Raw genomic sequence first — 56,462 nt, 5'->3', positions numbered from 1 at the left:
CGTGCTCGAAGAGGTCTCGCACGAAATGAAGCAGCCGGTGCTGGTGCTGACCGACCTGTTCCGCAACGGCGCGCGCGACCCGGCGCGGATCGACGCGCTGCGCCAGCGCTTCGCGCACACGCAGTTCATCGTGCTGCCCGACGTCCCGCTCTGGGAGAAGTGCCGGATGCTGCGCCAGCTGGTGCTGCGCCTCGTACCCCGTGCGACGCTGTACTTCAACCACCACCAGGACCCGATTCCCTTCATCGGGACGCTCGCGCAGCCCGGCCCGCGCCGGCTGTTCATGCACCACGGCGACCACAACCCGAGCCTCGGCTGCACGCTGCCCGACGTCCGCCACGTCGACCTGATCTCGAGCCTGCAGGCGCTGTGCGGCGAGCGGCGCGCCGAGCCGGCGACCTGGCTCGCGCTGTTCGTCGCCGACCAGGGCCGCAAGGCGTTCCCGAAGCCGGTCGCCGATCGCGGCTACGGCGTCGCGACGGCCGGCCACCCGGCCAAGTTCGCGCGCGACGGCGCGCTGTCGCTGCAACGGATCGCGGCGACCGCGCTCTCGGCGATCGACGGCCGGCATTTCCACATCGGCCCGCTCGACGACGGCTGGCTCGCGGACATCCGTGCCCACCTGGAGGCCTGTGGGATCGCCGGCGATCGCTTCGTGTCGCTGGGCACCGTGCCCTCGGTGTGGCGGACGCTGAAGACGATCGACGCGGCGGTCTACATCGGCTCGGCGCCGGTCTCAGGCGGGCGCAGCGCGATCGAGGCGCAGGGCTGCGGGCTGCCGACGCTCTGCTATCGCGGCTTCGATGAAGGCTCGCTGCTGGCCGACTACTCGTCGTACGCCGACCCCGAATGGGGCTGGGCGAGCCTCGACGAACTGGCCGCGCGGCTGGCGCGGCTCGGCGAGCCGGGCACGCACGCGCGACTCTCGCAGCGCGCGCGCGCCTTCTACGACGACGGCTTCTCGCGCAAGCGGTTCAAGCGGACGTTGCAGGCGCTGGTCGGCGCCTGAGTCCGGCGAAACAGCGCCGGCCCCGGCCGCCATTTCCGCGCATCGCACGCCTCGCCGGCGCGCAAGACTGCCGCATGAGCGCCGTCCTCGACCTCGCCACGGCCCTTGCCGCGCCGCCGGCCGCCAGCGGCTGGCAGGTGCTCGACCACGACCGCCACGATCCGGCCGCGGCCGCACGCTGGGATGCCTTCGTGCGCCGCGCCCGCAACGGCCTGTTCCTGTTCGAGCGCGGCTACATGGACTACCACGCCGAGCGCTTCGACGACGCCTCGCTGCTGCTGTTGCGAAACGGCGAGGTACGCGCGGCGCTGCCCGCGCACCGAAGCGGCGACACGCTCGTCTCACACGGTGGCCTGACCTTCGGCGGCCTGCTGCTGCACGAGGCCGGCGGCCTCGACGAGACACTCGACGCCTTCGACGCGCTGACCGCCGCGTTGCGCGCGCGCGGCCTGCGCCGGCTGCGGACGAAGCCGGTGCCGCATGCGCTGCACCGGCTGCCGGCCGAGGACGAACTGTTCGCGCTGCACCGCGCCGGCGCACGCTGCGTGCGCATGGAGGCCGCGACCACGATCGACCTGGCGCGCCGCCCGCCGCTGGCCAAGGGCCGGCGCCATGCGCTCGCGAAGGCGCGGCGCGCCGGCCTGCAGGTCGAGCGCAGCGACGACCTGGCCGGCTACTGGCAACTGCTGAGCGGCGTGCTCGCCGCGCGGCATGGCGCCGCGCCGACGCATCGGCTCGACGAGATCGTGGCGCTCGCCGCGCGCTTTCCCGAGGACATCGCGCTGCACGTCGCACGCCGCCCCGACGGCACCGCGCCGCTGGCCGGCGCGCTGACCTACCGCTACCCCGGCGCACTGCACACGCAGTACCTGGCGTGCGGCGACGAAGGCCGCGAGCACGGCGCGCTCGACGCGGTGATCGCGCACCTGATCGACGCCGCCGCGCCCACGCAGCGCTGGCTTAGCTTCGGCAGCTCCACCCTCGACGGCGGCCGCGGCTTCAACGCCGGCCTGGTCGCGCAGAAAGAGATGTTCGGTGGGCGCACCACCGTCATGCCGACCTACGAAATCGACCTCGACTGAACACGGATCCGCACCATGGCCATCGCCCGCGACATCGACGATTACCAGCAGGCCTACGCCGCCAGCGACTTCGAGCCGACGATGGCGCGGCTGCGCAAGCGCGTGCTGCTCGCTGCGCTGGCGCGCTGGCGACCGCGGCGCGTGCTCGAGGTCGGCTGCGCCGACGACGCGCTGTTCAACCACCACGCCGACTTCGAGCACTGGTGCGTGGTCGAGCCCGGCGCGGGCTTCGCGGCGCTGGCGCGGCAGCACGCGCAGCGCCGGGGCTTCGGCGAGCGGGTGCGGGTGGTGCAGGCGCTGCTGGAGGACGCCGGCGCCGAGCTGGCCGGCGGCGACTTCGACCTCATCCTGCTCAGCGGCCTGCTGCACGAGGTGCCGCAGCCCGCGGCGCTGCTCGCAGCCACCGCGGCGCTGTGCACGCCGGCCACCCGCGTGCACGTCAACGTGCCGAACGCCCGCTCGCTGCACCGGCTGCTGGCGCTGGAGATGGGACTGATCGATTCGATCCACGCCATCTCCGACCAGCAGCGCGCGCTGCAGCAGACGCGCACCTACGACCTCGACACGTTGAGCGCCGCCTGCCGCGACGCCGGCTTCGCGATCGAGGCGAGCGGCTCCTACTTCATCAAGCCCTTCACCCACCGGCAGATGGCTGGGCTGGCGCGCGACGGCCTGCTCGACGAACGCATGCTCGACGGGCTGTGCGGGCTCGAACGCCATCTGCCCGGGCTCGGCGCGGAGATCCATGTGGACCTGCGGCTCGCGGCGGCCGGTTCATGAGCGAGCCGCTGGTCATCGTCGGTGCGGCGCTGGCGGCGCTGGTCTGCGCCGAAGCGCGCGCGAAGCAGGGGCGGTCGACGATCGTCGTCAATCCCGGCGGCCCGTGGGGCGGCTACTTCGCCGGCGTGCAGGCCGACGGCCGGCGCTGGGACCTGGGGACGGTGCTGCTTGAGTTCACCTCGTTCCGCGCGCCGGCGCAGCCGCCGGCGATCGAAAGCTACGACGCAGGCCTGCGCAACGACATCGGCCGCTTCACCGCGGCGGTGCGCGGCTGGCTTGAGGAGCGCGCGCCGATGCGCGACGTTCAGCCGATCACGATGTGGACCGGCCGTCATCGGCTGCCGGACCTGCTGCTCGGCAACCGGCTCGATGCGCTCACCGCCCTGCCCTGCGCCGACGCGGCGCGCGCCGAACTTCGCGCGACGCTTGCCGAGCGCAGCGCCTCGCGCTGGCACGCACGCCGCAAGGACGGCTGGGGCGACGACGGCCCCGGCTACGACGCGGTCTCGCGCATCAACCACGGCAGCGTGCTGCACGACGCGGTGTTCGCGCCGTTCGCGAAGCAAGTGATGAACACCGCCGCGAGCGGCATCGTCGCGCGCTTCCACCGGATGCCCTGGCTGCCGCTGTACTGGCCCGAGACGCTGCTCGCCGCGCTGGAAGGCCGGCCCTGCGGCCTGGCACCCACCGTCTACAGCCACGCCGTCCGTGCGAGCACCGGCGAGCTGTGCGCGGCGCTGGTCGAGCGCCTGCGCGGCGATGCGCGGGTGACGCTGATCGACGACCGCGTCACCGCGCTCGAACGCAGCGGCCGCGGCTTCGCGCTGCAACTCGAACGCAGGGGCCGGCTCGACGCCCCCCGGCTCGCCTGGGCCAACGCGCCACGCCAGGCGCTGGCTGCCGCCGGCGAGGCGCTCGGCCCGGCGGCCGACGAACGCCTGCCGCTGCGCCTGCTGCTGCTGCGGCTTTCGGCGACGGCGCGCGCGCAGCCCTTCAGCATCGTCCACTCGATCGATCCGGCGAGCGGCTTCTACCGCGTCACCGACGTGAGCGACTGCGCCGGCGAGGCCGGCGAGCTGCGCCTCGCGATCGAAGCCCATCCGCAACGCTGCGCCGAAGCGCACGGGCCGCTGAAGGACGAAGCAGCCATCGTCGCGGCGCTGCTGCGCGACCTGGCGCGCGCTGGTCTGGTCGCCGGCGACGCGATCGAGCCGCGCTTCGCGAAGCTGCTCGACCTGCCCGCCGCGCTGCCGCTGCCGAGCGCCGCGGCGCTCGCGGCGCAGGCCGGCGAACGCAGGCGGATGCTCGAGGTGCTGCCCGGCATCGAGACGCTGGCGGCGAGCGCCGGTGCCTTCGCGACCTCGCTGTCCGACCAGATCGTGCAGGGGCTCAAGCTGGCCGCGCAGGAGTCGCTCGCACGGGAAGAGCGCCGCTTTGAACCCGCTGATCCGGCGAGCCGCGCACCGCTGGCTGCCTAGACTGAGCCTCGATCTTTCCAACGCGGAATCCGCCATGACGAGCAGCAGCGTGATCGACATCGAACGGCCTCTCGAGGCGCCGGCTTCGCACATGAGCGAATGCAAGCTGATCGACCTGCCGAAGATCGCCGACCCGCGCGGCAACCTGAGCTTCATCGAGGCCGGCCGGCAGATCCCGTTCGACATCCGCCGCGTCTACTACCTGTACGACGTGCCGGGCGGCTCCGAGCGCGGCGGCCATGCGCACCTCGCGCTGCACCAGTTCGTGATCGCGATGTCGGGCAGCTTCGACATCGTGCTGGACGACGGCTTCGAGAAGAAGCGCATCCACCTGAACCGCTCCTACCGCGGCCTGTACATCCCGCCGATGACCTGGCGCGAGCTGGACAACTTCTCGTCGGGCAGCGTGTGCATGGTGCTGGCCTCCGAGCACTTCGCCGAATCCGACTACCTGCGCGACTACAGCGACTTCATGGTCGCGGTGCACGACCGCCGGCGCAAGCCGCGCTGAACGCGAGCGCGATGGCGACCGACGCGGTTGCGGCCATGCTGCCCTTCCTCGACCTGCCGGCGATCAACGAGCGCCACCGCGCGGGCTACCTGCGTGCGCTCGCGCGCGTGCTCGACGGCGGCCACCTGGTGCTGGGCGACGAAACCGCCGCCTTCGAGCGCGAGTTCGCCGCGGCCTGCGGCGCCGCGCACGCGGTGGGCGTCGGCAACGGGCTCGATGCACTGCACCTCGTGCTGCGGGCCTGGGGCGTCGGCGTCGGCGACGAAGTGATCGTGCCCGCGCACACCTTCATCGCGACCTGGCTGGCGGTCAGCCAGACCGGCGCCCGGCCCGTGCCGGTGGAGCCCGAGGCCGACGGCGCGAACCTCGATGCGGGCCGCGTCGAGGCGGCGATCACGTCGCGCACCCGCGCGATCGTCGCGGTGCATCTCTACGGCCGGCCGGCCGACATGGCGCCCTTGCGCGACATCGCCCGGCACCACGGCCTCAAGCTGCTCGAGGACGCCGCCCAGGCGCACGGCGCGCGCTATCGGGGACAGCGCTGCGGCAGCCTCGGCGACGCCGCGGCCTTCAGCTTCTATCCGGGCAAGAACCTCGGCGCGCTCGGCGACGGCGGGGCGGTCACGACCGACGACGCCGCGCTGGCCGATCACCTTCGCCTGCTGCGCAACTACGGCTCGCGCACCAAGTACGCGCACGAGGTGGCGGGCGTCAACTCGCGACTCGACGAGCTGCAGGCCGCGTTCCTGCGCGAGCGGCTCGCGACGCTCGACGCCGACAACGCGCAGCGCCGCGAGGTCGCGCGCGCCTTCCTCGAAGGCCTGGCCGGCATGCCTGGCCTGGCCTTGCCGGCGGCCGACGACGAGAACTTCGCGTCGGCCTGGCATCTGTTCGTCGTGCGCCATGCTCGGCGCGACGCGCTCGCGGCGGCGCTGGCCGCGCGCGGCATCGCGACGCTGGTGCACTACCCCACGCCGCCGCATGCGCAGGCCGCCTACGCCGGCCTCGCGCTGCGCGAGCCGCTGCCGCTGGCCGAGCACTGGGCCCGCGAGGTGTTGAGCCTGCCGATGGGCCCCACCCTCGCGCCGGCGCAGGTCGCCGCGGTCATCGACGCGGTGCGCGACGCCTGCCGTTCACTGGCCTGAAGCGCCGGTGAGCGCACGGGCGTGACGTTCGTCACGCGCCGACCTGCCCTTGTAGGAAGTTCGCCGACAAGCCTGTCGGGTGCGCGGCCCTGCGCGAACAGCGCTTGCCTGATTCAAGTTCCGCGGGGCGGTTTCTACAGTTCGTCTCACGGTGAACGCGAAAGCAACACCGCAAACACCGACCAAACAAACCGCAACGCCTGACCGCGCCGCACACCGAGGACCGAAGCGATGAACACCGAGCAGATCCTGATGGAAATCCGCGAAGCGAACCTGTCCTACCTGATGCTGGCGCAGAGCCTCATCCGCTCGGACCGCGACGAGGCGCTGTTCCGTCTGGGCATCAGCGAGGACACCGCCGACGTGCTGGGCCTGCTGAGCCCGGCGCAGATGATGAAGATCGCTTCGGGCAACACGCTGCTGTGCAAGATGCGCGTGGACGACGACATGGTCTGGAGCCTGCTGACCAACCACGGCAAGAGCGCGGCGAACGACGGCGTCAGCCGCCTGCACGCCAACATCCTGATGGCCGGGCGCCACCGCGAAGCCGCTTGATGACGACACCCGGCGCGGCGTACCGCGCCACCCTCCGAGAGGGGCCGGCCCGGCTTGGGAGCGGCCCGGCGCTCGGTCCGGCGATCTGACTGTCTAACCTCACCGAAAGTCCACCATGGCCCGCCAGAAAAGCATCCTCACCGAAGCCAAGCAGATCGAGCGTGCGGTGACGCTGATCCACCTCGGCGCGCGCCTGCAGGTGCTGGAGAGCGAGACCGACCTCAGCTACGAGCGCCTGCTGCGCCTGTACAAGGAAGTCGCGGGCAAGTCGCCGAGCAAGGGCCAGCTGCCCTTCTCCACCGACTGGTTCATGACCTGGCAGCCGAACATCCACGCGAGCCTGTTCCTGAACATCCACGAGTACCTGAACAAGGTGGCCGAGCTCGACGAGATCGACACCGTCATCAAGGCCTACCGGCTCTACCTCGAGCAGACCGAGTCGCAGGGCCTGGAAGCGCTGCTGTCCGTCACGCGCGCCTGGCGCCTGGTGAAGTTCGTCGACAACGGCATGCTGACGATGACCGAGTGCAGCAAGTGCCACGGCCACTTCGTCACCCATCCGCACGAGATCGGCAAGCACTTCGTTTGCGGCCTGTGCAATCCGCCAGCGCGCGCGGGCAAGGGCAAGGCGGCCGGCTCGCTGCAGATGCACTGAGTCCTCGCGATCGACACGAGCAGGCGCCGACCATGCCCCGCGCGACCCTCTCCGCGCTGCGCACCGGGCTCGGCGCCCTGCCTTTCGCCACGACCGCGGCGAACGAGGCGCGGCTGGACGCGCCGCGCGACGCGGCGCGGGCCAAGGCCGCGCGCGCGGGCTGGCTGGGCCTCGCGGCACGCTGGCCGCTGCAAGCCCTGCTGGCCTGGGGCTCGGCCTGGCTGGGTTTCGCCGCGCTGAAGGCTTGCGGTGCACCGCTTGCCGTGGCCGCATGCGCCGCGACCGCGCTCGGCGCGCTGTGGATGCTGTTCGCGGCGACCGCGACGCGACGCGCGATCGTCGCGCTGGGCTTTCCGCTATCGCTGCTGGCTTCGGGCCTCGGTGCCGCCGCCTTCGCGGGGCTGCCGGCCTGGGCCTGGCTCGCGCCGCTCGTGCTGCTCGCGCTGGTCTATCCCGCTTCGACCTGGCGCGACGCGCCGCTCTTCCCGACGCCCGCCGGCGCGCTCGACGCGCTGGCGCTGCACGCGCCGCTGGAGATCGGCGCGCGCGTGCACGACGCCGGCTGCGGCCTCGGCCACGGCCTTGCGGCGCTGCGCCGCGCCTACCCGCAGGCGCGGCTCGAAGGCAGCGAGCGCAGCGCGCCGGTCGCGCTGCTCGCGCGGTTGTTCTCGCGCCGCGCGCTGGCGCAGGTGCGGCACGCCGACATGTGGGCCTGCGACTGGCGCGGCCTCGGCATGGTCTACCTGTTCCAGCGGCCGGAGAGCCTGCCGCGCGCGGTGGCGAAGGCGCGGGCCGAACTGCCCGACGGCGCCTGGCTCGTCAGCCTCGAATTCCCGGCGCTCGAGCTCAGCGCCGACAAGCAGCTCAACACCCCCGACGGCCGCGCGCTCTGGCTTTACCGCGCGCCGTTCGCCACGCCGGCCACGCGGGCCGCGGCATCGTTCACGCGGCCGGCCGCGGTGCGCATGCCGCGCGCTTCGGGCCCACGGCGCGAACGCCGATAAGGAGTTCGGTTCCGTTTTCCTGTGTGTGTCTCCTCCGGCACTCCCGTGTGCCTTCGACGGCGGATCGGCAACGGTCCGCCGCTTCTTTTTCCGACGGAGACCTGCCGCAAGACACCGTTCAAGTCGGGGCACCGCAAGCCGATAACACCGGCACCTCGACTGCATCCATGCCTCCGTCGGCCCGCCCGTGGCCGGCGCACCCGGAGTTGTACGCACCATGTTCCTCGTCATCGGCTACGTCGTTGCGCTGGGCTGCATCTTCGGCGCCTACGCCATCCACGGCGGCAACATGAGCGTGATCCTTCATGCCATGCCCACCGAGTTGATGGCGATCTGCGGCGGCGCGCTCGGCGCCTTCGTGGTGAACAACCAGCCCAAGGTGCTGAAAGCCGTGCTCGGCGCGATCCCGAAGCTGATGAAGGGCTCGAAGTACACGAAGGCGCGCTACATGGAGCTGATGGCGCTGCTGTTCGACATCCTGCAGAAGGCCCGCAAGGAAGGCCTGATGGCGATCGAGAAGGACGTCGAGGATCCGCACAGCTCCGCGCTGTTCCAGAAGTACGCGACGGTGGGCAGCGACCACCATGTCGTGGAGTTCATCACCGACTACCTGCGCATGATGGTCTCGGGCAACCTGAATCCGCACGAGATCGAGTCGCTGATGGACAGCGAGATCGACACCCACCACCACGAGGCGCACGCGCCGGCCGCGGCCATCATGCGGCTCGCCGGCGCCCTGCCGGCCTTCGGCATCGTCGCCGCGGTGCTCGGCGTGGTGAACACGATGGGCTCGGTCGGCCAGCCGCCGGCGGTGCTGGGCGGGATGATCGGCTCGGCGCTGGTCGGCACCTTCCTCGGCATCCTGCTGGCCTACGGCGTCGTCGAGCCGCTGGGCGGCCTGCTCGAGCAGAAGAACGACGAAGGCACGAAGGAGCTGCAGTGCATCAAGACGACGCTGCTCGCGTCGATGCAGGGCTACGCGCCGGCGATCGCGGTGGAGTTCGGCCGCAAGACGCTGTACTCCACGGAGCGCCCGACGTTTGCGGAACTCGAAGGCCACGTGAAGGGGAAGAAATGATGTCGGCCCCCACGTCGCCGATTACGGCTCCTGCCTCCCGAGGGGGCGCCGCTGGCGGCCCGGCCAAGCCGGATCCGCGGCGGACCTCGGTTGAGAGCGCTCGACTGAAGGAGGCATGCCATGGCCGGTGATGCAAAGAAGCTGCAGCCGATCATCGTCAAGCGGATCAAGAAGGGCGGCCATGCCGCGCACGGCGGCGCATGGAAGATCGCCTATGCCGACTTCGTCACGGCGATGATGGCCTTCTTCCTGCTGATGTGGCTGCTCGGCTCCACCACCGAGGGCGACCGCAAGGGCATCCAGGACTACTTCAACAACCCGGTCAAGGTTTCGCTGATGGGCGGCCAGGGCTCGGGCGACACCACCTCGGTCATCAAGGGCGGCGGGCGCGACATCAAGGAGCAGGTCGGCCAGACCCGCAAGGCGGCGGAGCATGCGCCGAACGCCGACGAGGTGAAGAAGATCAAGGCGCAGCAGGCCGCGGCCGAAGCAAAGCGGCTGCAGGAGCTGAGCCGCAAGGTCGAGCAGCAGCTCGCCGCCGATCCGAAGCTCGCCGAGCTGCGTGCGCAGATCCGGCTCGACATGACGCCCGACGGCCTGCGCATCCAGATCGTCGACGAGCAATCGCGGCCGATGTTCGCCAGCGGCTCGGCGGTGGTGCAGCCCTACATGCGCGAGCTGCTGCGCACCATCGGCGGCGTGCTCGCGCAGGTGCCCAACAAGCTGACGCTCGAAGGCCACACCGATGCCGCGGCCTTCGGCGGCGGTGCGGTGGGCTACAGCAACTGGGAGCTTTCGTCCGACCGCGCGAACGCCTCGCGCCGCGAGCTGATCGCCGGCGGCCTGGCCGACGGCCAGATGCTGCGCGTGCAGGGCCTCGCGGCCAGCGCGCTGTTCGACCACGACAACCCGCTCAACCCGATCAACCGCCGCATCAGCATCATCGTGATGAACCGCGATGCGGAGGACCGCTTCCACCTCGCCGCGCGCGGCAACTCGGTGCAGCCGCCTGCGCTCGACGTCGCGCAGGCGGTGGTGAACGCCACGCAGCCCGGCTCAAGTGCCGAGGCCGGCGGCCGATAGACACCCATCTCTTTTTCGCATCCGCCGGACCTGCAAGGACGCCCCGCCATGAGCAACCCCGACATGAAGTTTCTGATCGTCGACGACTTTTCGACGATGCGCCGCATCGTGCGCGGCCTGCTCAAGGAGATCGGCTACCACAACGCCGACGAGGCCGAGGACGGCGCCGCCGCCCTGCAGCTGCTGAAGACGAACCACTACGACTTCGTCATCAGCGACATCAACATGCCCAACATGAACGGCTTCGACCTGCTCAAGGCGATCAAGGCCGACGAGGCGTTGAAGGCCCTGCCGGTGCTGATGGTCACGGCCGAGGCGCGCAAGGAGGACATCGTGCTCGCGGCGCAGACCGGCGCGGCCGGCTACATCGTCAAGCCTTTCACCAAGGCGACGCTGGAGGAGAAGGTACTGAAGATCATGCAGAAGCTCGCGGCGACCGCCTGAGCCCGCCGCAAGAAGGAGCCCTGCATGAACATGAACCTCGCCACGCCCGAGCGCGCCGCGGTCGCGGCCGCGCTGCCCTCGGGTGCCTCGCCGGAAGTCTTCGCGCAGCTGGGCGCGATCACGCGCCAGCTGCACGACACGCTGCAGCACCTGGGCGTGATGCCCAAGCTGCAGGACGCCGCCAACGGCCTGCCCGATGCGCGCAGCCGCCTGAACTACATCGCCGAGAAGACCACCGCCGCCGCGAACAAGGTGCTGAACTCGGTCGACCAGGCCAAGCTCGAGCACGCCAACATCGCCGCCGAGACGCGCCGCATGGCCAAGGCCATCGTGGCCGATCCGGTGAAGGCCGTCGCCTCGGGCGGGGTGATGAACTTCGTCGGCGACGTCGAGGCCGCGACCGAGCGCATCGACGCGCACCTCACCGACATCATGCTGGCGCAGGACTTCCACGACCTGACCGGCCAGGTGGTCACCAAGGTGGTGAAGCTGGCGAGCGACCTCGAGGACAGCCTCGTGAAGCTGCTGATGCAGGTCGCGCCTGCCGAGCTGCAGACGAAGCCGGCCCCGAAGGCCGAGCTCGAGCTGCTCAACGGCCCGGTGGTGAACCCCGAAGGTCGCAACGACGTGGTGCAGAACCAGAGCGAGGTCGACGACCTGCTCGCGAGCCTCGGGTTCTGACCGGCGGGCCTGCGCTCAGCGGCGCCGCCGCGCGAGCCGCTGCCAGCGCGACAGATCCCGCGTCACGAAGGCGGCCCACAGGCCGGCGCACACCAGCAGGCCGACGAGCCACAGGCCGTCGGCCGCGTCGAGCGCACGGCTCCAGGGCATCAGCAGCTCCCAGCCCAGGCGCGCCATCGCGACGAAGATCGCCAGGTCGAACGCGAGCGCCGCCAGCGCCTGCCCTGCGAGCAGCCGCCGCGCCCGCGCATGCCGCGCCGGCCGCGCTTCGCGGCGGCTCGGAACAGGCCCGTGCAGCGGGCTCGGGAAGGTCGACACGTCGTGGCTTTCGATGCGCCCTTCGCGGCGCCCGTCGACCATAACGGCTGCCTCGCGGCCCGAGCCCCCGTGTTCCGGGGCCGTGCTTTCCACGGCGCGCGGCCGCACCGGCCGTCACCCCCTGGATCGAGTGGAGCACTTGCGGCACGCGCTTGCCGATCGGCGCCTGCAAGCCCGCGCTAACCCGAGCGTCGGAAGCGTCGCGGTCACGCCGAGATACTTCGGCGCATGAGCTTCGCATCCCTGCCCCTCGCGTACGGCCGAAGGCTGCTGCGCGCGCTGCTTTTCCCGCTGCTCGCCGGCCTAGGCGCCTGCGCCGTCGCCGAATCGAGCGGCGTCGCGCGCGACGGCGTCGAGGAACGCGACCCGGTGCCCCATCAGGCCGGCCCGGGCTATGCGGTGCCGATCGGCGGCGCGCTGAAGTACGACAACCAGGAGGTCTGGTCGCGGCTGGTGCAGTTGTCGGGCGGCGAAGGCGCGCGCTGGGTGGTGGTGCCCACCGCCGCCGGCAATCCGATGGGCACCGGCAGCCGCATCGCCGAAGCGCTGAAGCGCGAAGGGGCGAAGGTGGAGGTGCTGCCGATCTCGCCGCGCCTCGCCGAGCGCGACGCCGCGGCCGATGCGCGCAGCCCGGCGCTGGTGGCGAAGGTGCGCGCGGCGCATGGCGTGTTCTTCGCGGGCGGCGCGCAGGAGCGCATCGTCGACGTGCTGCAGCCGGGCGGCGTACGCACGCCGCTGCTCGAGGCGATCTGGGAGCTGTTCGACGCGGGCGGCGTGGTCGCCGGCACCAGCGCGGGCGCCGCGATCATGAGCGAGACGATGTTCCGCGACGCGACCGACGTGCTGCGCGTGCTGAAGACCGGCAAGCTCGACGAGGGCAAGGAGATCGACCGCGGGCTCGGCTTCGTCGGGCCGGAGCTGTTCGTCGATCAGCACTTCCTCAAGCGCGGGCGCATCGGCCGCATGCTGCCGCTGATGGTGAAGAAGGGCTACAAGCTCGGCATCGGCGTCGAGGAAAACACCGGCGCGATCGTGCGCGGCCACGAGATCGAGGTGATCGGCGCGAAGGGCGTGCTGCTGGTGGACCTGAGCGCGGCGAGCAGCGATGCCGCGCTGCCCTTCTTCAACCTGAAGAACGCGCGCATCACCTACCTCGACAAGGGCGACCGCCACGACTTCAAGACCGGCGTGACCACGCCCTCGCAGGAGAAGCTCGCGGGCAGCGCGATCGATCCGGGCTCGGCCGACTTCCGGCCGTATTTCCGCCGCATGCCCTTCGTGCCTGACATCCTCGGCGACAACGCGATCGCCAACACCATGGGCAACCTGATCGACAACCGGCAGAACGAGGCGCTGGGTCTCGCCTTCGCCGGCATCCCGCTGGCCGACGACCCGCAGCCGGACCTCGGCTTCGAGTTCCGCCTGAAACGCGGACCGGAAAGCCGCGGCTGGTACACCGGCGCCTTCGGCGGCGAGGACTACACGGTGCTGAACCTGAACCTCGACGTGACGCCGGTGCGCATGCGCCGCCCGCTCTACGAACCGATGAACGCCGCCGCGCCGCCGGCATCGCTGCCCGCCGCCGGCGCCCCCGCGGCGCCAGTGCGCAACCCGGCACCGGCGCGCTGACCCCTAGCATCGGCGCACCGCCACCCTGCCCTGCGAGACCTGCATGAACCGACGCCGCCTGAGCCTTTCGATCCTTGCCGCCGCCGCGCTCGCGCTCGCCGCGCAGGCCGCCGAAGCGCGCAAGCTGCGCGTCGCGGTCGAGGGCGCCTACCCGCCGTTCAGCGAGGTCGCTCCCGACGGCAGCATCAAGGGCTTCGACATCGACATCGCCAAGGCGCTGTGCGCGCAGATCAAGGCCGAGTGCACGCTGGTGAAGCTCGACTTCGACGGGATGATCCCGGCGCTGCAGTCGCGCAAGGTCGATGCGATCGTCGCGTCGATGGCGATCACCGAGGAACGCAAGAAGCAGGTGGCGTTCACCGACAAGTACTACAACACGCCGGCGCGCTTCGTCGTCAGGGCCGGCAGCCCGATCACGATCTCGCCCGAAGGCCTGAAGGGCAAGCGCATCGGCGTGCAGCGCTCGACGACGCACGACCGCTTCCTCAGCGCGACCTTCAAGCAGTCGGAGGTGGTGCGCTACACCAAGCAGGACGAGGTCTTCCTCGATCTCGCCTCCGGCCGCATCGACGCGACCCTGCAGGACAGCGTCGCCGCCGACTTCGGCTTCCTCAAGACGCCGCAGGGCAAGGGCTTCGCGTTCGCCGGCCCGAGCTACAACGACGCGGCGATCTTCGGCGAGGGCTCCGGCATCGCGATCCGCAAGGCCGACACCGCCTTGCAGGCCGAGCTGAACGCCGCGATCAAGGCGATCCGCGCCGACGGCCGCTACAAGGCGATCGAGGCGAAGTACTTCGCGTTCGACGTGTACGGCGACGCGTCGAAGTGACGGCGCCACGCCGATGCTCCACGGCTACGCACCGGCGCTGCTCGAAGGCCTGGGCTTGACGCTCGCGGTCGCGCTCGCTTCGCTGTTGATCGCCGGCGTGCTGGGCCTGGCCTGCGCGAGCGCGCGGCTCGCGCGCTCGCGCGTGCTGCGCGGCACCGCCGCGACCTACACCACGCTGGTCCGCGGCGTGCCGGATCTCGTGCTGATGCTGCTGGTCTTCTACGGCGGGCAGATGGCGTTGAACGCGGTGGCGCTCAGGCTCGGCCACGAAGAATTCATCGACGTCGACCCTTTCGTCGCGGGCGTGCTGACGATCGGCTTCGTCTTCGGCGCCTACTTCGCCGAGACCTTCCGCGGCGCCTTCCTGGCCTTGCCTGCCGGGCAGCGCGAAGCGGGGCTCGCCTGCGGCATGGGCCGCATGACGGTGCTGCGCCGCATCGAGCTGCCCCAGATGCTGCGGCACGCGCTGCCCGCGTTGAGCAACAACTGGCTGGTGCTGGTCAAGAGCACCGCGATCGTCTCGGTGATCGGCCTGAACGACGTGATGCTGAAGGCCGGCCAGGCGGCCGGATCGACGCGCGAGCCCTTCGTGTTCTACGGCGCGGCGGCGCTGCTCTACCTCGCGGTGACGGGCGCCAGCGAGCTCGGCTTCAAGCTGCTGGACCGGCGCCTGCAGCTCGGCGTGCGAACGCAGCGGCTCTGAGCACGACGCGCCGGCGATGGACTTCGAGGTCATCCACGACAGCCTGCCGCTCTACGCGGGCGGCCTCGCCGTCACCCTGCAGCTGCTGCTGATCTCGCTGGCGACGGGCCTCGTGGTCGCGCTGCCGCTCGCGATGCTGCGCGTCGCGCCTTCGCGCGTGCTGCACGGGCCGGTCTGGCTGTTCACCTACGCGATCCGCGGCACGCCGCTGCTGGTGCAGCTCTTCCTCGTGTACTACGGCCTCGCGCAGTTCGACGCGGTGCGCGCGAGCTTCGCCTGGCCGTGGCTGCAGTCGGCCGCGTTCTGCGCCTGCCTCGCCTTCGGCATCAACACCTGCGCCTACACCACCGAGATCCTCGCCGGCGCGCTACGCGCCACGCCGGCCGGCGAGGTGGAGGCGGCGCGGGCGATGGGCCTGTCGCGCCCGCAGGTGTGGCGCCGCATCCTCTGGCCGTCGGCGCTGCGTCGCGCGATCCCCGCCTACGGCAACGAGATCGTGCTGATGCTGCACGGCACCTCGCTCGCGAGCGTCGTCACGCTGGTCGACCTGACCGGCGCCGCGCGCGAGGTGAACTCGCGCCACTACCTGCCCTTCGAAGCTTTCGTCACCGCCGGTGCGATCTACCTCGGGATCACGCTGGCACTCGTGGCCGCGCTGCACGCGGCCGAGCGCCGCTGGCTCGCGCATCTGCGCCCGCGCATCGCCTGAACCGCCCTTCTCCACATGGAACGTCGCGACCACCCCCTGCCGCCCGCCTCCCTTGGCACGCAGCGCACGCTGACGAGCTTCCACTACGGCCGCGCCGGCAGCGGCGAGAAGATCTACGTGCAGGCCTCGCTGCACGCCGACGAGCTGCCCGGCATGCTGGTCGCGCACCACCTGCGCCGCCGGCTCGGGGCGATCGAGGCGCAGGGCGCGCTGCGCGGCGAGGTGGTCGTTGTGCCGCTGGCGAACCCGATCGGCGTCGCGCAGCGGCTGCTGCACAGCGTGCAGGGCCGCTTCGACCTCGGCACCGGCGAGAACTTCAACCGCCACTACCCGGCGCTGCGCGACGCGGTGTGGGCACGCATCGAGCCGCAGCTCGGTGCCGATGCGCAAGCCAACCTCCAGCTCGCGCGCGCCGCGCTGCGCGACGCGCTGGCCGCGCTGCCCGCCGACACCGAACTCGCAGCGTGGCGCCGGCAGCTGCTCGGCCTGGCCTGCGACGCCGACGTCGTGCTCGACCTGCACTGCGACACCGACGCCGTGCTGCACCTCTACACGCTGACGCCGCTATGGCCGGCCTGCGAGCCGCTCGCGCGCATCCTCGGGGCGCACGCGACGCTGCTCGCCACCGAGTCCGGCGACCACCCCTTCGACGAAGCGTGCTCGCAGATCTGGTGGCAGCTCGCCGGGCAGGCCGGCGCCGCGCGGCCGATCCCGCTCGGCTGCTTCTCGGTCACGGTCGAGTTGCGCGGCAGCGCCGACGTGAGCCATGCGCTGGCCGAGGCCGACGCCGACGCGCTGATCGAATACCTGCGCCATCGCGGCGTGGTCACCGACCGCGCGAGCGCGCCGCTGCCCCCGCTGATCGCCGAAGCCACGCCGCTGGCCGGCTCGCTGGAAGTGCGCACGCCCACCAGCGGCGTCGTCGCCTGGCATCGCAAGCCCGGCGAGCGCGTCGAGCGCGGCGACCTGCTCGGCGAGGTCATCGACCCGATCGAAGGCACGACGAGCGAGTTGCGCAGCGAGACCGACGGCGTGCTCTACGCGCTCGACACCATCCGCTTCGCGACCGCCGGCGCACGGCTCGCGAAGGTGGCGGGGCGCGACGCCACGCGCACCGGCAAGCTTCTGGGCGACTGACGAGCCGATGTCCGCCCCGCAACTCGAGGCGCTCGACCTCCACAAGCGCTACGGCAGCCACGAGGTGCTCAGGGGCGTGAGCCTGCGAGCGCACGCCGGCGATGTGATCACGCTGATCGGCTCCAGCGGCTCGGGCAAGAGCACGCTGCTGCGTTGCCTGAACCTGCTCGAGCAGCCGCACCGCGCGACGCTGCGCCTGCGTGGCGAAGAACTGGCGCTCGTGCCCGACCGCGACGGGCAACTGCGCGCGAAGGACGCGAGGCAGCTGCAGCGCTGGCGCGCACGCTTGTCGATGGTGTTCCAGTCGTTCAACCTCTGGCAGCACATGACCGCGCTCGACAACGTGATCGAGGCGCCGACGCAGGTGCTCGGCCTGGGCAAGGCCGAAGCGACCGAGCGCGCGCAGGCGCTCCTCGCGCGCGTGGGCGTCGGCCATCGCGCGGCGATGTACCCGGCGCATCTTTCCGGCGGCGAGCAGCAGCGCGTCGCGATCGCGCGCGCGCTCGCGATGGAGCCCGAGGTGATGCTGTTCGACGAGCCGACCTCCGCGCTCGACCCCGAACTCGTCGGCGAGGTGCTGAAGGTCATGCGCGACCTCGCCGCCGAAGGCCGCACGATGATCGTCGTGACGCACGAGATGGGCTTCGCGCGCGAGGTGTCAAGCCACACGCTGTTCCTGCACCAGGGCGTCGTCGAGGAGCAGGGCCCGCCGCACGAGGTGCTCGCGAGGCCCCGGGGCGAACGGCTGCGCGCCTTCCTGTCCGGAGGTCTCAAATGACGGGTCTTGACCCTCCGCACCGCGCCCTCGTCTTCGATGTCTTCGGCACCGTCGTCGATTGGCATGCGTCGATCGTGCGCGAAGGCGAGCTGCTCGGTGCGCAGCTCGGCCGGCCGATCGACTGGCCCGCGTTCGCACGCCGCTGGCGCGCCGGTTACCAGCCGGCGCTGAGCCGCGTCCGGGACGGATCGATCGGCTGGGTCAACGTCGACGAGCTGCACCGGCAGCTCCTCGACGGCCTGATCGCCGAGTTCGGGCTCGAGGCGCTGACGCCGGCGCAGCGCGAGCACCTCAACCGCGTCTGGCACCGGCTCGCGCCCTGGCCGGACGTGCCGCGCGGCCTCGCGCGGCTGAAGGCCGGGCGGATCGTCGCGACGCTGTCGAACGGGCACGTCGCGCTGCTGGTGGACCTGGCGCGCTTCGGCGGCTTGCCGTGGGACTGCGTGCTGTCGGCCGAGCTGTTCCAGGCCTACAAGCCGCAGCCCGAGGTCTACCGCGGCGCGGCGGCGCTGCTCGGCTTCGAGCCGCACGAGGTGACGATGGTCGCGGCGCACCCGTCCGACCTGCACGCCGCGCGCGACGCCGGCCTGCGCACCGCCTACGTCCGCCGCCCGCTCGAATATGGCCTCGGCGAGCCCTTCACGCCGGCGCCCGACGCCGACTTCGACATCGCGGTGGACGACTTCGACGCGCTGGCGGCCCGGCTCGGCGACTGAGCCTCAGCTGCCGCGCAGCGCCTGCAGCACCTCGGAGCGGAACTCGCGCTGGTAGAGCACGTAGATCACGCCGGCGGTCGCGCCCATGAAGATCAGCGGCGAGAAGAACCAGCCGACCGCCGCGAAGGCCATGTAGTAGGCGCGCAGGCCGTCGTTGAACGTCTCGGCGGCCATGCCGACGACGCGGCCCGCGCGGTCGGCGAACGCCTCGCGCGACAGCGCCTCGTCGGACTCGAACGCCCGCGCCTCGGGCGCCGAGGCCACCAGCAGCGCACCGAAGGTGTACTGGCGCAGGCTCCAGGTGAAGCGAAAGAAGGCGTAAACGAAGATCACCGTCAGCAGCAGCAGCTTGAGGTCGAACACCAGTACGGAGGTGCGCACCGCAAACGGGATCTCGCGCACGAGCTCGGTTGCCTTCTCGCTCGCGCCGAGTGCGGCGAGCAAGCCGCCGATGATCAGGATGGTGGTCGAGGCGAAGAAGCTTGGGCTCGTCGACAGGTTCTGGACCACGACGCCGTCGATCACGCGCACCTCGCGGTAGGTGACCTGCAGCATCCATTGCCGGCGGATGCGGTTGGTGGCCGCGAGGATCGAGTTCTGGTGCGCATGCGCTTCGCGCCGTGCGAACCAGGCATAGCCGCTCCAGCCGGCGAAGAACACGACGACGGCCAGCCAGTCGAGAAGCGGCAGCAGCGCCATCACGATGGGTAATGAGGTGTTCATTGCGGCGCCAGGTTTGAGAAGTTCGCAAGCATGCTCATGGCTTCGCGGCAGCTGATTTTGGCGCGGCCGTACCCCGCAGCATTGCGACGGATCTCGACAGCGAGACCACTTGGAGCAATCGAAGGAGGATCAGAATGAAAAAGATCGTCGGCCTGCCCGCCAGTGCGGCGACGATGGTGCCGGTATCGAGCACTGCCGCAGACCGCACTGCACCTTTCCGCACGTCGCGGCTGCCACCGAAATCGGCCGCGGTCGGAGAGCTTTCCCAGCGACCCGGTCCATTGCGGAGTTCATCGGACCCGGGGAGGAAAAACAGGTCGCCGATAACCGCCGAACCCGGCGTTGACCGCCAGCGCGATAGGGACGTCTCGGCGAACAGCTGGCGGGACAGAGCCGGTCCATGGTTCGACCTTCGCGAGTACACGTCGAGCAAGATGGACGAGTACGGCACCGATTTCCGAGCCCGCCCCGACCACTATCAAAGTGACAGTGAGGCCTCGGATACAGAGGATGTGCCGACACAAGGACCCGGCATCGCCGACCCGCGGGAACGCGCCCGACGTTTCCTCAGTGAAACCTTGGCCGCTTTCGAGCGGCAAGATGCTGCATTGGGACCGTATCGGCGAGCGACGTTCAAGCAAGATGATCTGCCATCACCCAATCACAACGGCGTATGCCTGGGGCTCAGCCTCGATTGGCTTCGTTCGGTCCACGACGAGCCGTCGAAGTCTATCGAGCAACGACTCGCCGACTTCGATCCACAGAACGCCGCAAGGATTCGTCGGGTACAGGATCAAAGCAATCGACTGCACGACGAATTGCCCTTTCGCAACTATCACCCCCTCAAGGAACTCAGCGAAAAGTCCGAAGACGTCCGAGGCATCCAGTTCAGCAAGTACTCGACGCATCGGGCTGGCAAGGGAAGCACTCTGGCAGATGTCGCGGGGCATATGGCTCTTCGCCTGCAACGCCCCAACGCGCCGACATCCCACCTGCTGATTCCATCCCCCGGGGCACACGCCATCACGTGCGAGAAGCTCGGCGATCGTTTCCGGATCTTCGAACCGAACCATGGTGTCTATGAAGCCGACAGCAAGCAGCTGGACGAACTTCTGGCCGGCGTGCTTATGAAGCACTTCTCCCTGGTCAAGTCCCTGGAGGATCGAATGTTCAAGGAAGATACCCCGATCACCAAGTTTGTCGAACGCGCCGAAGTCCGCATCATTCCTGTTCGCTTCAAGACCGATGACCTGCAAGACCCTGACCTTGCAAAGCCGTCGAAGCCACCAGAACCCGAATGACCACGGCGCCGGGCGCGTCGCCGGCGACGCACCGCTCAGCCGGGGCGGCGCAGGCGGATGCGACCCGGCAGCGGGACGGAACGCTGGAGCACCGTCTCTCCAAGCCATATCGCCGAGCGCAATGCGCGCGCCGCCACCGTCGCCGGTGGCATCTGCTGGTAATCGTCGTTGAAGACTTCGAAGCTGTAGTCCCCGCGGTAGCCGAGGCGGTCCAGCCGCGTCACCAGTTCGGCCACCTGATCGCTATGCACGCCCTCGCCGGGAAACACCCGGAAATGGCGTGCAGTGGCGATGCGCTCCTCGATCGAGCGCACCTCCTGCCACATGAAGTCGGCAAGCTGCACGAGGAAGATGCGCCGCGGGTCGAGCTCGTCGATGCCGTCCATCGGCGTCTGGGTAGCGAAGAGGTGAAACGAGTCGAGGCCGAGGCCGAGATTCGGCGCGTCGGCGCGCATCACCACGTCCCACGCCATCGGAAAGTCGCTGACCGTGCGGCCCCACGACAACGCCTCGTAGGCGATCTTCAAACCCAGCGGAACGGCCAGCATCGCGAGTTGCCGCAGGTCGGCCGCGATCACGTCGAGATCGGCGCTTGCATGCTTGGACGTCGATGAACAAACCAGCAGCACCGGCGCCCGTACCGCCGCGCACAGCTCGAGCATCGACTTGGCGACGTCCACCTTGTAGTCGCGCAGGTGCCCCTCGAGCCCTTCGAAGTCGCGCAGCACCTGGAAGCCGGTGACGCGCAGTCCGCTGGCGCGCACTGCCGCGATCGCGGCGTCGACCCCCTCGGGATGGGTCGTCAGGTCGCGTGCCGACAACATCAGCTGCCCGAAACCCGCATCGCGTACCGCGGTGAGCTTGGCCGACAACGAGCCGGCCAGCGAGATGGTGTCGAGGCCGAAACCTTCGATGTTGCCGATTCGAGGATTCACGCGCCGGCCCCTCGCATGCTGCGCACAAGTTCGAAGACGACGCTGCCCAGCCGCGTTTCCGTCAACGCGCCGCGCGGGCTCGTCTGCACGCCGGTCGACTCGATGAAGCCGACGCCGCGCTGCCTGAGCGCCGCCACGGTCGTCTCGACGTCGGGGGTGCCCAGGCCGATGCGCTGCAGGAGTTCGCTGTGGTCGAAATCGAACTGGCCGACTTCGGGCTCGATCAGCTGCACCATCAACTGTCCGCACGGGCTGCTAAGGACGCGACCGCGCGGCATGACGCCGAAACGCTCGCTGTCGGGAATGGCGGTGAACCCGAACAGCTCGGTATAGAACTCAGTCCAGTCTTCGACGCGATCGAGGCCAACGTACTGCACCACGCCGAAAAAGTGCAGTCCGGTCAACGCCGGAGGATGCATCTCGACCGTAGGGATCGGCGTGAAGTCGACGTCGTAGATCGAGAACTCGCGATAGCGATCGACGAAGTAGATGCGGCTGCTGCCAACGCCGTGGATGGCGGGGATGTTGAGCTCCATCACCTCGACGTGCGTCGGCACGGCCCAGGCGCCGCGTTCGAGCACATGTCGGTAGGCCGCCGCGGCGTTGCGCACGCGCAGCGCGATCGCGGCGATGACCGGCGCTTCCGCCAGCGTGCCCGCGCCCTTTGCGGCGCCCGGCGCGTCATGCGCGTTGACGATCACGTTGATGTCGCCCTGCCGGTAGAGCAGCACCTCGCGCGACCGGTGGCGCGCGATGGGACGGAAACCCATTTGCTCGAGCAGCTGGCCCAGCGCTTGCGGACGGCTGGTCGCGTACTCGATGAACTCGATGCCGTCGAGTCCCAGTGGATTGGCGGTGGGTATGACGGCTTCGCGGCTTTCGACGGTGTCCATATGATGACCTGTCACGGGGAGTTGGACCGCGCCGCGCCAGCGGCCTCGGCGCGCGGCGATCAGGGCTCGATCACGCCGGCATGGTGAGGTTAAGCGTCAAGGCGGGCCCGCTCATCGCAAGGCGGGCCTTCGACGGCCCCGGATGTGCGTTCATGCTGCCGAGGAGGTCGTCAATGCGGCAGCCCCACCAAGGAACAGCCGCTCGATGTGCGGATCGGCCAGCAGTTCGTCGGCCCGTTTGTGCAGCACCAATCGCCCGGATTCCAGGGCGATGGCCTCGTCGGCCATCTTCAACGCGCTCTTGACGTTCTGCTCGACCATCAGCACCGTCGTACCGGCTTCTGCCAGCTGACGCAGCAGCACGAAGACGTTGCGCACCACCAGCGGCGACAGCCCGATGGACGGCTCGTCGATCAGGATCACCTTGGGCCGCAGCAGCAGCGCGCGGCCGACCTCGAGTTGCTTCTGCTCGCCGCCCGAAAGCGAGGAGGCCGCACTGTGGAGCCGCTCCTTGATGCGGGGAAAAAGCTCAAGCACCTCCGGTATGCGCTCGCGCGTCGTCTTCATGCCCAGCGTGATGCCGCCGAGTTCGAGGTTCTCGTAGGCGGAGAGCTGGCCGAACAGGTTGCGCCCTTGGGGAACGAAAGCGACGCCGTGCTGGACAAGGAGGTCTTTCGCGGACGCGCCGGTGATGTCCTTGCCGTCGAGACGAATGCGCCCTTGGCGCACCTTCAGCATGCCGAACAGTGCCTTCAGCACGGTGCTCTTGCCGGCGCCGTTCGGGCCGAGCAGCAAGGTGATCTTGCCGCGCTTCGCCTTGAAGCTCAGGTTGTTGAGGATCATGAAGTCGCCATAGCCGGCGACGACGTCGTCGAATTCGATGCAACTGTCTCCGGCCATGTCAGCTCCCCAGGTAGGCGTCGAGCACCTGCTTGTTCGCCCGGATCTCCGCCGGCGTGCCGATCGCCATCACCGTCCCTTCGACCATCACCATCACGCGGTGGCAGAGGTCCATCACGAAGTCCATGTTGTGCTCGATCACGATGAAGGAACTGCTGCTGGTGCGGTTCAACTCCTTGAGCAGGCTGCTGATGCCCCCGACGAGGCTCGGGTTGACGCCGGCGCAGGGCTCGTCGAGCAGCACCAGCGCCGGCTCGCTCATGAAGGCCATCGCGATGTCGACGAGCTTCTGCTGGCCGTAGCTGAGTTCGCCCGCCCTCTTGTCCGCGACGTGACGGATGCGGAACTGTTCGATCAGCGCATCGGCCTTGGCGCCGAGGCCGGAATCGGTCGGCGCGAACATGCGGCTGGTCATCGTGCCGCGGTGCTCCTGCGCAGCGACGATCAAGTTGTCGCGCACGGTCATCTTGCCGAACACCTGGAGGGTCTGGAAGGTGCGGCCGACGCCCAGGCGATTGAGCTGCGTCGGCGAGACGCCGGTGATGTCCCTGCCATGGAGCTCGATCTTGCCGGCGTCGGGCGCGATCTGCCCGAGCACGCTATTGAACATCGTCGTCTTGCCCGAACCGTTGGGCCCGATGACGCCGAAGATTTCGCCGGGCATCACCTCGAAGGACACGTCATCGACGGCCTTGATCGCACCGTAGGCCTTCTTCAAGCCCTCGACCTTCAACACCGCCGCGCTCATGTCCGTGCCCCCAACTGCGCCGCTGCTGCGCTGCGCTGAGCCGACGCTTCGCGGGCCATGCGCTTGGCCCGCAGCTTGTCGGGGATGCTGAGCAGGCCGTCAGGCAGCCACAGCATCAGCACGATCACCGCCGCGCCGAAGACGAACAGGTACCAGGCCTGAGCGAAGCGCAGCCACTCGGGCAGCAGCACACCCACCGCCGCGCCCACCACCGGTCCGAAGAAATAGCCGGGGCCGCCGACCACCACCATCAGGTACATCATGATCGATGCGCCCACGGAGAACGGCGCCGGCTCGATGAACTGCACGAGGCTAGCGAACAACGCCCCGGCGATGCCCGCGTAGACGGCGCCGATCGCAAAGCTCAGCAGCGTGTAGGCCTGCACGTGGACACCAAGGCTTTCGGCGCGGATCGGGTTGTCGCGCAACGCCGTGAACGCCTTGCCCCACGGCGAGCGCAGCAACCTCCACAGCAAGGCGGCGAGCAGCATCGTCATGCCGAGCACGAAGTAGTAGTACGCGAGATGGCTGTCGAGGCTCAGGCCAAAAAAGCTGGGGCGCGCAATGTTGTTGATGCCGAACGTGCCGCCGGTGAGCCACTCCTCGTTGCGCATCACGAGCCACACCGCGGTGTTGAAACCCAGCGTCGCGAACGCGAGGTAGATGCTCTGCACGCGCAGGGCGGGAAAGCCGATCGCCAGACCGATGACGAAGCAGCCCAGCATCGCGATCGGAAGGCCGACCCAGAAGCTCAAGCCAGCCTGCATCAGGATGGCGACGGTGTAGGCGCCGATGCCAAAGAAGGCCGCATGACCCAGCGACTTCTGGCCGGCGTAGCCGGCCGTGAGGTTGAGCCCCATCGTCGCGATGATGAAGACCAGCCAGTAGCTGAACAGGTAGATGCCGTAGCTCTTGAGCAGCGGCGGCACGCCGAGCATCACGACGGCGGCGAGGACGAGGCCTGCAAGATGGAGTTTCTTCATAGCGACCTCATCAAACCTTGCGCTCGACCTTCTTGCCGAGCAGTCCCTGCGGCTTGAAGAGGATGACGACCATGAACACCACCAAAGCCACGGCGTCCTTGTAGGCCGCCGAGATGTAGGCGGCGGCGAGGTTCTCGCTGACGCCGACGATCAGCCCGCCGAGCAGCGCGCCGCGCGAGTTGTTGAAGCCGCCGATGATCGCGGCGAAGAACGCCTTCGTGCCGAGCGGCTCGCCCATGTCGAACTTGGCGAGGTAGGTCGGCGTGATGAGCAGCGCCGCCGCACAGGCGAGCAGCGCATTGATGGCGAACGTGTAGAGGATCATGCGCGGCACATTGATGCCGAGCACGGTGGCACTGTCGGTGTTCTGCGCCACGGCCTGCATCGCGCGACCCGTCACGGTCTTCTGCAGGAACGCTTGTGTCGCGAAGACCAGCACCAGCGCAGTCACCAGCGTCCCCACATCCGCCAGCGTCACCGTGACGCCTGCGATGGTGAACAGTTTGTCGGCGAACAGGCTCGGGAACGGATGCGCCTCGGCGCTATAGCCGGCGCGCACGCCGTTGCGCACTGCGATCGCCAGGCCGATGGTCGCCACGACGACGGGCATCAGCCCGTGGCGCAAGAGCGGGTCGGCGATGCCCCGCTTGAAGGCGTAGCCCAGCACCAGCACCGCCACCACGCACGTCAGCATGAAGCTGAGCGGCAGCGGCGCGCCGAAGCTTGCGAAGGCCAGCATCGCGAAGGCCGGCAGCATCACGAACTCGCCTTGCGCGAAGTTGATCGTGCCACAGGCTTGCCACAGCAGCGTGAAGCCAAGCGCGGCCAGCCCGTAGATCGCGCCGGTGGCGAGACCCGAGATAAAAAGTTGAAGAAAGTCGGTCATGTCTTCAGGGCTTCGACGCCCTCCATCGCGCCCTGCGGCGGCGCCCAGCACCTCGCGCTCCCGCCCGCTCAGGGGCGGGGTGCGCACTTCGATCCGTCACTTCTTGGCGAGCGCCGGCAGCACTTCCTTGACCACCTGCTTGCCGTCCTTGACTTCGACGATGAAGCTCTCGCGGTCGAGGTCACCGTTCTGGTCGACGCTCACATCCATGATGACGCCAGGCTCCTTGGCCGCCGAGACGGTCAAGCCGTGCAGGGCCTTGGCGACAGCGACGCGATCGAGCTTGCCCACCTTCTCGATGCCGGCCTTCAGCACGTACATGCCCGTGTAGCCCTTGATGCCGTTGTGATCCGAGATGTACTTGTATTCCTGGAAGAACTTGGCCTTGAACTTGAGCATCAACGGATTCGGCGCATCGACCGTCAGCCCGACGTGCGCCACGGCGCCGTTCGCCGCCTCGCCGGCCAGCTCGATAACCTTTTGGCCGACCAGCGTCGTCTCGCCGACGATGGGCTTGGTCCAGCCTTGCTTGCGCAGTTCGCGCAGGGCACGCGCCGACTCCTCCTCGTTCGTGTAGATGAATACCGCATCGGCGTTGCTCTGCTTGGCCTTGAGCACGGGCGCCGACCAGTCCACCTGACCCGACTCGGTCGAGACGTCGGCGACCACCTGCAGACCGGAAGCCGCGGCCGCCTTCGCGAACGCATCGCGGCCGCCCTTGCCGAAGTCGTTGTTGACGAAGAGCACCGCGACGGTCTTGGCCTTCAGGTTGCTGGCCATGTAGCGGGCAACCTTCGGCATCGCCGTGGTCTGCGTGAAGCTGGTGCGAAAGATGTAGGGGTTGCCCTGCTGCGTGATCGCGGCCGCCTCGCCGCCGGTGAAGTTGGGCGTCTCGGCGCGCTTGGTCTCGGCCATGCTGACCATGATCGAGCCGGAGAAGGTCGGACCCATCACCGCGAAGACGCCGTCGTCGATGGCCTTCACCGCGAGGCCCTTCGCAACGCCGGGGTTCGACTGCGTGTCCGACACCGTGACTTCGATCTTCTTGCCGAGGATGCCCCCGGCCGCGTTGATCTCCTTGATCGCCAGCAGCACACCGTTCTTCGCATTCGTGCCTGCGGTCGCCCCGGCCCCCGAAAGCTCTTGCAGCACGGCGATCTTGAGGGCCTGAGCTTGGGCCGAGGCGGCGCCGAAGGTCAGCGCGGCAGCGGCCAGAAGGATCGAGGGAATGCGCGTCATCGGGGGTCTCCTGAAAGTTCTTGGTGGGCGAAAAAGACGTGCCTAGGCGTTGTGCATCAACGCGCGCACGTCGGAAGCGTCGGCCTGCACGGCGCGCGCCGCGTCGTGGAAGCCGAAGAATGCGAGGTATTCGGGCACCTGCTGAACCAGCATTTCGAAGCCCGGGTGGGCGCTGATGCCGCGCGCACGGCAGGCGCGTAGAAGCGGCGTCGGCTGGTTCTTCATGACGATGTCGACCACCGCAGCACCGCCGTCGACGCGTTCGACGTCGAAAGGCAAGGGGTCGTGGTTCTGCAGCCCAAGCGGCGAGGCATTGACGACCAGGTCGTGGCCCGAGGGATCGCTGGTCGCTGGCGTCTCCACGCGGACGTCGAAAGCGGTACGGACACGCTGCGCGACTTCGACGGCCCGGCCGGGCACCGCGTCGAACAGCGAGAGCCGGCTCACTCCGCGCTGCGCGAGCGAGGCCGCGATCGCCACACCGCCGCCGCCGACGCCAACCACCAAGGCCCGGCGCCCTTCCGGCGGCAGGCCGAAGTGATCGAGCGCCTTGACGAAGCCGACGCCGTCGAACAATCCGCCCTTGGTCGAACCGTCCGGGTTGCGCCGCGCGGCATTCACGGCCCCGGCGATGCTGCCGAGCGCGTCGCACTGCTGAAGGAGGCCGACCATCGCGGTCTTGTGGGGGATGGCGAGCCACAGGCCGTCGATGTTCCCGGCCTTGAAGACAGCGCGCGCGAAGCCGGGCAACTCGGCCGGCGGCACATGGGCCGGCACCAGGACCGCATTGATGCCGTGGCGCCGAAACAGGTGATTGAAGACTTCCGGCGCCCGCACCTGAGCGACGGGATCGCCGAGGATGAGAAAGACGCGTGTCCGACCGTCGATGTGCATGCAAGTCTTGCGGGGCATTTGACGGGGGCGGACGATAGGCAGCTTCGCTGTGGTTGCCCATATCGATCATCGCCCGGCGCGCGATGATCGCGCGCGGCGCGCGCCCCGCGTTCGGATCTGGGGTTTCCACCCGCCGACGGTGGCCGAGCGAAGCCGCGGTCCCGTCGCCACACGGCCTCGACCGGCCTCTTCGAACCGCCGGCGCCGAAGCGTCGCATGGCTTCAGCCGTCGACGCTGCTCACCCCCGTTCGCCGGCGCGCGACTTTCGTTTCGACCGACATCGATTCAGAAGCTCTGCGTCGCCGCAGCACGGAGCTGCCATCGTCAAGCTACCAGTCGCGCCTGGTGGATCGGGCCGCGTGCTCGAGCCGTGAAGCGCCTCAGTCCTGGTTGCCCCTTATGCAAAGCGTCGACGGTCGTCTTTCTTCGTTGCCCATAGAAACAGGCGCCGCGCAGGTGCCGGATGCTGCACAGCCGCAGGGCATCGAGCTTCAGCGCAATCCCTCGCGGCCGGAAGGCCTGGGTCGTCGTGGTGGTTCCGATGCGCACGCCACGGCGGCAGAGCGCCCGCGCCAGCCTACCGTTTTCCATCTGCCGCTCGGGGGCGACGGTGGTCCTTCGGAAGGAGAAACGACCGAAGGCTCCGCCAGCGACCTTGACATGCTCAGGCGCTACCGCGGAGGAAGCGACGGCACGCAGTTCCCGTCCCGAAGCCACGGAACGGCGCCGACGGCCAAGGGGGAGCAAGGCACGCCGCCAAGCTTCCATCTGCCGCTCGTGGGCGACGGTGGTCCTCCGGAAGGAGAAACAACCGAGGGCTCCGCCAGCGACCTTGACATGCTCAGGCGCTACCGCGAGCGAAGCGACGGCACGCAGTTCCGGTCCCGAAGCCACGGAACGGCGCCGACGGCCAAGGGGGAGCAAGGCACGCCGCCGGGCGGCGCTGGATGGGCTGGAGGGGCCACGCCGTCACGAAGCGCTTCGATACGGCGCAGCGGCGGGGCCGCCGCATCCGAGGTCGAGCGCAGGCCGACCCAAACCGCTGCGACCTTCGCGCAGGCCTACAAGCATGCCGGCGGCGAGTTGAATGCGGCCTACGCCGAACCGCCGCGCGAACCGCGCCCGGCCGCAGCGCCCGAACGACGCCAACCGCGCAGTCCCCTGGCCGCCGGCTTCTCGGCGCTGCGTCGCATGGCACCCGGTTGGCGCGAGAAGCGGCCCGACGTCACCGAGCGCCTTGGCGTGTTCGCGCAGCCACGCAACATGAACCGCGATTCGCGCCGGGCGACCGAGGCTGAACGTCCCGGCAAGGTGCGGCCGGTTGCCGCAGCCTCCAGCGCCATCGTGAGCGGCGGCGTGGACGTGACCCATGCGCAGGGCCGTACCGCGCAGCTGCCGCCCGTCATTCCGGCGATGGATTTTCGGGCCGTCAACGAGGAACTGAAACGCGAGGACCGGCTGAGCGATGCGCTGCGCAGCGCGCTCGAGCCGCAACGCGCTGCCAACCCCGAGATCGGCCGCTTTCGCAACCGCTTCCCCGAGCCGGACCCGGCCGCCGACACCCGCCGCCTGCGCACGGCCCTGACCGATCCGCCCTCCGAGTTCGACGGGACCGGGGCCTACGTGCCGCCGTCCAAAGGCCGTCTGGAGCGCCTGCTCGGCCGGATGGCCGGGCCGCTGAGCCACGAGCGATTGATGGGACGGGTGCAGGCGTTGCAGCGGCAGCGTCACGACGACCCTGTGCCGGGCGAAGGACGGCTCGAAGCCGCCACGTCGCAACAGCTGAGTCAGCAGCAGGAGCGGCTGATGGCGCGGATGACCGGCCAGGAACAGCTGCGCATCGCCAAGGTCGCATGCCAGCGTTCGAAGGCCTACATCTCGAAGGCCGAGCGCAATCTCGTCGATGCGCAACAGACGCTGATCGGCGTGCGCAACCTGACCAGTTCAGCGCGCGAACGTGCGGCTCTGGATGTCGTGCTGCACGGCGACGCGATGCCCGAGCGCGACCGTCTGCTCGACGCCGGCTTGCTCGACGTCGCCGAGCTCGCGGCTCGCAGGGAGGACCTGCGCGCCTGCCAGATGCAGCTTGCGGGCGCCGAGCGCAGCCTCGCTCTTTTGAGCGCGCGCCGTCCCGACGAGGTCGTGGAGGGCGTCACCGTGCGCGAGCTCATGGCGGTGCGTGAGCGCGATGTGGAACTCCACCAGATCGACGCGCATCGGCAGCGCGAGCTGGTCGAGGACGCCGTGGCGCGGCTGTCGCCCCAGACGGTCTCGCGCTACGTGCATCACGTGGCCGACACGCTCGCGGCCGACTTGTTTGAACTGCGTGACGCCATGCAGTCCCTGCCGGAGTCGAGCTCGACCAAGTCACCGTTGCACGAGGCGCTGGCCGAGCTCGACGGCCCCGACGCGCGTGCCGCACTGCGCGCCCTCGCACGTCTCGCTCCTGCGCTGCATGCCGCGGTCGACGAGGCCACATCTGCCGCCGAAGACGGGGCACCTTCGCTCGACGCCGACACCCGGCTCCTGCTGCGACGCGCCGGCACGCTGGCCGTGCGCGCCGGCCGCATGCCGATGATCGAACGCGGCGCGGCGGCGTTCTTCGAGGCGGTACGTGTTCGCCACAGCCTCCCCGCGGCTGCCTCAGGCCCGCGTGCCGCCGCGCTGCGCGAAGCCGCCGCCGCGGATGTCGCCCAGATCACCGAGGACCTTGCCGCGATGCGACTGCACCTGCAGGCGCAAGAACACGGCGTCGAGGCGCTGGAGACCGAACTGCAAGCGGCGACCGCCCGGTCGCGCGCCGCAGAGCGCCGCGCGACCGAACACATGCTCGGCGCGCCTGCGCAGCACGGCTTTGCGGCGGCAGCCTCCTACACCCCGCGAAACGTCGCAGCCTTCAAGGACGCCTTGATGGGCGTCTACGACCGCATCGCCGCGCGGACGGACCTCGAGGCTCGCGCTTCCTCCCCGGCGATGGTGGTCGGCGGCGCGATGCGCGCCCTGTCGATGGCCAGCGAGGGTGACCTGGCCCTCGCGACGGCCGCTGCCATCCACCTCTCTCGCACGCGCCTCGTCGACCTGGCGCGCCCCGCGCAGACGCCCGGCCCCGCCGAGGCGGCGGCGCGCCGCGCAGCCTCGCTGCTTGCGCGGGTGCCACGCGGCATCGAGATCCTGCAGCACCTGACCGGCGACGCCGGCCCGGTCTTCGTGCAAGGCAGCCGGCCGCCCGATCCGAGACTGGAGGCAGTCAAGATCTTCCTGCGGTCCCAGGCGGACTTCGAGGATCCGCCCGAATGGCCGGAGGGAGTTCGCACGCAGGTCGCCGCCTTCCGTCGCCGCGCCGGCGAGGCTGCCGCCATCGCGGCGGCAGCCGACGATCCGCGCGCGGCGCTCGCTCGCACCACCACCGCGCAACGAGCCGCCTTCCATGCGATGCGCAACGGCATGGACCACAACGCGCCCGGCTCCGCCTATGCCAAAGCGAACGATGCGATGCTCGAATTGAGCCGCTGGCTGCGGGCGATGAACACGCCCGGGCTGCATGCGCTGACCCCGTTCATCGCGATGGAGCAGGCCATCCATGTGATGGACACCACCGGCAACCCGACCGTGCGCCGCGTGCACGACCAAATGGTGCGCACTGCCAACGACAACCTCGTGAGCATCGTGCACCACGGTGCGCCTCCCGGCTTCGCATCGTTCGAGCGCACGGCGCTGCTGAGCTTGCTGCAGGAGGTCGCCGCTCAGGGCGAGCGCGTCGATGTGGGCGCCCTGAAGATCGACCCGGCGATGCTCGAGCGCGCCCGCGCGGCGGCCCAGGCTCAGGGTCTGGAACCGGATGCCGACCCACGGGAGCGGGCCGCCGGCGCCGCAGGGCGCAGCGCCGCCGAGTTCGCGTTCGACGGCCTGCTCGACAAGGCGCTCGAAGACGGCCACGTCACCGGCCATGCCGTGCTCGAGGGCCTGCGCAACGCCATGAAGCGCACAAACCCTGCGGTCTATGCCGAGAGCGCCGACATCGACTCGATCCGCCGCTTCGTCGATGCACTGACCGCCGAACATCCCCGAGCCGGGGCGTTGGCGTCGCTCGACCTGGCGCTGGAGCGCGCGCGACAAGCGCCGGATGCCGCCATCGGCGCCAGCGATCTGCTTGCGAGCGCTTTGCTCGCGTTGCCGCCGCGACCGACCCTGACGCGCGACCAGCTGGAAGCGCTGCCGGCCGATGCGCGAGCGGTCCACGAACTCGTCGAGCACTTGCACGACTTCGAGCATCGTCTGTCGGGCAGCGAGCTGGTGCGCGAACTCCTGCCCCTGCTCGGCGAAGACGAAGCCGCCGCCGGACGACGCGCGGGCGATGAAGCCGTATCGGCGCGGCTGCCTGAACTGCAGCGCAGGCTGGACGCGTTGAGCCGGTCGCTGCCGGGCTTGCACTCGCTGCACATGGCCCGGGCGCTCGTCGATGGTCTGTCCAGCGATGTGGCGCACGATCCCCGGGCGCTGTCGCGTCCGCTCCAGCAAAGCCACGCGCTGCCCTTGGCGACGTGGCGGGCCGACGCCTCGATGCGTCGGCAGGCCGCCGTGGGTGATGCCTTCACGGCCATGTGGCAGCACGCGCAAGCCGAGGGCATGAGCGTCGCCGGGCTGATGTCGCATGCACGTTCGCACATGGCGGCGTTCGCCTCTTCCAGCGCCGCGCCGGCAGTCGCCGATTTCGACGCCGCCGTCGGGCTGGCCGAGTCGCAGGACCGCATCAAGCATGCGCCGCCCCCGAGAAACGCCGACGAGCTGCTCGACACGCTCAAGTACACGCTCACGAACATGACTTGGCGCGATCGCGGCCGGCTGTCGTCGAGCACCACCGTGGGCCTCAACACCGACCGCGCCTTCTCAGTCCCGACGCCGGTACCGTTTCTCTCGGTGCAGGGCAAGTTCATCGTCGGCCTCGACCAACGGCGCGAAGCGGTGTTCGAGACCTTCATGTCGTCTCCGGCTGGTCCGCAGTTGGTGTTCGGCGTGCGCAACGGCGTGAGCGGCGAAGGCGGCCTGGGCATCGGCGTCGGCTTCAGCACGGACCTCATAGCGGGCGAGCCAGCGCCTGCGGCCCCGGCGTCCGGCGCTCAACCGGCAGCAGCTGCGACTGAAAACAGCGACGCCAAGCTGCAGGGCAGCCTGCGCGTCTATGCGGAGGGCCGCGGCCGCTACGAAGCCAGTGTCGAGGATGGCGTGTCGCTGCGCGTGCCTCGCTACCTCGGGCACGAAGCGCGTCTGCACGACCAGTTCTTGAGCTTGGTCAATGACCTGCTTCGCATCGCGCGCGACGGTCGGCCTTCGGCCGACGGCCGACCCGCGGATCTCTTCGGCGAGCTGCTCGCTGCCCAGCCCGAAGCCAGCCTCGGACCGCAGAAGGTTCGTCGCGATGCGCTGTCCTCCGAAGGCCTCGTGGAAGGCGGCCTGTCGCTGGGCTTCCCTGGCAACCTCGGTGGGCTCGGCTTCAACGGCGGGGTCCGCCGTCGCCGCGAGTCCGCCAACAGCACCACCCAGCCGACGGCCTACGTCCATTGGCCGAATGCGGATTCCAAGATCACGACCCAGGTCACCATGCAGGGCAACCTGGGCTGGTCGCCGTTGCCTATCCGGGATACGGAAACCCGCACCCCACCGGCCACACCCGCGCCGACCGAAGGCGGCCCACCGGCCGCGGCTGCGCCGTCCGAGACATCGACCGTGTTCAGCCTGGCCGGCGTTCCGGTCGGCATCACGACGAACTCCGAAGTGGTGACCCGCGTCAACCGCCGGCTCGGCGAGCAGACCTATTTCGACGGCGAGCACTTCTACGACTGGGCGGCCCGTGGCTACGAGGTCAACGACATGAAGATGTTCCGCGACAGCACGCTGGCGCGGCTGTCGCAATGGGCCGAGCTGGCGGCGATCCGGGCGCCCCAGGGCATTCCACCGGAGGACCGCTATGCACTAGGCGAGAAGTTCGTCCTCGATTTGGTCTCGCAAGCGCAGGCCATCGGCAAGCGCAACCAGACGACGACGGCGGTGTCCTTCGACATCCTCTTGCCGGAATTCGACCCCCAGATCGATCACCTCCACCGCGAAGCCTGGTTCGCTGCGCGGCGCGGGGACGCGCCTGCAGTCAAAGCGACCGAAGCGCTGCTCGACCGCTTGTTCACCGATCCCGACGCACGGCGCGTGGCCTTGATGCACGTCTCCAACTCGACGCGCAGCACCGTGCAGGTCGGCCTCGACTACTTCGTCAAGGCCCAGGCCACCTATGCGGGCGAGAGTCGCAAGACGATGATCCAGGTTCCGCAAGCCAATCCGATCGTCGATGGGCCGCTGGCCGAGCGTCGTCCGATTCCGCCGGGCATTCGACCCGCGGTGGCGTCGCCCGCTGGAACGCCCGCCTCCACGGCATCGACGTCGGCATCGGCGACACTTGCGCCGAAGCAGAAGACGCGGTGGGTGCCCGGCCTGCCCGCGATCACGGAGTCGAAGGATTCCCAGGCGCCGGAGCGCATGCCCGGGTCGACAAGCGGATCCAAGCCTAGGAAGAGCCCCGATCTGCCGCCTATCGCGGAGGCGGACTGAGCATCAGGCACGTGGCGGCCTCGCGTCACGAAACGACAGCAACGCCAACCACTTCCATTCGCCGCATGAGTTGCCCCCCGACGACCGTGGACAGCCCGGCTCGCATCGATCCGAAAGATTTGATCGAAGGACTCGGCAAGGGCCTGCGCGTGATCGAGGCCTTCGACGACGATCACCCCCGGCTCTCGCCGAGCGAGACCGCACATCGCACCGGGCTCACGCGAACCGCGGCGCGCCGCTACCTGCTGAGCCTGGTTCACTTCGGTTACGCCGCCACGGACGGCAAGCTCTTCTGGCTGCTTCCGCGCGTGCTGCGGCTGGGGCAGAGCTACCTCGGTACAGCACGGCTGCCGCGCCTGGTGCAACCGTTCATCCAGCGTGTGTCGATGGCTTGCGGCGAGACGGTCAACGTCAGCGTGCTCGACGGCCACGAGGTCATCTACATCGCCCGCAGCAACAGTCCACGAGTCGTGAGCATCGGCTATCAGGTCGGGGCACGCATCCCGGCCCACGTGGTGGCGCCGGGGGTGGTGATCCTCGCCAGCTTGCGCGACGACGCTCTAGACGCCTGGTGCGCGGAACACGAGTTCGCGGCGCTGTCGCCGCACACGGTCACCGATGCGACCCGCTTCCGATCGATGGTAAGCGAAGCGCGAACGCTTGGTCACTGGATCTCCGAGCAGTACCTCGATACCGGCCTGCGAGGCATCGCGGTCGCACTGAAGAACCGCCACGGTCAGTGCCAGGGCGCCGTCGGCGTGACCCTGCCTATCCAGCCGCTGACGCGTGAGCAGGTGATCGATCGGATGTTGCCGTTGTTGAACGACGTGGCGCAGTCACTCAGACCTCTGATCTGAGCCCGGGGCCGTCGCAGCGGCCCGGTTCCCTAAACGGCTTGTGTGCCGCCCGCTAACCAGCGGGCGGCGCTTCCCCTTTAGAAGCGGTGCACGACGCCGGCGTGAACGCCGCTGATGCCGCGTCCGTTCACGTCGACCGACTGCGTGAAATTGGGATTCACCGCGGCCGAGCCGGCCGGCCGGAAGCCGGCGTTGTCGTCGTTGGTCAGCGTCTCGATCGAGGCATGCAGCGTCGTGCGCTTCGACAGCGCGTAGTACGCGCCGATCGATCCGCCGTCCGCGTCGCGACCGCTGCCGGACTTGTCCTTGATCTTGCCGTACAGCATGCCGACGCGCAGCGCCGGCGTGACGAGGAAGTCGGCCGAGATCTGGAAGATGTCGTAGTCGCGATTCACGTCGGCGTTGGTGCCAGCGACGACGCCGCCGACGCCGCCCAGGATCGAGCCGCCGTTGTTGATCAGCGCCGCGCCGGCACCGCTGGACGTGCTGTTGTTGGTGCGCACGAAGACGCCGTAGATCTTGCCGCGGCCGTAGTCGAAGTTGGCGTAGAAGTTGTGGTACTTCACGTCTTCGCTGAACGCCGCACCATCCGGTGCCTTGCCGATGAGCCCGGCGTAACCCACACGCACCGGTCCGGCGAGATAGTCGATCGCCGCCTGATAGACGGCCTGGTCACCGAACCCGTCGACTTCCGCCAAGGCGAAGTGCCCTTCGACCTGCACGCCCGCCCAGCGGGGCGAGATGTAGGCAATGTCGTTGTTGTAGCGCGAGGGCACGCCGAAAGCGTTGACCACCGACCCAAGGGTGCGCGCCGTGTAGTCGACGTAGTCGCCGCGGAAAAAGATCGCCGTGTTCTGGCGGCCCAGCCGCACCTCGCCCCACGCCGGCGAGCCTAGGCCGACCCATGCCTGGCGGTCGAACTGACGCGTGCCATCCGCGGCGGCGCCGGTGTCCGCCGAGAAGCCCTGCTCGAGCTGGAACTTCGCGACCAGGCCGCCGCCCAGGTCTTCGCTGCCACGCAAGCCCCAGCGGCTGCGCAACAGCGCGCCGTCGTTCAGGGTCTTCAGCGAGGCGCCGGAGTCGCTGCGCATGTAGTTGAGGTATTGATCCAGCGTGCCGTACAGCGTCACGCTCTGCGCGCAAGCGACTCCTGCCCAACCTGTCAGTGCCGCCGCCACCAGCTGCTTCTTCTTGCCCATGAAATCCCCTCTTTCTTGTTGAATTCCTGCTTCTGCAGGTGAAGCAGATTCAAGCAGCGCGCCGAGCGCCGGTCCATCGAGCACGGGCGGTGATCGCGCATGGCGCGCGGTGACCGTACGCTCCCCGGGTTATCCCCGTGCACTGGTTCCAGGACGACGTTGCATCACCGCGAAAGTCGCCCGAGCGTCGTGGCTCTTCCCGTTTCCGCGACCACCACGGCGCTACCGATTGACGCGAGATGCGGCTCTGCCAGCATCGCGACGGTTGTTTTGCCACGCACCAAGAGTTGCCGATGCCCACCTCGGGTCGCCGCATGTTGTTGCGCGCTGGCGTGCTTGTCGCGCTGGCGGTCGCCGGGGCCGCTCGCGCACAACCGGCGCGCACCGTGCGCGTGATCGTCGGCTTCCCGGCAGGCGGCGGCACCGACGCGATCGCGCGGCTGCTGGCCGAGCACCTGAAGGACGAGCTGGGCGCACCCGTCATCGTCGAGAACAGGCCCGGCGCCGGCGGGCAGCTCGCGGCGCAGGCGCTGAAGGCGGCCGCGCCCGACGGCACGACCTTCTTCCTGAGCCACGACCACACGATCTCGATCCTGCCGCTGGTGGTGAAGACGCCCGGCTTCGATCCCGCGCGCGACTTCGTCCCGGTGGCCGGCTTTGCGAGCTTCGTCAACGCGTTCGCCGTCTCGGGCGCGACGCCGGCGGCGAGCCTGGCCGAGTACGTCGCGTGGGTGAAGACGAACGGCGGCGGCAAGGGCGCCGTCGGCATCCCTGCGCCTGCCTCGACGCCGGAGTTCCTCGTCAAGGTCCTCGGCGAGCGTTACCGGCTCGACCTGGTGCCCGCGCCTTACCGCGGCAGCGCGCCGATGATCGGCGACATGCTGGGCAACCAGATCGCCGCGGGCGTCGGCTCGGTGCCCGACCTCATCGAGCAGCACCGCGCCGGCAAGCTGCGCGTCGTCGCCGTGCTGGGCGGTGCACGCCAGCCGGCTCTGCCCGACGTGCCGACGCTCGCCGAGCTCGGCATCCCGGGGTTCGACGACCTGCCCTACTACGGCGTGTTCGCGCCGGCCGGCACGCCGGCGGCGGCCATCGACACCTTCTCGGCCGCGCTGCGCAAAACCCTCGACCAGCGCAGCATGCGCGCACGGCTCACGGCGATGGGGCTCGCGGTCGAGTTCATGCCGGCGACGCAGCTCGCGCGCCGCGAGCGCGCGTACGCGCAGAGCTGGGCGCGGATCATCAAGGCGAGCGGCTTTCAGCCGCAGTAGCGTTCGGCCGGAAGCCGGGCGCCGAGGCGCCGCCGTCCATCGCCGCAGCAAGCGTCGCGGCGCAACGGGGGCGCGCCGACCAGCCGGGCTGCGGCCGGAGCCTGCGGCCCCTTCGAACGAGCTGCCGTTCAGCGCGACCGCAGCTTCGCGGCCGCGTCGACCAGCGCCTGCAACGCGCCGTCGAGCGTCGCCAGCTGCTTCGCATCGGCCAGCGTGTCGCCGGCCCAGGCCTTGTTCGCCTGGGGCAGTCCGAACTGCATCGGCATCACGACCAGCCCCGGGTTCAGCGCCAGGAACTGCCGCAGAGCGAGCAGGCTGCGCAGCCCGCCCAAGGCACCGGGCGAGGCGCTGGCAAGCAGGCAGGGTTTGCCGCCCATCGCCGTCTTGTGTTCGGGCACCCGCGTGGCCCAGTCGATGGCGTTCATCAGCAGCGGTGGCGGGAAGGCGTTGTATTCGGGCGAGACGACGACGACCGCGTCGCTCGCGGCGAACTGCTCGACCAGCGCCTTGGCGCCCACGGGCACGCCCTGCTCGGCCTCGAGGTCGCCGTCGTAGATCGGCAGCGCGAGCGCGCGCAGATCCACGAGCGTCGGCTGGGCCTGGTGCTGCTTCAGGCGTTCGGCGACGAGCGTCGCCAGTTGCAGGTTCAGCGAGCCCTTGCGCTGGCTGCCGGGGATGACGAGGACCTTGGACATCGAAGGCTCCGGGCAGGCAGGCGGCTCAGGCCGCGACGCGCCGGGCCGCGGCGGCGACGCGGGCGCCGAACTGGCGCGCGGTTTCGAGGTCGCCGGGCGGCATCTCCTCGACGCTCGCATCCGACGGGCTCTGCGCCATCGCGCCCGCGAACGAGCCGACGTAGTTCAGGTCGTCGCGCTTCGCCGCCTTGGTGTTGGCCGGCATCATGCCGGTGCCAACCCACAGGCCGCCGTGCTGCATCGCCAGCGTGAACAGGTAGTGCAGCGTCGAGAGCTTGTCGCCGTTCATCGTCGCGCTGTTGGTGAAGCCGGCGAACAGCTTGTCCTTCCAGCCTTGCCCGAACCAGACCTTGCTGGACGCATCGGCGAACTTCTTGAACTGCCAGCTGACGGTGCCCATGTAGGTCGGCGAACCGAAGACGATGGCATCGGCGGCGGCCAGCTTCTCCCAGGCCCCCTCGGGCAGGTTGCCTTCGGCGTCGATGGCGATCAGCTCGGCACCGGCGCCCTGCGCGACCGACTCGGCCATGCGCTTGGTGTGGCCGTAGCCGCTGTGGAAAACGACGGCGATCTTGTTGTCGGACATGTCGGGCTCCTGAAGGATAGGAAGATGAAGTTGGAAAGGCGGCGCGAGCATCGCCGCGTTCGCGATGGGCCTGCCCGCGACAAGGGCAAGCCCGGCCGTGGCAGAGCCGCGCTCAGACGAGCCGCTTGAGGTCGAAGACCAGCACCTCGGCGGCGCGGCCCTGGCCCAGCCTCAGCTCGGTTTCGCCGTTCAGCAGCAGCGCGTCGCCGGCCTTCAGGGCACGGCCGTTCGCCGTCAGCTCGCCGCGCGCGAGGTGCACGTAGGCGAGCCGCTTCGGGTCGAGCGCGAGCGTCGCGGCCTCGTCGCCGTCGAACAGGCCGGCGTGGATCGCGGCATCGGCGTGGATCGTCACCGCGCCGTGCTTCTGGCTCAGGCCGTCGGGCGCCGCCACCAGCTTCAGCACGCCGCGTTTCTCGGCGTCGTCGAACTTCTTCTGCTCGTAGCCGGGCGCGATGCCGCGCGCTTCGGGAAGGATCCAGATCTGCAGCAGGTGCGTGCGCCTGGACTGCTCGGCGTTGAACTCGCTGTGCAGGATGCCGGTGCCGGCGCTCATGCGCTGCACTTCGCCGGGCAGGATCTCGGCGCCGTTGCCGAGGCTGTCCTTGTGCGCCAGCGAGCCCTCGAGCACGTAGGTCACGATCTCCATGTCGCGGTGCGGATGCGTGCCGAAGCCGGCGCCGGGGGCGATCACGTCGTCGTTGATGACGCGCAGGTTGCCGAAGCCCATGTGGGCCGGGTCGTGGTAGTCGGCGAACGAGAAGCTGTGGGCGCTTTGCAGCCAGCCGTGGTCGGCGTGGCCCCGTTCGGCGGCGGGTCGCAGGGTGATCATCGTGGGGCTCCTTCGCGGCACCGGAAGGTGGAGGTCGGTGCGTGCCGCCATCGTGCCGCCAAGCCGTGCCGCCGGGAGTCGGGCCGCTCGAAGACAGCGTTCAGCGCGCTTGAACCGCCGACGGCGCGGCCCGTGCGTCCGATGCGGCGGCCGTGGCGGTCGCGTCCATCCCGCCGAGCCGTCGCCGCCGCGCGGCGCGCACGATGCCCGATGGCATCATCGATCGATGCCGGAACGCCGCAACGTCCTGACGCCCGAGGCGCTGACGATGGTCGACCTGATCGCCCGCACCGGCAGCTTCGCGGCGGCGGCGCGCGAGCTCGGCAAGGTGCCCTCGGCGCTGACCTACAGCGTGCGGCAGCTCGAGGACGCGCTCGACGTGCTGCTGTTCGACCGCAGCTCGCGCCAGGCCAAGCTCACCGCGGCCGGCGACGAGCTGCTGCACGAAGGGCGCCGCCTGCTGATCGAGATGGACGCGGTCGCGAACCGCGTGCGCCGCGTGGCCACCGGCTGGGAGGCGCAGTTCACCATCGTGCTCGACGACATCGTCGCGCGCGAACCGGTGTTCGACCTGATCGAAGCCTTCTACCAGCTGCGCGTCAGCACCAAGGACGCGCCGGACAGCCCGCCGCCGACGCGCCTGCGGGTGCGCACCGAGGTGCTCTCGGGCACCTGGGAGGCGCTGGCCACCGGCGAAGGCGACCTCGCGATCGGCGGCGCGTTCGAGCCGGCCGGCGGCGGCTTCCAGTGCGAGGCGCTGGGGCCGATCGATCTGGTCTTCGCGGTCGCGCCGCAGCATCCGCTGGCGCGCGCGAGCGAGCCTCTGACCGCCGAACAGATCGCCCGGCACCGCGTGATCGCGATCGCCGACAGCGCGCGCCACTTCGCGCCGATCACCGTCGGCGTGCAGGTCGGGCAGGACGTGCTCACCGTGCCCTCGCTCGCGATGAAGATCGAGACGATGCTGCGCGGCCTGGGCTGCGGCTCGGTGCCCGAGGCCGCGATCCGCTCGCATCTTGCCGCCGGCCGGCTGCTGCGCAAGAAGACGACGCTGCCGCCGCGCAACTCGCCGCTGCACTACGCCTGGCGTGCGGCGTCGAGCGCGACGCCGGGGCTGGCGCTGCAGTGGTGGTTGGCGCAGCTGCGCAGCGAGGCGACGCGCAAGGCCTTGCTCGAGGGCTACGCCCGCTGAAGCGGCGGGGTCGAGCACGCCGCCGCTGGCTGTCGAATAAGAACGATTCGCGATAGCATGCAGCCTCCTTCCCGGGCTCGCTAGCCGCCGCCAGGACTCCGGGTGCCTTGACCGCCGCGCGCCGCATGCCGCGCGCGGCATCGACCCGCACCCATGCCGCCAACCGCTTCGGCACGCCCGCCGCGCCTGCCGCCCTCCCGCCTGCAAGCGAGCCGGCGATGAGCCGCGCCACCTTCGCCCCGGCCGATGCCGCGCTGCGCACCGCCTGCGCGGTGGTCGGCGGCTATGCGCTCGCCTGGTGCTTCACCGCCTGCCTCGCACGCGCCCTGCCGGCGCTGTTCGGCATGGCCGCGAGCGACGCGGTCATGACGGCGAGCATGCTCAGCTTCGTCGTCTACCTGGTGGTCGTCGTGCGCGTCTTCGCGCTGCGTTCGGCGCCGCGGGCGGTGGCCGAAACGCTGGGCCTGAGCGCCGTGTTCGCGGCGCTGTGCGCACTGCTGCCGGTGCCGGCCGCCGCAAGGCTTGCCGCATGAGGACGCCGCACGCGTCGCGCGACTTCGACACCCCGAAGCCGCCTGCCCCTCACGGCTTTCGCGAGTCGATGGACTGGGTGCACACGTGGTCGGGCCTGCTGTTCGGCGTGCTGCTGTTCGCGATCTTCTTCATGGGCACCTTGTCGTGCTTCGACCGCGAGATCGACCGCTGGGCCCAGCCCGCCTCGCGAAGCGGCGCGGGCGGCGTCGAACGCGCGGCACTCGATGCCGCCCTGCCGCATCTGCGCGAGCTGGCCGATCCGAGGGCCACGAACTGGCTTATCTATCCGCCGAGCGAGCGTGTGCCGAGCCTGCGCATCGGCTGGTCCGGCGGCGGCATGGAGCTCCAGGTGCGCGACCTCGACCCCGCCACCGGCGCCTTGCGCCCGCAGCAAGGCGGCGCGATCGGCACGCGCTTCATGTTCCCGATGCACTTCAGCCTGCACTGGAAGCGGCTGGACCTGGGCTACTGGCTGGTCGGCGCCGCGGGCATGGCGATGCTGGTCGGCATCGTCTCGGGCGTCGCGACGCACCGGCGCATCCTCAAGGACTTCTTCACCTTCCGGCCGGGCAAGCCGCTGCAGCGCAGCGCGCTCGATCTGCACAACTGGACGGCGGTGCTTGCGCTGCCCTTCCACTTCGCGATCGCCTTGTCGGGGCTGGTGATCTTCTTCGGCATCTACATGAAGGCCGGCATCTTCGCGGCCTACGGCAGCGAGGCCGAGGACCGCGCGCGCTTCAACCGCGAGGCGTTCTCGAGCTACACGCGCCCGCTCGCGAAGCAGCCGCTCCAAACGATCGCGCCGCTCGAAGCGATGGTCACGCAAGCGCAGCGCCGCTGGTCCGCGCGCGGCGAGCCCGGCGAGCCGGGACTCGTGATCGTGCGCAACCCGCGCGACGCGAACGCGGTGGTCGACGTGCGCCGCGCCTACCGCAACCGCGTGTCCCTGACCGCCGACACCGTCTGGTTCGGCGCCGCCGACGGCCGCGTGCTGCACGAGGAACGCATGCCCGCCGCGACGAAGGTGCAGCGCTGGATCAGCGGCCTGCACTTCATCCAGTTCGACCACTGGCCGCTGCGCTGGCTCTACTTCGCGATGGGCGCGGCGGGCTGCGCGATGCTGCTCACCGGCACGCTGGTGTGGTGCGAGAAGCGGCGCGCGCGTCATGCACGCCACGGCCGGCTCGGCGCGACGATCGTCGAGGCGATCAACGTGGCCGGCACCGTCGGGCTGATCGTCGCCACGCTCGCGATGCTGTGCGCGAACCGGCTGCTGCCGGCAGGCCTCGCCGATCCGCTCGGGCTCGAGATGCGCGTCTTCTTCGGCGTGTGGATCGCGACGCTCCTGCATGCGCTCGTCGTCGCCTTCGTCGATGGGCGCACGCCCGCGCGGCGGCACTGGGCGCAGCAGTGCGCGGCCGTGGCGCTGCTGGCGCTCGCCGCCGTCGTGCTGAACGCGGCCACGACCGGCGACCACTTGCTGAAGACGCTGGGCAGCGGCATGGGCGCGGTCGCGGGCGTGGACCTCGGCCTGCTCGCGACGGCCGGACTCGCCGCCTGCGTCGTGCAGCGGCTGCGGCGGCCGACGGTGCCGTCGAGCCGCAGGACGGCCGCACCGGAAGAGCGGGGTGCGCCCGCCGAGGCGTCCTCGCCCACCGGGGCTGCCGCGCCGTGAGCGCCTGGGCGCAGCTCGCCTGTGCCGCCGCCGGCTTCGCCGGCTGGCTGGCCTGGGCCCTGACGCTCGAGCGGCATCGCGACGCGGCGGCGCCAGGCACCGCGGCACCACGCAGCGCGAGCCGCCATGCGCGAGCGCTCGCCGCCGCGCTCTTGCTGGCCGCCGGCGTCATCGCCATCGCGCACGAAGGCTGGTCGTTCGGCGTGCTGTCGGCCGTCGCGTGGCTCGGCGTCAGCGGCTTCGCGGTCGTGCTGCTGCTCGCGTGGTGGCCGCATCGCGCGCCTTCGCTGCTGCGCGCCGGCTGGAGCGTGCTGGCTGCCGCCGCACTGGCCTGGGGGCTCGACGGCTGACGCCGCCGTTCATTGCCGGCGCGCGGAGGCGCCGGCCGTTCATCAGAAGGAGAAGCAATCGATGAAGTCCATGGCTCGCTGCGTCGGAGCAGCCCTGTTCACCGTGGGCACGGCGGCGCATGCGCAGACCGCGCCGGCGCCCGCCGAGCCCGCCGTCTCCGCGCCCGCCGAAACGCTGCCCGCCGTCAAGGCCGTCGAGAGCCGCGATCGCGACGGCTACCGAGCCCGCGCGCAGTCGAGCGCCGGCTTCGTCGAGCAGTCGCTGCTCGACACGCCGTTCCAGGTCAACGTGTTCACCGAGCGCCTGATGCGCGACCAGGTCGCGCGCTCGTTGATCGACATCGCGAAGAACGACCCGGCGGTGACGCCGAGCAACGCGATGCCCGGCTACTACGACGGCGTGAGCATCCGCGGCTTCGAGCTCAACAACTGGTCCGGCTACCGCCGCGAAGGCCTGATGTTCGCGAACCAGGCGAGCCAGCCGGTCGAGAACAAGGAGCGGCTCGAAATCGTCAAGGGCCTCTCGGCGCTGCGCTACGGCTTCACCAACCCGGGCGGCATCGTCAACTGGGTGCTCAAGCGCCCGACCACCACGCCGCTGGCCGAGCTGACGCTGCAGGCGAACGAGTTCGGCGGCTTCGGCGCGCATGCCGATCTCGGCGGCCCGTTCGGCGAAGCCGGGCAGTTCGGCTACCGCGTGAACCTCGTGGCGGAGCGCGAGGCGACCTATGTGCGCGAGGTCCGGGGCCGGCGCGGCATGGCCAGCGGCCTCTTCACCTGGAAGGTCGCGCCCAGCTTGCTGGCCGAATTCGAGATCGAGCACCAAAAGCGCGAGCTGCCGCAGCAGGTCAACGTTAGCTTCACCTCGTTCGCCACCGGCGTGACGCCCTTCCTGCCGACCGCCGCCGGCGCGAAGACCTTCCTCGGCCAGCGCTGGGGCACCTACCCGACCGAAGTCACGAACACCGGCGGCCGCCTCGTGTGGGCCTTCGGCGACGCATGGCTCGTGCGAAGCGCCGTGCAGTTCAGCGACCTTTGGCGCGACCAGCAGTCGGCGGCGATCCGCGCCGGCAGCCTGCAGGCCAACGGCGACTTCGACGTCACGACCTTCTACTCGCCCGACCAGACGCGCCGTGCGCTGACGCACGAGACGGTGTTCGAGGGCCGCATCGAGACGGCCGGGCTGAAGCACGAGCTGGCCTTCGGCGTCGCGACGATGGACCACAAGGTGCGCTTCGCCGACTCGGCCACGCCGGTGCTCGGCACCTCCAACCTCTTCGAGCCCCGCGCGGTGCCGGCGCCGAACGTCGCGCCAGGCTCGGCTTCGGTGCTGCGCAGCCGCAACCGCGAGCGCGGCTTCTTCGCGGCCGATCACGTCGGCTTCAACGAGCAGTGGAGCGCTTTCGTCGGCCTGCGGCACACGACGCCGAGCTACAGCAGCTTCAATACCGCCGGCACCGAGACCGATCGCTACGACAAGCAGGCCACCACGCCGAGCGCCGGCGTGATCTTCAAGCCGTGGTCGCAGCTCGCGCTCTACGCAAGCTACGCCGAAGGCCTCGAGCAGGGCGGCTCGGTGCCGAGCACCGCGGCGAACCGCGACGAGATCTTCCTCAAGCCGCTCGAAAGCCGGCAGCTTGAACTCGGCGCCAAGGCCGATCTGCTCGGGGGCTTGGCGCTGAGCGGTGCGGTGTTCAAGATCGACAAGGGTCTCGAATACCTCGACGCCGGCAGCAACCGCTTCGTGCAGGACGGGCGCCAGGTGCATCGGGGCGTGGAGATTTCGGCCAGCGGCAACGTGACGCGCGGCCTGCGCGTCGTCGGCGGCGTCATGGCGCTCGACCCGAAGGTCGAGCGCACCGCCAACGCGGCGCTCGTCGGCAAGCAGCCGGTCAACACCGCGAAGCGGCAGGCCAGCCTGTTCGTCGACGCCGACGTGCCGGCGGTGCCCGGGCTGGCGCTGTCGGGCGGCGTCTTCCATTCGGGCAGGAAGCCGGTGGACGGGGCGAACACGCTGTTCGTGCCGAGCTACGCGCGCTTCGACCTCGGCGCGCGTTTCGACACGCAGTCCGGAGCCCGCCGGACGACCTTGCGTGCCTACCTCGAGAACGTCACCGACAAGACCTACTTCAACTCGACGAGCTTCGGCTCGATGCAGTTCGGCAGTCCGCGCGCGTTGCGGGTGTCGGCGACCACGAGCTTCTGAACCGCAAGCCGACACCGATGGCATCACCCGAAAGTCCTTCGACCGCGCTCCGCGCAGCGGCAGGCGGTTTCGCCGTGACGCCCGCGGCTTCGACGTCCGCCGGGCCCCGACCCTTGCCAAGCTGGCCGGCGACACCTTCAACGCGCCGCGAAGGATGTCCGGGTCAGCCACCCACTTGCCGCGATCGCCCATGAAGTCGAACCTCCTTCCTCCGGCCGCGCAGCCGCGCAGGACCCTCGTCGCAGTCGCGGCGGTCGCGGCGGTCGCCGTCTGTGCCGGCGCCAGCGCCCAGACCGCCGCCGACGCCGCGCCGGCCCCCGAGCCCGCCGTGGTGCTCAGCCCGGTCACGATCAGCGAGCGGCAGGAGCGCGAGCGCTATGCGCGCGCCTTCCGGCCGCCCGAGGTGTCGGTCGGCGTGCTCGGCGACCGCCCGCAGCTCGACACGCCGTTCTCGGTCTCGTCGTTCAACCGCGAGCTGATCGACCTGCAGCAGGCCGTCACCGCGTCCGACGTGCTGAAGAACGATCCCTCCGTGACGTCGTCGTCGTCGCCGGGCGACTCGGCGCTGTATGCGCAGATCCGCGGCTTCCAGGCCGGCGGGCTGATCAACGGCCTGCAGGCCGAGACGGTGCGGCCGAACCAGCGCAACGGCTTCCTGTTCAACGTCGAGCGCATCGATCTGCTCAAGGGCGTGAGTGCCTTCCTGCTCGGCGGCACGGCGCGCATGCCGCTGGGGGGCGTCGTCAACTACGTGACCAAGACACCGACCGCGCAGCCGCTGACGCGCTTCACGCTCGGCTACAGCGACCGCCAGCGCGTGCTGGCGCAGGGTGATGTCAGCCGGCGCTTCGGCGAGGGCGACACGGTGGGCCTGCGCGTCAACCTCGCGACGCAGCGCGGCGAGACGCCGATCGACGGCCAGGATTTCCGCAGCGGCATGGCCGCCTTCGCCACCGACTGGCGCGTCTCGCGCGAGCTGACGCTGCGCGCCGCCTTCGAGACCTACGAGTCCGAGGACCGCGCCTACCGCGACCGCTACGGCGTCAACGGCGGCTTCGCGATCCCCGCCGCGCCGGATCCGCGCATCAACCACACCAACCGCTGGGCACGGCAGTTCAGCCGCGGCAGCTACGGCTTCCTGCAGGCCGACTGGAAGGTCGCGCCCGCATGGCTGCTGAGCGTCAAGTACCTCAACGGCAAGGAGCCGGAGCGCGGCTACGACGGCAGCTACGCGCAGCTGGTCGGGCCGAACGGCGAGCTGGAGGTCCTCCCGAGCATCTCGCGCGGCTCGCTGAGCAACCAGACCGGCGACGCCACGCTGCGCGGCTTCGTGCAGACCGGGCCGGTCGGCCACGAGCTCACGTTCAACGCGAGCCGCTCGCGCAGCCTCTACAAGTTCAGCTACGACGACTCGGGCGCGAGCTTCGGCCCCTTCCCTTCGAACCTGTACGCACCGAGCTTCGTCGAGCGGCCGGCCTTCGACGAGAACCTGCCGATCGCCACCGGGCTCGCCTTCCGCGGCTCGGGCATCGCGGTGTCGGACCTGATCACATTCACCGAGCAGTGGTCGGCCTTGATCGGCCTGCGCCGCCAGGCGATCGAAGGCGAGAGCTACTTCGGCCCCGGCGCGAGCCTCAGCGACTCGTACGACAACCGCAGGACCTCGCCGGTGCTGGCCGTGATGTTCAAGCCGGTGCCGCGCATGACGCTTTACGCGCACTACGCCGAAGGCCTGGAGCCGGGCCCGACGGCACCCGACACCGGCGTCGCCAATCCCAACCAGGCCTACGGCGCCGGCGTCGCGAAGCAGGTGGAACTGGGCGCGAAGTGGGAGAGCACCGACAAGCTGCTGCTGTCCGCGACGGTGTTCGACATCGAGCGGCCCCTCTCCTTCACCAACCAGGAGCTGCCGCTGCCGCGCTTCGTCGTCGACGGCAGGCAGCGGCACCGCGGGCTGGAGCTGTTCGCCTCGGGGCCGGTGAGCGACGCGGTCTCGCTGATCGGCGGCCTGACGCTGTTCGACGCGAAGCAGGAGGAGACCGGCGACCCGTCCCAGAACGGCAGGAAGCCGGTGGGCGTGCCCGACCACGCGGCCAGCCTCACCGCCGACTGGCGCGTCGCCGCGGTGCCCGGCCTCGGCGCCTACCTCGGCGCGTTCCGTTTCGGCAAGCAGTACGTCGATGCGCTCAACACGCAGTCGATCCCTGCCTGGACCCGTTTCGACGGCGGCCTGCGCTGGCGCACGCGATGGGCCGGCCGGACGACGAGCCTCGCCTTGAGCGTCGACAACCTGTTCGACAGGCACTACTGGGCTTCGGCCGGCGCGGGCCTGCAGTTCGGCACGCCGCGCACCTGGCGGACATCGATGACGGTGGACTTCTGAAGCACCACGGGGGACCCGAGATTTCATGAACGCACCCAACCGAGCGCTGCTTGCCGGCGCCTGCCTGGTCGGCCGCCCTCCGTGGCGCCTTGTCGCCCTCTTCCCTCTGGCGCTGGTGCACCCGCTCCACGCGCAGACCGCCGCCACGCCGCAGGATGGCGCCGCGTCGGCGCCGACGACGGTGCTCCAGCCCGTCACGGTGACGGCGACGCCCGACGCCAACCGCGGCTACCTGCCGGTCAGGCCCTCGACCGCCGGCAACAAGCTCGACCTGAACCTGCGCGAGCAGGCCAACGTGGTCCATGTCGTGCCGCGCCAGTTGCTCGAAGACACCGGCGCGACCACCGTGCACCAAGCCCTGCAGGCGGTGGCAGGCGTCCGCCCGGTCGCGCCGGCCTACACGAGCGTCAGCACCGGCATCCGTTCGCGCGGCTTCGAAAGCGCCGACACCTTCGTCAACGGCATCCGGCTCGGCGCCTTCGGGCATCCGGTGGACACCGCCAACATCGAGCAGCTCGAAGTGCTCAAGGGGCCGGCCAGCATCCAGTACGGGCTGACCGATCCGGGCGGCACGCTGAACATCGTGACGAAGCGGCCGATCGCGTCGGCGCTGGCGCGCGGGCGCGTCATCGCAGGCGAGGACGACGCCTACCGCAGCGAGCTCGACCTCGGCGGCGCCTTCGGTCCGATGGCGGCGACCCGGCTGAACCTCGCCTACGAGGACAGCCAGGCGCATCGCGACTTCGATCGCCGCAAGCTCTTCCTCTTCGCGCCCGCGGCCAGCTTCGCGCTGGGCGCGGACACGACGCTCGACCTTGAATTCAATTACCTGCGCAACCGCTTTCGCTTCAACCGCGGCTTGCCGCCTTTCGACTACATCCTCGCGCTGCCGCGACGCTTCAGCTTCCAGGAGCCGAACCAGCCGCTGTCCGACCAGACCAGCACCAGCTTCTTCTCGACGCTGGAGCACGCGCTCGGCGGCTCCGGCTGGAAGCTTCGCCAGCGGGTCGGCGTGTTGAACACCAACGCCGCGATCAACGAGCTGAACCAGGCCTACGGGCCGCTCGACGCTTCCAGCCTGGTCGCGCGCACCTACTTCGACACCGACCAGCGCGACCGCTACTGGACGGTGCAGCACGAACTGGCCGGCGAGTTCGCCACCGGCACGGTGAAGCACAAGCTGCTGCTCGGCATCGAGTTCTCGAAGACGGACTTCGGCTACAGCTTCTTCGGCGTCGCCGATCCGGCCGACGAGGCGCCGCCGCTGAACGTCTCGAACCCGAGCTACGGCGGCTACCGCTTTCCCGACCGCGCGGAGCTGGTCAACGCCTTCCCCGGCGAGCACTACGGCAACCGCATCGCCGCGCTCTACGGCGACTGGCACGCGACGCTGTCGCCGCAGTGGAAGCTGCAGGCCGGCTTGCGGCTCGACAAGGCGCGCGGCTTCTACGAGTACCTCGACGGCAGCTTCGACTACGGCGCGCCGAAGACGCAGGGCGTCTCGCCGCGCCTGGGGGCGGTGTGGACGCCCCGGCCCTCCACCGACGTCTTCGCCAACTACTCGACCGGCTTCGTGCCGCAGATCTTTTCCGATGCCGCCGGCACCGTGTTCGCCGATCCCGAGAAGTCGCGGCAGATCGAAGCGGGCCTGCGCCACGAGTTCGTGCCGGGCCGGCTGCGCGGCACGGTGGCCGTCTATCGCATCACGAAGAAGAACGTACAGGTGCCCGACCCTGCCGATCCCAGCGGCCGCAGCAACCGGCTCTCCGGCGAGCAGCAGAGCAAGGGCTTCGAGCTCGAACTGGCCGGCGCGCTGACGCGCGAGTGGGAGCTCAGCGCCGGCTTCGCGCGGGTCGATGCGCGCGTGACGCAGGACACCGACGCCGCGAACGTCGGCACCGCGCTCGTCGATGCGCCGCGCAACCACTTCACGCTGTTCACGAAGGTCCAGCTCGGCCGGTGGATCGAAGGCGCGTGGGCGGGCTACGGCCTCGCCCGCGTCAGCGATCGCGTCTCCTCGTTCGAGAACCCGTCGTTCCGCCTGCCCGCCTACACGCGCCACGATCTTGCGGCCGGCTGGCAGCGCGGACCGCTGGGCGTGCAGCTCAACCTCGGCAACCTGGGCGACGAGCGCATCTACGACACCCACGGCAACAACATCCATCTGCAGCAAGGGCGCAACGCGAAGCTCACGGTGGACTACCGGTTTCGCTGACGCCGCGCTGCCGCCCGACCGCGCCAAGCGCAGACCCCCGAAATGCGATTCGTTCGCAGCTAGCATCCAAAGTCGCATCGATCCCTACTGACGCACGGAGCCTTCCGGATGCACAAGCGCCGCTTTCTGCGAACCCTCGCCCTGCCGCTGGCCGCGGCCGCGCTGCCCGCCGCGCGCGCGCAGCCGGCCCCGGCGGCGCCGACGCCACGCGCGGTGGTGGGCCACTACGCGGCGCTGGTCAGCGCGGGCTACGAGGACGTGCTCGCCGCGGCGCTCGCGATGCAGACGGCGTTGGCCGCCTTCGCCCGCGAGCCGTCGCAGGAGGGGCTCGACGCGGGCCGCAAGGCCTGGCTTGCGGCCCGCGAGTGGTACGGCCAGACCGAGGCCTTCCGCTTCTACGCCGGCCCGATCGACGACGACAAGGGCCCCGAGGGCCGCATCAACGCCTGGCCGATGGACGAGTCCTACGTCGACGGCGTCGAGGGCAAGCCGAACGCCGGCCTGATCAACGACAAGCGTGTGCCCATCACCAAGGCCGCCCTCGCGCGCGCCAACGAGCGCGGCGGCGAAGAGAACGTCTGCACCGGCTGGCATGCGATCGAGTTCCTGCTGTGGGGCCAGGACGCGAGCGCCGACGGCCCCGGCAAGCGCCCGTACACCGATTTCGCCGACGGCGGGCGGGCCAACGCCGACCGCCGCCGCCGCTACCTCGGCGTCGTGACGGAGCTGCTGGTCGACGACCTGCGCTCGCTGGCCGCGGCCTGGGCGCCGGGGGCCCGCAACTACCGCGAGCGCTTCGAGCGCGGCGACGCGGAATCGCTGCGGAAGATCATCGTCGGCCTCGGCTCGCTCTCGCGCGGCGAGCTGGCCGGCGAACGCATGGAAGTCGCGCTGAGCACGCAGGACCAGGAGGACGAGCACTCCTGCTTCTCCGACAACACGCACCGCGACATCGTCGCGAACGCGGTGGGCATCGAGAACGTCTGGCTCGGCCGCTACCGCCGGCGCGACGGCAGCGTGCTCGAAGGCGCGTCGCTGCGCGCGCTGGTCGCCGCGCGCGACGCGGCGCTGGCCGAGAAGGTGACGCGGCAGATCGCCGCCTCGGTCGCCGCGGTGAACGCGATCCAGCCGCCGTTCGACCGCGAGATCGTCGGCGGCAGGGATGCCCCGGGCCGCGCGCGCGTGCAGAAGGCGATCGACAGCCTCGTGCAGCAGTCGAAGGATCTGGTGGAGGCCGCCGACGCGATCGGCATCACGCGGCTGACGCTGGTGTCGCCGGCGAAGTGAGCGGCGCGCGCATGAACCGCGGGCGCCTTGTCGCGGCGCTGGCGCTGGCGCTGCTGCCGGCCGGCGCCTTGCTGCATGCGAGCGAGCCGGCCCGCGACGCGCCGAACCTGCCCGGCGGCGACACCACCGTGCCGGCCAACGGCCGCAACGCCTTCTCCTTTCCGGCGGCCAACCTCGGCGACGCGGAGCGCACCCGCTTCGTGATCGGCAACTCCTTCTTCCGGCGCAACTGGGTCGAGGCGCCCGCCTCGACGCAGGCGCGCGACGGGCTGGGGCCGCACTTCATCGCGCGCTCCTGCGGCGGCTGCCACGACCAGGACGGCCGCGGCGCGCCGCCGCCGATCGGCGCCGACGGCCGCCATGGCGCGCCGGTGTCGCTGTTGATCCGCCTGTCGGTGCCCGGCGTCGGCGAGCACGGCGCGCCGAAGCCCGAGCCGGTCTACGGCGACCAGCTGAACAACGCCGCGGTGCAGGGCGTGCGGCCCGAAGGCGAGATCCGCATCCGCGAACGCACGCGGCACGGCCGCTTCGCCGACGGCACGCCCTACACGCTGCGCCAGCCGAGCTACACGCTCGGCCGCCTCGGCTACGGGCCCTTGCAGCGCGGCACGATGACGAGCCCGCGGGTCGCGCCGCAGCTCGTGGGCGTCGGGCTGCTCGAAGCGATCCCCGAAGCCGAGATCCTGCGCAACGCGAGCGAGCAGGCCGAACGCGCCGCGCGCACCGGCAGCACGGTGCGCGGCATGCCCAACCGCGTGTGGGACGCCAAGGCGCGCTCGACGCTCGTCGGCCGCTTCGGCTGGAAGGCCAACGTGGCGACGCTCGCGCACCAGACCGGCGGCGCGTTCGTCGGCGACATGGGCATCACCTCGAGCCTGTTTCCGGACGAAGCCTGCACCACCACGCAGGCCGACTGCCGCGCCGCGCCGCACGGCGGCCGGCCCTCCGACGCGGCGAAGTCGGCGGATCGCAGCGCCGACCCGCAGCCCGAGATCGACGACGCGACCTTCGCCGACGTGGTGTTCTACCAAGCGACGCTCGCGGTGCCCGCGCGCCGCGCGATCGACGATCCGGCGGTGCAGCGCGGCGAAGCGCTGTTCCACCGGGCCGGCTGCGCCGACTGCCACCGGCCGAGCTACGTCACCGGCGCAAGCCCGAACCCCGAGACGGGCAGCCCTGCGCTCGCCAGGCAGACGATTTGGCCCTACACCGACCTGCTGCTGCACGACATGGGCGAGGGCCTGGCCGACGGCCGGCCCGACTACCTCGCCAACGGCCGGCAATGGAAGACGCCGCCGCTGTGGGGCATCGGGCTGATCCCCGAAGTCAACGGGCACCAGCGCTTGCTGCACGACGGCCGCGCGCGCGGCGTGCTCGAAGCGGTGCTGTGGCACGGCGGCGAGGCCGACGCGAGCCGCAAGCAGGTGCTGCGCTTCAGCAAGGCGGAGCGCGAGGCGCTGGTGAAGTTCGTCGAGTCGCTGTGATGCGCGCCGGCAGCCCGCGCAGGCTCGTCGCGATCGCGCTGCTCGCCGCGGCGGCAGGCGCGCGCGCGGCGCCGGTCGTGGCGGTGCCCTACTACAGCGCCGAGTCCTATGCCGACGGCCTGCTGCGCGACGCGCTGCTGCCGCGCGCGGCGGCCTTCGCCGAAGCCGTCGGCGCGCTCGATCCGGCGCTGCGCGCGCTGTGCGAGGCGGCCGATGCGCCGGCGGCGTCGCGCGCGCTGCAGCAGGCGCGCGGCCGCTGGGGCGACGCGGCCGGCGCGTGGGAGCGGCTCGCAGCCGTCGCCGTCGGGCCGGTCGCCGAGCGCCGCTCGGCGCGGCAGATCGACTTCGCGCCGACGCGCCCCGAGCTGATCGAGCGCGCGATCCGCGCAGCGCCCGCCGACGCCGCGGCGATGGAGCGCGTCGGCAGCGCGGCGAAGGGCCTGCCGGCGCTCGAGTGGCTGCTGTGGAAGCAGCCGCCCGGCTCCGGCAGCGCGCGCTGCGCCTACGCGCGGCAGGTGGCGCTGGACGTCGCCCGCGAGGCGAGCGCGCTGCAGGCGGCCTACGCCGAAGCCGCGAAGGCCGACGACGAGGCGCGCGTCGCGCTGCTGGCCGAGGCGCTGAACCAGTGGCTCGGCGGCGTCGAGGCGCTGCGCGGCCGCCAGATGGAGCGGCCGCTGCGCACGCCGGCGAAGGACGGCGCGCGCGGCTTCCCACGCGAGACCAGCGGCCGGACCGCGTCCAGCTGGCAGCAGCAGTGGCAGGCGTTGCGCAGCCTCGTCGTGCCGCCGGCCGGCCGCGAAGCGCCGGCACCGGGCGCGGGGCTCGTGCCTTTCGAGCTCTACCTGCGCGGCCGCGGCCTGAACCCGCTGGCGGATCGCCTTGCGCGCAGCGTGCGCGCGGTCGACGCCCGGATGCAGGGGCTGCGGCCCGATGCGCCGGCGCGCGTGCGCCAGGCGGCCGCCGCGCTCGCGGCGCTGCGCACGCTGGTCGAGTCCGAAGTGGCCCCGGCGCTGCAGGTGACGCTGGGCTTTTCCGATGCGGACGGCGATTGAGCGGCAGGCACGTCGCCGTCTGCTGAAGGCCGCGCTCGGCCTCGCCGCGGGCTGCGGAGTGCGGCCGGCGTTCGCCCGGCCGAGCGCCGTGCTCGCCGCGGCCTGGACGAGGACCGGCGCCGGGCCGGTCGACCGCGTCGGGCTGCTCGGCATCGGTGCGGCTCGCATCGGCGTGCTCGCGGCGGTCGACCTGCCGGGGCGCGCCCACGGCCTGCTCGCCCTGCCCGACGGTGCCCTGCTCGCGGTGGCGCGCCGCCCCGGCGACTGGCTGCTCCACTGGGACGCGCGCTCCGGTGCGGCGCGCTGGTGCTGGATCGAGCCCGACCGCGCCTTCACCGGCCATGCGCTGCTGTCGCGCGACGGCCGCACGCTGTTCACCGGCGAGACCGACCTCGCCACCGGCGCCGGGCTCGTCGGCGTGCGCGATGCATCGAGCCTCGACAAGCGCGCCGAGTGGCCGAGCGGCGGGCGCGACCCGCACATGCTGACGCTTGATCCCGAGGGGCGCCTGCTCGTCGCCAACGGCGGCATCGCGACGCGGCCCGAGACCGGCCGGCGCAAGCTCGGCGAGGCGCCGATGGACGCCTCGCTGGTGCGCCTCGACCCGCGCGACGGCCGGCCGCTCGGCCGCTGGCAGCTCGACGACGACCGCCTGAGCATCCGCCACCTGGCATGGTCGCGCGACGCGGCCGGCCGGCCGCTGCTGGGCATCGCGCTGCAGGCCGAGCATGCCGACGCGACCGCGCGGGACGGCGCCCCGGTGCTGGCACTGTTCGACGGCGACGACCTGCGCTGCGCCGACGCGGGTGCGGCGCTCGGCGGCTACGGCGGCGACATCGCCGGCCTGGCCGCCGGCTTCGCGGTCAGCTGCCCGCGGGCGCCGGCCGGGGCCGGCGTGGCCGGCCGCGAGGCGCCTGGCGACGCGGCAGGCCGCGGCATGCTTGGCAACGCGGCCGGCCGCGTCGTGCGCTGGGATGCGGCGGGCCGGCGCGTCGGCGAGGTCGGCTGGCCGCAGGTCTGCGCACTCGCGCCGGACGGCGCGGCGCTGTGGTGCGGCGGCGCCGCCGAGGCCGGCGCGCTGGAGCCCGATGGCGGGCCTCGTTGGCCGGTGCCCGAAGCGCTGCGGCTCGACAACCACTGGCTGCGGCTGGCCTGAGCGGCCGAAGCGAGGTCGTTCGCGCCGTTCCTCCCCGGTTGTGCCGCCGTCGGTGCGCCTGCGCGCGGGCTCATACTGCGCCTCGCCGCGGCCGCCCGGCCGCACGCCGCCACCATGCACTCGCCCACAGGCTACGCACGACCGACCGGACCGCTCGCGCCCGGCGCCGCTGCCGAGCGCAGCGGGCTCGACTACTGCGGCCGCTTCGCGCCTTCGCCGACCGGGCCGCTGCACGCGGGCTCGCTGGTCGCCGCGCTCGCGAGCTGGCTCGACGCACGCGCGCACGACGGCCGCTGGCTGGTGCGCATCGAGGACGTTGACCTGCCGCGCTGCATCGCCGGGGCTGATCGGCAGATCCTCGGCCAGCTCGAAGCGCTCGGGCTCGTGCCCGACGAGGCGCCGATCTGGCAGAGCAAGCGCGGCGGCGTCTATGCGAAGGCGCTGCAGCGGCTCGTCGACGCCGGCCTCGCCTACCCCTGCGGCTGCACCCGCGCGCAGATCGCCGCCGACCATGCCGGGCGCGGCAGCCCGGTGCCGCGCCATGGCGAGCTGGCCTACCCGGGCAGTTGCCGTCCGGAGCGCGGCGGCCTGCTCGGCCGCGCAGCGCGCGCCTGGCGTTTTCGCGTCGACGGCAAGGGCGGCGCGCCGGCGGTCGTCCACTGGCAGGACCGGCGCCTTGGCGCGCAGTCGCAGGACGTCGAGCGGGCGGTCGGCGACTTCGTGCTCAAGCGCGCGGACGGCCTGTGGGCCTATCAGCTCGCGGTCGTCGTCGACGACGCCGAGCAGGGCGTGACCGACGTCGTGCGCGGCGAGGACCTGCTCGACAACACCCCGCGCCAGCTGCTGCTGCAGAGCGCGCTCGGCGTGCCGGCGCCGCGCCACCTGCACCTGCCGCTGGTGCGCGCCGCCGACGGGGAGAAGCTCAGCAAGCGCCACGGCGCGGCCGCGCTCGCCCTGGCCGGCGAGGCGCAGCGGCTCGCGACGCTCGGCGACGCCGCGCGCGCGCTCGGCCTGCCGCTCGAGCTGCACCGCCCGGCGGCCGGCAGCACGCGCGCCGACTGGCTCGC

50 protein-coding genes (2 of these 50 running past the window's edge) are annotated in these 56,462 nt (G+C 70.7%); 36 read left to right on the top strand and 14 right to left on the bottom strand.

Annotation, left to right across the window (positions count from 1 at the left end; genetic code table 11):
• The 13 genes from VFR90_RS00720 to VFR90_RS00660 all read left to right on the top strand — a co-directional run.
• On the top strand, window positions 1–1,009 hold the 3' end of the coding sequence (locus VFR90_RS00720) for a hypothetical protein (RefSeq protein ID WP_326403984.1). 1,730 nt of this gene lie to the left of the window's left edge; the window shows 1,009 of its 2,739 coding nt (coding positions 1,731–2,739); its start codon lies beyond the left edge, outside the window; the stop codon is at window positions 1,007–1,009.
• 74 nt (window positions 1,010–1,083) lie between these two features.
• Window positions 1,084–2,091, top strand: coding sequence for a GNAT family N-acetyltransferase (locus VFR90_RS00715; protein ID WP_326403983.1), 1,008 nt, complete (start codon window positions 1,084–1,086; stop codon window positions 2,089–2,091).
• Window positions 2,092–2,106: 15 nt separating this feature from the next.
• The gene (locus VFR90_RS00710; protein WP_326403982.1) at window positions 2,107–2,871 is read left to right on the top strand and encodes a methyltransferase domain-containing protein; all 765 of its coding nucleotides are present in this window, start codon (window positions 2,107–2,109) and stop codon (window positions 2,869–2,871) included.
• On the top strand, window positions 2,868–4,349 hold the full coding sequence (locus VFR90_RS00705) for a hypothetical protein (RefSeq protein ID WP_326403981.1): 1,482 nt from the start codon (window positions 2,868–2,870) through the stop codon (window positions 4,347–4,349). The genes VFR90_RS00710 and VFR90_RS00705 overlap by 4 nt, the downstream gene beginning before the upstream one ends.
• Before the next feature lie 34 nt (window positions 4,350–4,383).
• Window positions 4,384–4,860: a sugar 3,4-ketoisomerase gene (locus VFR90_RS00700; protein ID WP_326403980.1), complete on the top strand. Its 477-nt coding sequence runs from the start codon at window positions 4,384–4,386 to the stop codon at window positions 4,858–4,860.
• A gap of 11 nt (window positions 4,861–4,871) precedes the next feature.
• Complete coding sequence (locus VFR90_RS00695) at window positions 4,872–6,005, top strand: DegT/DnrJ/EryC1/StrS family aminotransferase (protein WP_326403979.1); 1,134 nt, start codon at window positions 4,872–4,874, stop codon at window positions 6,003–6,005.
• Window positions 6,006–6,236: 231 nt separating this feature from the next.
• Window positions 6,237–6,560 (top strand): flagellar transcriptional regulator FlhD, encoded by a 324-nt coding sequence (flhD, locus tag VFR90_RS00690; RefSeq protein ID WP_326403977.1) that lies wholly within the window; start codon window positions 6,237–6,239, stop codon window positions 6,558–6,560.
• Window positions 6,561–6,675: 115 nt separating this feature from the next.
• Window positions 6,676–7,215: a flagellar transcriptional regulator FlhC gene (gene flhC / locus VFR90_RS00685; RefSeq protein WP_326403976.1), complete on the top strand. Its 540-nt coding sequence runs from the start codon at window positions 6,676–6,678 to the stop codon at window positions 7,213–7,215.
• Window positions 7,216–7,247: 32 nt separating this feature from the next.
• Window positions 7,248–8,219 (top strand): class I SAM-dependent methyltransferase, encoded by a 972-nt coding sequence (locus tag VFR90_RS00680; protein ID WP_326403975.1) that lies wholly within the window; start codon window positions 7,248–7,250, stop codon window positions 8,217–8,219.
• 217 nt (window positions 8,220–8,436) lie between these two features.
• Window positions 8,437–9,297: a flagellar motor stator protein MotA gene (gene motA, locus VFR90_RS00675; protein WP_326403974.1), complete on the top strand. Its 861-nt coding sequence runs from the start codon at window positions 8,437–8,439 to the stop codon at window positions 9,295–9,297.
• Window positions 9,298–9,417: 120 nt separating this feature from the next.
• Window positions 9,418–10,380, top strand: a complete 963-nt coding sequence (gene motB / locus VFR90_RS00670) for a flagellar motor protein MotB (RefSeq protein ID WP_326403973.1) — start codon at window positions 9,418–9,420, stop codon at window positions 10,378–10,380.
• A gap of 48 nt (window positions 10,381–10,428) precedes the next feature.
• Window positions 10,429–10,824, top strand: coding sequence for a chemotaxis response regulator CheY (gene cheY / locus VFR90_RS00665; RefSeq protein WP_326403972.1), 396 nt, complete (start codon window positions 10,429–10,431; stop codon window positions 10,822–10,824).
• 24 nt (window positions 10,825–10,848) lie between these two features.
• Window positions 10,849–11,505 carry a protein phosphatase CheZ gene (locus VFR90_RS00660; RefSeq protein WP_414676471.1) on the top strand — a complete coding sequence of 219 codons (657 nt, stop codon included), beginning with the start codon at window positions 10,849–10,851 and terminating at the stop codon, window positions 11,503–11,505.
• 15 nt (window positions 11,506–11,520) lie between these two features.
• On the opposite strand, the gene VFR90_RS00655 is transcribed toward VFR90_RS00660, so the two are convergent.
• Window positions 11,521–11,865, bottom strand: a complete 345-nt coding sequence (locus VFR90_RS00655; protein ID WP_326403970.1) for a hypothetical protein — start codon at window positions 11,863–11,865, stop codon at window positions 11,521–11,523.
• A gap of 186 nt (window positions 11,866–12,051) precedes the next feature.
• On the opposite strand from VFR90_RS00655, the gene VFR90_RS00650 reads away from it, so the two are divergent.
• From VFR90_RS00650 to VFR90_RS00620, 7 genes are read left to right on the top strand one after another with little or no spacing between them, the layout of a single operon-like run.
• The gene (locus VFR90_RS00650) at window positions 12,052–13,452 is read left to right on the top strand and encodes a cyanophycinase (RefSeq protein WP_326403969.1); all 1,401 of its coding nucleotides are present in this window, start codon (window positions 12,052–12,054) and stop codon (window positions 13,450–13,452) included.
• A 43-nt stretch (window positions 13,453–13,495) separates the two neighbouring features.
• On the top strand, window positions 13,496–14,281 hold the full coding sequence (gene aotJ, locus VFR90_RS00645) for an L-arginine-binding protein AotJ (RefSeq protein ID WP_326403967.1): 786 nt from the start codon (window positions 13,496–13,498) through the stop codon (window positions 14,279–14,281).
• 13 nt (window positions 14,282–14,294) lie between these two features.
• Window positions 14,295–14,984, top strand: a complete 690-nt coding sequence (locus VFR90_RS00640; RefSeq protein ID WP_326403965.1) for an ABC transporter permease — start codon at window positions 14,295–14,297, stop codon at window positions 14,982–14,984.
• A 16-nt stretch (window positions 14,985–15,000) separates the two neighbouring features.
• Window positions 15,001–15,693 carry an ABC transporter permease gene (locus tag VFR90_RS00635; RefSeq protein ID WP_326403963.1) on the top strand — a complete coding sequence of 231 codons (693 nt, stop codon included), beginning with the start codon at window positions 15,001–15,003 and terminating at the stop codon, window positions 15,691–15,693.
• 15 nt (window positions 15,694–15,708) lie between these two features.
• Window positions 15,709–16,830: a succinylglutamate desuccinylase/aspartoacylase family protein gene (locus VFR90_RS00630; protein WP_326403961.1), complete on the top strand. Its 1,122-nt coding sequence runs from the start codon at window positions 15,709–15,711 to the stop codon at window positions 16,828–16,830.
• Window positions 16,831–16,837: 7 nt separating this feature from the next.
• Window positions 16,838–17,608, top strand: a complete 771-nt coding sequence (locus VFR90_RS00625; RefSeq protein ID WP_326403959.1) for an ABC transporter ATP-binding protein — start codon at window positions 16,838–16,840, stop codon at window positions 17,606–17,608.
• Window positions 17,605–18,324, top strand: a complete 720-nt coding sequence (locus VFR90_RS00620; protein ID WP_326403957.1) for a haloacid dehalogenase type II — start codon at window positions 17,605–17,607, stop codon at window positions 18,322–18,324. Before VFR90_RS00625 ends, VFR90_RS00620 begins: the two co-directional genes overlap by 4 nt.
• Window positions 18,325–18,327: 3 nt before the next feature.
• Here the strand turns inward: VFR90_RS00620 and VFR90_RS00615 are convergent, their stop codons facing one another.
• On the bottom strand, window positions 18,328–19,047 hold the full coding sequence (locus VFR90_RS00615; RefSeq protein ID WP_326403955.1) for a DUF599 domain-containing protein: 720 nt from the start codon (window positions 19,045–19,047) through the stop codon (window positions 18,328–18,330).
• 134 nt (window positions 19,048–19,181) lie between these two features.
• On the opposite strand from VFR90_RS00615, the gene VFR90_RS00610 reads away from it, so the two are divergent.
• Complete coding sequence (locus VFR90_RS00610; RefSeq protein WP_326403954.1) at window positions 19,182–20,348, top strand: YopT-type cysteine protease domain-containing protein; 1,167 nt, start codon at window positions 19,182–19,184, stop codon at window positions 20,346–20,348.
• A 35-nt stretch (window positions 20,349–20,383) separates the two neighbouring features.
• On the opposite strand, the gene VFR90_RS00605 is transcribed toward VFR90_RS00610, so the two are convergent.
• The 8 genes from VFR90_RS00605 to VFR90_RS00570 all read right to left on the bottom strand — a co-directional run bounded on the left by VFR90_RS00605 (window position 20,384) and on the right by VFR90_RS00570 (window position 27,826).
• Complete coding sequence (locus VFR90_RS00605) at window positions 20,384–21,283, bottom strand: sugar phosphate isomerase/epimerase family protein (RefSeq protein WP_326403952.1); 900 nt, start codon at window positions 21,281–21,283, stop codon at window positions 20,384–20,386.
• Window positions 21,280–22,176 (bottom strand): VOC family protein, encoded by an 897-nt coding sequence (locus VFR90_RS00600; RefSeq protein WP_326403950.1) that lies wholly within the window; start codon window positions 22,174–22,176, stop codon window positions 21,280–21,282. Before VFR90_RS00600 ends, VFR90_RS00605 begins: the two co-directional genes overlap by 4 nt.
• Window positions 22,177–22,326: 150 nt before the next feature.
• Window positions 22,327–23,076 carry an ABC transporter ATP-binding protein gene (locus VFR90_RS00595; RefSeq protein WP_326403948.1) on the bottom strand — a complete coding sequence of 250 codons (750 nt, stop codon included), beginning with the start codon at window positions 23,074–23,076 and terminating at the stop codon, window positions 22,327–22,329.
• A 1-nt stretch (window position 23,077) separates the two neighbouring features.
• The gene (locus VFR90_RS00590; protein WP_326403947.1) at window positions 23,078–23,824 is read right to left on the bottom strand and encodes an ABC transporter ATP-binding protein; all 747 of its coding nucleotides are present in this window, start codon (window positions 23,822–23,824) and stop codon (window positions 23,078–23,080) included.
• A complete protein-coding gene (locus tag VFR90_RS00585; protein ID WP_326403946.1) occupies window positions 23,821–24,807 on the bottom strand; it encodes a branched-chain amino acid ABC transporter permease in 987 nt (328 codons plus the stop codon). Before VFR90_RS00585 ends, VFR90_RS00590 begins: the two co-directional genes overlap by 4 nt.
• Before the next feature lie 10 nt (window positions 24,808–24,817).
• Entirely contained in the window at window positions 24,818–25,693 is an 876-nt protein-coding gene (locus VFR90_RS00580; protein WP_326403945.1) for a branched-chain amino acid ABC transporter permease, read from the bottom strand.
• Between the two features lie 96 nt (window positions 25,694–25,789).
• Entirely contained in the window at window positions 25,790–26,932 is a 1,143-nt protein-coding gene (locus VFR90_RS00575) for an ABC transporter substrate-binding protein (protein WP_326403944.1), read from the bottom strand.
• 42 nt (window positions 26,933–26,974) lie between these two features.
• Window positions 26,975–27,826 (bottom strand): shikimate dehydrogenase family protein, encoded by an 852-nt coding sequence (locus VFR90_RS00570; protein WP_326403943.1) that lies wholly within the window; start codon window positions 27,824–27,826, stop codon window positions 26,975–26,977.
• Window positions 27,827–28,226: 400 nt separating this feature from the next.
• On the opposite strand from VFR90_RS00570, the gene VFR90_RS00565 reads away from it, so the two are divergent.
• Both VFR90_RS00565 and VFR90_RS00560 read left to right on the top strand, forming a co-directional pair.
• Window positions 28,227–34,424 carry a hypothetical protein gene (locus VFR90_RS00565; RefSeq protein ID WP_326403942.1) on the top strand — a complete coding sequence of 2,066 codons (6,198 nt, stop codon included), beginning with the start codon at window positions 28,227–28,229 and terminating at the stop codon, window positions 34,422–34,424.
• 86 nt (window positions 34,425–34,510) lie between these two features.
• On the top strand, window positions 34,511–35,281 hold the full coding sequence (locus tag VFR90_RS00560) for an IclR family transcriptional regulator domain-containing protein (protein WP_326403941.1): 771 nt from the start codon (window positions 34,511–34,513) through the stop codon (window positions 35,279–35,281).
• Between the two features lie 77 nt (window positions 35,282–35,358).
• On the opposite strand, the gene VFR90_RS00555 is transcribed toward VFR90_RS00560, so the two are convergent.
• Window positions 35,359–36,480, bottom strand: a complete 1,122-nt coding sequence (locus VFR90_RS00555) for a porin (protein ID WP_326403940.1) — start codon at window positions 36,478–36,480, stop codon at window positions 35,359–35,361.
• A gap of 293 nt (window positions 36,481–36,773) precedes the next feature.
• On the opposite strand from VFR90_RS00555, the gene VFR90_RS00550 reads away from it, so the two are divergent.
• A complete protein-coding gene (locus tag VFR90_RS00550) occupies window positions 36,774–37,751 on the top strand; it encodes a Bug family tripartite tricarboxylate transporter substrate binding protein (protein WP_326403939.1) in 978 nt (325 codons plus the stop codon).
• A gap of 128 nt (window positions 37,752–37,879) precedes the next feature.
• Here VFR90_RS00550 and VFR90_RS00545 read toward each other — a convergent pair whose 3' ends face one another.
• The 3 genes from VFR90_RS00545 to VFR90_RS00535 all read right to left on the bottom strand — a co-directional run bounded on the left by VFR90_RS00545 (window position 37,880) and on the right by VFR90_RS00535 (window position 39,861).
• Window positions 37,880–38,446: an NADPH-dependent FMN reductase gene (locus VFR90_RS00545; protein WP_326403938.1), complete on the bottom strand. Its 567-nt coding sequence runs from the start codon at window positions 38,444–38,446 to the stop codon at window positions 37,880–37,882.
• Window positions 38,447–38,471: 25 nt separating this feature from the next.
• Window positions 38,472–39,032: a flavodoxin family protein gene (locus tag VFR90_RS00540; RefSeq protein ID WP_326403937.1), complete on the bottom strand. Its 561-nt coding sequence runs from the start codon at window positions 39,030–39,032 to the stop codon at window positions 38,472–38,474.
• Window positions 39,033–39,144: 112 nt separating this feature from the next.
• Window positions 39,145–39,861 (bottom strand): pirin family protein, encoded by a 717-nt coding sequence (locus tag VFR90_RS00535; RefSeq protein WP_326403936.1) that lies wholly within the window; start codon window positions 39,859–39,861, stop codon window positions 39,145–39,147.
• Between the two features lie 226 nt (window positions 39,862–40,087).
• Between VFR90_RS00535 and VFR90_RS00530 the strand changes: the two genes are divergently transcribed.
• The 12 genes from VFR90_RS00530 to gluQRS all read left to right on the top strand — a co-directional run.
• The gene (locus VFR90_RS00530; protein ID WP_326403935.1) at window positions 40,088–41,053 is read left to right on the top strand and encodes a LysR family transcriptional regulator; all 966 of its coding nucleotides are present in this window, start codon (window positions 40,088–40,090) and stop codon (window positions 41,051–41,053) included.
• A 218-nt stretch (window positions 41,054–41,271) separates the two neighbouring features.
• Complete coding sequence (locus tag VFR90_RS00525) at window positions 41,272–41,586, top strand: iron transporter (RefSeq protein WP_326403934.1); 315 nt, start codon at window positions 41,272–41,274, stop codon at window positions 41,584–41,586.
• The gene (locus VFR90_RS00520) at window positions 41,583–43,262 is read left to right on the top strand and encodes a PepSY-associated TM helix domain-containing protein (protein WP_326403933.1); all 1,680 of its coding nucleotides are present in this window, start codon (window positions 41,583–41,585) and stop codon (window positions 43,260–43,262) included. Before VFR90_RS00525 ends, VFR90_RS00520 begins: the two co-directional genes overlap by 4 nt.
• A complete protein-coding gene (locus VFR90_RS00515) occupies window positions 43,259–43,612 on the top strand; it encodes a DUF3325 family protein (protein WP_326403932.1) in 354 nt (117 codons plus the stop codon). Before VFR90_RS00520 ends, VFR90_RS00515 begins: the two co-directional genes overlap by 4 nt.
• A 61-nt stretch (window positions 43,613–43,673) precedes the next feature.
• Window positions 43,674–45,818 carry a TonB-dependent siderophore receptor gene (locus VFR90_RS00510; RefSeq protein WP_326403931.1) on the top strand — a complete coding sequence of 715 codons (2,145 nt, stop codon included), beginning with the start codon at window positions 43,674–43,676 and terminating at the stop codon, window positions 45,816–45,818.
• 190 nt (window positions 45,819–46,008) lie between these two features.
• Window positions 46,009–48,201, top strand: coding sequence for a TonB-dependent receptor (locus VFR90_RS00505; protein ID WP_326403930.1), 2,193 nt, complete (start codon window positions 46,009–46,011; stop codon window positions 48,199–48,201).
• 25 nt (window positions 48,202–48,226) lie between these two features.
• A complete protein-coding gene (locus VFR90_RS00500; RefSeq protein ID WP_326403929.1) occupies window positions 48,227–50,416 on the top strand; it encodes a TonB-dependent siderophore receptor in 2,190 nt (729 codons plus the stop codon).
• Between the two features lie 108 nt (window positions 50,417–50,524).
• Window positions 50,525–51,703, top strand: coding sequence for an imelysin family protein (locus VFR90_RS00495; protein ID WP_326403927.1), 1,179 nt, complete (start codon window positions 50,525–50,527; stop codon window positions 51,701–51,703).
• A gap of 11 nt (window positions 51,704–51,714) precedes the next feature.
• On the top strand, window positions 51,715–53,187 hold the full coding sequence (locus VFR90_RS00490; RefSeq protein ID WP_326403926.1) for a di-heme oxidoreductase family protein: 1,473 nt from the start codon (window positions 51,715–51,717) through the stop codon (window positions 53,185–53,187).
• On the top strand, window positions 53,187–54,239 hold the full coding sequence (locus VFR90_RS00485; protein ID WP_326403925.1) for an imelysin family protein: 1,053 nt from the start codon (window positions 53,187–53,189) through the stop codon (window positions 54,237–54,239). Before VFR90_RS00490 ends, VFR90_RS00485 begins: the two co-directional genes overlap by 1 nt.
• Window positions 54,223–55,395 carry a DUF1513 domain-containing protein gene (locus VFR90_RS00480; RefSeq protein WP_326403924.1) on the top strand — a complete coding sequence of 391 codons (1,173 nt, stop codon included), beginning with the start codon at window positions 54,223–54,225 and terminating at the stop codon, window positions 55,393–55,395. The genes VFR90_RS00485 and VFR90_RS00480 overlap by 17 nt, the downstream gene beginning before the upstream one ends.
• Window positions 55,396–55,509: 114 nt before the next feature.
• On the top strand, window positions 55,510–56,462 hold the 5' portion of the coding sequence (gene gluQRS / locus VFR90_RS00475) for a tRNA glutamyl-Q(34) synthetase GluQRS (protein WP_326403923.1). The gene runs 64 nt beyond the window's last position; the window shows 953 of its 1,017 coding nt (coding positions 1–953); the start codon lies at window positions 55,510–55,512; its stop codon lies off the right edge, out of view.

It is taken from the genome of Methylibium sp. (assembly GCF_035762065.1).
Lineage (GTDB): Bacteria > Pseudomonadota > Gammaproteobacteria > Burkholderiales > Burkholderiaceae_C > Methylibium.
Note: the sequence above shows the minus strand (reverse complement) of the source record. Positions and strands in the feature narration are given on the sequence as shown.

What these genes read in the sequence shown, in the direction of transcription:
- VFR90_RS00525 (WP_326403934.1), top strand. Translation starts at nt 41,272, where the DNA reads ATGAGCCGCGCCACCTTCGCCCCGGCCGATGCCGCGCTGCGCACCGCC.
- motA (WP_326403974.1), top strand. Translation starts at nt 8,437, where the DNA reads ATGTTCCTCGTCATCGGCTACGTCGTTGCGCTGGGCTGCATCTTCGGC.
- VFR90_RS00595 (WP_326403948.1), bottom strand. Translation starts at nt 23,076, where the DNA reads ATGGCCGGAGACAGTTGCATCGAATTCGACGACGTCGTCGCCGGCTAT.
- VFR90_RS00485 (WP_326403925.1), top strand. Translation starts at nt 53,187, where the DNA reads ATGCGCGCCGGCAGCCCGCGCAGGCTCGTCGCGATCGCGCTGCTCGCC.
- VFR90_RS00540 (WP_326403937.1), bottom strand. Translation starts at nt 39,032, where the DNA reads ATGTCCGACAACAAGATCGCCGTCGTTTTCCACAGCGGCTACGGCCAC.
- VFR90_RS00615 (WP_326403955.1), bottom strand. Translation starts at nt 19,047, where the DNA reads ATGAACACCTCATTACCCATCGTGATGGCGCTGCTGCCGCTTCTCGAC.
- VFR90_RS00505 (WP_326403930.1), top strand. Translation starts at nt 46,009, where the DNA reads ATGAAGTCGAACCTCCTTCCTCCGGCCGCGCAGCCGCGCAGGACCCTC.
- VFR90_RS00590 (WP_326403947.1), bottom strand. Translation starts at nt 23,824, where the DNA reads ATGAGCGCGGCGGTGTTGAAGGTCGAGGGCTTGAAGAAGGCCTACGGT.
- VFR90_RS00480 (WP_326403924.1), top strand. Translation starts at nt 54,223, where the DNA reads ATGCGGACGGCGATTGAGCGGCAGGCACGTCGCCGTCTGCTGAAGGCC.
- VFR90_RS00500 (WP_326403929.1), top strand. Translation starts at nt 48,227, where the DNA reads ATGAACGCACCCAACCGAGCGCTGCTTGCCGGCGCCTGCCTGGTCGGC.
- VFR90_RS00700 (WP_326403980.1), top strand. Translation starts at nt 4,384, where the DNA reads ATGACGAGCAGCAGCGTGATCGACATCGAACGGCCTCTCGAGGCGCCG.
- VFR90_RS00710 (WP_326403982.1), top strand. Translation starts at nt 2,107, where the DNA reads ATGGCCATCGCCCGCGACATCGACGATTACCAGCAGGCCTACGCCGCC.
- VFR90_RS00680 (WP_326403975.1), top strand. Translation starts at nt 7,248, where the DNA reads ATGCCCCGCGCGACCCTCTCCGCGCTGCGCACCGGGCTCGGCGCCCTG.
- VFR90_RS00570 (WP_326403943.1), bottom strand. Translation starts at nt 27,826, where the DNA reads ATGCACATCGACGGTCGGACACGCGTCTTTCTCATCCTCGGCGATCCC.
- VFR90_RS00495 (WP_326403927.1), top strand. Translation starts at nt 50,525, where the DNA reads ATGCACAAGCGCCGCTTTCTGCGAACCCTCGCCCTGCCGCTGGCCGCG.
- VFR90_RS00530 (WP_326403935.1), top strand. Translation starts at nt 40,088, where the DNA reads ATGCCGGAACGCCGCAACGTCCTGACGCCCGAGGCGCTGACGATGGTC.
- VFR90_RS00545 (WP_326403938.1), bottom strand. Translation starts at nt 38,446, where the DNA reads ATGTCCAAGGTCCTCGTCATCCCCGGCAGCCAGCGCAAGGGCTCGCTG.
- VFR90_RS00575 (WP_326403944.1), bottom strand. Translation starts at nt 26,932, where the DNA reads ATGACGCGCATTCCCTCGATCCTTCTGGCCGCTGCCGCGCTGACCTTC.
- VFR90_RS00610 (WP_326403954.1), top strand. Translation starts at nt 19,182, where the DNA reads ATGAAAAAGATCGTCGGCCTGCCCGCCAGTGCGGCGACGATGGTGCCG.
- VFR90_RS00655 (WP_326403970.1), bottom strand. Translation starts at nt 11,865, where the DNA reads ATGGTCGACGGGCGCCGCGAAGGGCGCATCGAAAGCCACGACGTGTCG.
- motB (WP_326403973.1), top strand. Translation starts at nt 9,418, where the DNA reads ATGGCCGGTGATGCAAAGAAGCTGCAGCCGATCATCGTCAAGCGGATC.
- VFR90_RS00510 (WP_326403931.1), top strand. Translation starts at nt 43,674, where the DNA reads ATGAAGTCCATGGCTCGCTGCGTCGGAGCAGCCCTGTTCACCGTGGGC.
- VFR90_RS00660 (WP_414676471.1), top strand. Translation starts at nt 10,849, where the DNA reads ATGAACATGAACCTCGCCACGCCCGAGCGCGCCGCGGTCGCGGCCGCG.
- VFR90_RS00535 (WP_326403936.1), bottom strand. Translation starts at nt 39,861, where the DNA reads ATGATCACCCTGCGACCCGCCGCCGAACGGGGCCACGCCGACCACGGC.
- VFR90_RS00600 (WP_326403950.1), bottom strand. Translation starts at nt 22,176, where the DNA reads ATGGACACCGTCGAAAGCCGCGAAGCCGTCATACCCACCGCCAATCCA.
- flhD (WP_326403977.1), top strand. Translation starts at nt 6,237, where the DNA reads ATGAACACCGAGCAGATCCTGATGGAAATCCGCGAAGCGAACCTGTCC.
- VFR90_RS00705 (WP_326403981.1), top strand. Translation starts at nt 2,868, where the DNA reads ATGAGCGAGCCGCTGGTCATCGTCGGTGCGGCGCTGGCGGCGCTGGTC.
- VFR90_RS00640 (WP_326403965.1), top strand. Translation starts at nt 14,295, where the DNA reads ATGCTCCACGGCTACGCACCGGCGCTGCTCGAAGGCCTGGGCTTGACG.
- VFR90_RS00715 (WP_326403983.1), top strand. Translation starts at nt 1,084, where the DNA reads ATGAGCGCCGTCCTCGACCTCGCCACGGCCCTTGCCGCGCCGCCGGCC.
- VFR90_RS00490 (WP_326403926.1), top strand. Translation starts at nt 51,715, where the DNA reads ATGAACCGCGGGCGCCTTGTCGCGGCGCTGGCGCTGGCGCTGCTGCCG.
- VFR90_RS00550 (WP_326403939.1), top strand. Translation starts at nt 36,774, where the DNA reads ATGCCCACCTCGGGTCGCCGCATGTTGTTGCGCGCTGGCGTGCTTGTC.
- VFR90_RS00520 (WP_326403933.1), top strand. Translation starts at nt 41,583, where the DNA reads ATGAGGACGCCGCACGCGTCGCGCGACTTCGACACCCCGAAGCCGCCT.
- flhC (WP_326403976.1), top strand. Translation starts at nt 6,676, where the DNA reads ATGGCCCGCCAGAAAAGCATCCTCACCGAAGCCAAGCAGATCGAGCGT.
- aotJ (WP_326403967.1), top strand. Translation starts at nt 13,496, where the DNA reads ATGAACCGACGCCGCCTGAGCCTTTCGATCCTTGCCGCCGCCGCGCTC.
- VFR90_RS00650 (WP_326403969.1), top strand. Translation starts at nt 12,052, where the DNA reads ATGAGCTTCGCATCCCTGCCCCTCGCGTACGGCCGAAGGCTGCTGCGC.
- VFR90_RS00625 (WP_326403959.1), top strand. Translation starts at nt 16,838, where the DNA reads ATGTCCGCCCCGCAACTCGAGGCGCTCGACCTCCACAAGCGCTACGGC.
- cheY (WP_326403972.1), top strand. Translation starts at nt 10,429, where the DNA reads ATGAGCAACCCCGACATGAAGTTTCTGATCGTCGACGACTTTTCGACG.
- VFR90_RS00635 (WP_326403963.1), top strand. Translation starts at nt 15,001, where the DNA reads ATGGACTTCGAGGTCATCCACGACAGCCTGCCGCTCTACGCGGGCGGC.
- VFR90_RS00620 (WP_326403957.1), top strand. Translation starts at nt 17,605, where the DNA reads ATGACGGGTCTTGACCCTCCGCACCGCGCCCTCGTCTTCGATGTCTTC.
- VFR90_RS00585 (WP_326403946.1), bottom strand. Translation starts at nt 24,807, where the DNA reads ATGAAGAAACTCCATCTTGCAGGCCTCGTCCTCGCCGCCGTCGTGATG.
- VFR90_RS00630 (WP_326403961.1), top strand. Translation starts at nt 15,709, where the DNA reads ATGGAACGTCGCGACCACCCCCTGCCGCCCGCCTCCCTTGGCACGCAG.
- VFR90_RS00580 (WP_326403945.1), bottom strand. Translation starts at nt 25,693, where the DNA reads ATGACCGACTTTCTTCAACTTTTTATCTCGGGTCTCGCCACCGGCGCG.
- VFR90_RS00695 (WP_326403979.1), top strand. Translation starts at nt 4,872, where the DNA reads ATGGCGACCGACGCGGTTGCGGCCATGCTGCCCTTCCTCGACCTGCCG.
- VFR90_RS00565 (WP_326403942.1), top strand. Translation starts at nt 28,227, where the DNA reads ATGCAAAGCGTCGACGGTCGTCTTTCTTCGTTGCCCATAGAAACAGGC.
- VFR90_RS00555 (WP_326403940.1), bottom strand. Translation starts at nt 36,480, where the DNA reads ATGGGCAAGAAGAAGCAGCTGGTGGCGGCGGCACTGACAGGTTGGGCA.